Here is a 57,671-nt window from a genome sequence, read left to right on the forward strand (position 1 = left end):
CCATGCCTTTGACATTTTCCAGTCCGATATCTTTGATAACTTCTTTCATTGCTTTGTACAACACAAAAGACTCAAGAATGGCAGCAATTCCAAGTACAGTCAAGTTCAGCCAAAGCCAGGAACCTGCTTCTGGAGGATGAAGGATGTGATGAATTCCTTCTTTGATCGTTTCGTATGCCAATATGCCAACGATGATGACAGCACCAAGCAATACAAGGTTTACAAGCCGTGCAAACCCATTCGGAAATTTATCGGTCGGTGCTTTTTTACTAAGAGCTGAACCGATAAATACAAAGAATTGGTTGGCCATGTCACCAATGCTGTGCATCATTTCCGCAAACATTGCCACATTACCTGTAATGAAATAGGCAACGCCTTTGATTAACGCAATAATCGCGTTAATGATGCTCGCCCATAAAGCCGGCTTATTGCCTTTTTTCAACAAGACGAATAACTCTTTCATCCCTTACCCCTTTCCACCCCCAGCTTCTCTCCATAGTTTCTCAAGATCGAGCGGAAATCATTCCATAAAATGTCTGACCAGGTCTTACATATTCTTCCGTACCAGGTCATACAGTTTCTTCCAATACAAAACACACAAAAAAAAGCACCCCTGATCGGGATGCTTTTTTTGTATTTCTTTTGGTTTAGAATGAAGCGGCGGCTGATGCAGCTTCTTCCAAGCCATCTTCAATAATCTTTGCTGCTCGATCAGGGAATTGGTTATGACCTTCGACCACGAGTGTAGTGATATCTTCAATACCCCAAAATTGTAGAATGTTTTCAACATAATTCACTGCCATCTCTGCAGACTTCGCCGGACCTTCAGAGTAAACACCACCACGGGCGTTCAAGATGGCTACTTTCTTATCCGGAAGCAATCCTACAGGCCCTTCCTCTGTGTAACGGAATGTCTGACCCGCCTGAGCCAGATAGTCGAAATACGTATGAAGCACAGCTGGAATGGTGAAATTCCATAGCGGGAAAGCAAATACGACTTTGTCTGCTGCAAGGAACTGATCCAAGTAGGCGGTAACCGTATTTGTCGCTTCGATTTCAGATGGAGTGAGTTCCATACCTTTGGAAAGTTTGAACATTCCATTAATTTTGTCATTGTCATAGTAATCCAGGTTTTCCTCAAACAAATCGAGCTCTTCTATTTCGTGATCCGGGTGAACCTTTTTATAGTTATCCAAAAATGTGTGGTAGAGTTTGACGCTCACCGACTGCTCCACCGGTCTGGAATTTGCTTTTACGAAAAGTACTTTTGTCATCGTGTGAACCTCCATTTATATAAAAATTAGTTGTTGTAGCAACCACAGGTTATAAAAATAAGCCTAATGATAGCTGTTCGAACATCGGAATGGCTTTTATGTCCGTAATTCAAGATGTTGCTACACAAACTATTCAACGTGATATATGTTATAAACTTATCGTCTAATTGTCAAACCTCAAGGCTTGTAAAATGGAAACTCCTCCAAATGTAACATTTTTACAAAAAGGGGTTTTCACTCTGACATATCCGGTTATATAGCTTATGTGCGCACAACTAAAACCAATTTCGAAAGGATGTATTTCTAAATGGCTGATCGTTACAAAACAGGCGAACAAGCGCCAGAAGCAGGTACTTACGAATTTGATGGTTTAGTGGATGGTCGTAAAAATAATGATGTGACAGAGGATGAGAAACATATCGAATTGAGCAATGGAGATACGTTCCCACCTCTTCGCTCCAGTAAAGAAGCAGCTTACTGGAAGAAAGCATAATCATACGCACACAACACATAGAAAAGTCCTGGACATCCCCCTGCCCAGGACTTTTCGTCATTTTTTCTTACCATTAATCACCTTTAATGTCGGCGCTTGTTTTTCATCTGGCTGATGTTCAAAGGACGTAATCGTCGCCCCGATTCCAATTGTGAGTGAACCATCTGACTCCACACGGAACAACGTGCCGGGCTCTTTGACGCGGACGGATTGGACATTATGTCTGGCAAACACCTGCTGCAAGTCACCAATCAATTCATCTTTTCCATATGTGAAACCCATTTTGTCACTCCCTAAATGATCCTCTATTACTAGTAGGATATGTAAAAAGAGAGACAAACATGCCCAAGAATTCCAAGAGCTTTCTAAATCCGCCGCATCATTCATAGAGAGACGTTTCATAACGCGCCATATATAACTCAAGCGCGCTTAGATGCGTGGCTTTCGCTCTCTGCTGCGTTCGCTCTTTTACTTCAGGAAACTTTTCTGCTTCTACATAATCCGCAAGAACATCAATGACGTCATCTAATAATTTCGCCTTAAAATAAAGACTCATACGCTCCACCACCTCCATGCCTGCAAGATCTCTCACTTTCCCCTCCCAAACCGGCCACTCTTTACTATAAACCCAAGGCCAGAGCAAGGAAGCATAATCGGCTGCGGTATCTCCGATGGTTAGATCGTCCCAATCAATCATGCAGAACCTATCCTCATTCACTAAAATGTTCTGCTGATTCAGATCATTATGAACGACATCTTCCGCTGGACGTTGAAAAAGATTCGCTTGTTTCACTTCTTTTTCCAGCTGATCCGTCATTTTGTGAAACATCTCAAAGGTCTCCTCTTTTACAAAAGGAAGACTCTCTCTATCAGCATCTATAATTTTCATGTCTTCCCGGAACCGATGAATATAGGTTTGAATCAATGCTTCTGCACAAGTCTTTCCTCCTCTGCTGAGCACACGTTTAAGATTTGGATCACCATGAAGCTTACTTATTTTTAATAAGATTTCATCCTGCCAAGCCTGCCCTTTCCACACATCTCCTTCAAAAAACTCAAACACAAGACCATAGGGGTGACCAGGGATGACGGCTTCATGGATTTCCATCAGCATCTTCGGAGCACGATAATTTTCTGTCAAATACTCGTGAATTCGTGCCCACTGCTTCAGCCTCGCTATATGATCCTTTTTGCAAAACTTCACATGGAAGCACTTCTCCCGATCTGAAATTTGATAGGACCGATTGACAAAACCCCCAGGATTCCATATGTACTGAATGGTGATGTTATCTGAATCCAATCCAAGTCCTGCTTTTAGTGCCCATTCTTTCAAACGGATTGCTCTCTCTTTTTCATTCATAAGCTCTCCCCCCTAAACTACTCATTCTTTATTAAGCCTTCCGCTTCCTTCTGTTGGACAAAGCAAGCGGAGGAAAAATCTGCGTTTTCATCCGACAACTTGTATAAAGCAGCCTCTCTTCACAGCCCCTTACTATAGAACCATTTAACATTATGTCAATTGTCAGATAATTATGAACTTGATATAGTTAGTTAAAACAAGGAGGAGATCCAACTTGAAGATCAATCAAAACAGATTTCAAGAACACATCGAAACCCTAGCCAAAATCGGAAAGATTGGAGAAACCGGCGTCTGCCGTCTCGCACATTCAAAAGAAGACCGGGAAGCTGTCGATGTTGTCCGTCTCTGGATGGAAGAAGCCGGACTGGATACACACATCGATGGATTTGGAAACTTAGTTGGTCGTATCGAAGGAAAAGAAAAAGACAAACCGATCCTCATGTTAGGTTCCCACATTGACTCCCAACCTTATGGAGGGCGCTTTGACGGAACGTTAGGTGCTTTAGGCGCCATTGAAGTTGTACATACGATGAAAGAAGAAGGCATCACCCCTAACCGCTCCATTGAGGTCATCTGTTTTGCTGACGAAGAAGGGTCAAGATTCAATAAAGGCGTTTTCGGCGTCCGGGGGATGATCGGCCAGCTCGAAGAAGGCGAACTCGAACGAAAAGATAAAAATGGGGTGACCCGCTTAGAGGCTTTAAGAGAATTCGGCGTGGAACCAGATTTGAGCCAAAGTCCTATCTATAAACCTGGCGATATTGAAGCATTCCTTGAACTCCATATTGAACAGGGACCCGTACTCGAATCGCAGGACAAACCCGTTGGAATCGTATCGGCCATCTCCGGTCCGATCTGGCTGACGGTGACTCTTGAAGGTTTTGCCGGTCACGCAGGATCCGTGCCAATGAACTTGAGGCAGGATGCATTTTTAGGAGCCTCCATCATTACAAAAGAATTTAATGAACTTGTCTGCAATGAAGGCACGCCAAATACAGTCGGTACCGTCGGCAGTGTCCAGACTTTCCCGAACTCCCGCAACATCATCCCTGAAAAAGTCGAGTTAACAATTGACCTTCGCGACATTGACTTGGATGCCCGCACAAAACTCGAGAAGAAACTGTATGAAATCATTGAACGTACGAGCAAAGAACTGAACCTTGAATACTCGATCAGTGAAGACACACGCAGTGATCCACGCTATTGCGCAGACTGGATCAAAGACATCATGAAAAAAGAAGACGAACAACTTGGTTACGATTCACCAACCTTGATGAGCGGTCCTTTTCACGATGCCTTATTTATGTCCTACATTAGTGATTACGGCATGATTTTCGTCCGTTGTGAAAAAGGGATCAGCCACAACCCGCTGGAGTATGCCGAAATGGAGGATATGCAAAAAGGCGTGGAGCTTCTTTATCATACGGCCTTAAAAATTGCTCAGTCCTAGATGGAGGGAGAAGAAATGAAAGCAACTAAAGTATTCATCAACGGAGAAGCCATCACCGCCGATCAGTCAGGCACCGTTCATGAAGCCCTCGCTGTCAAAGGAGAGCGCATCCTCCAAGTTGGGAAGACGACCGATATCATGGAACGGTGCGACGCTCATACAGAGGTCATTGACTTAAACGGGAAAAGTCTGCTTCCGGGATTCAACGATGCCCATGCCCACCTCGAGTTGTATGGCACCAACCAGATCGGCGTCAACCTGAAGCAGGAGGATTCCATAGAATCTATCATTGAAAAACTTCAAATGCGGGCTGAGGAAACACCCTCTGGAGAATGGGTCCGCGGCTGGGGTTACAACCAGAACACACTGTACGAGGAACGCCATCTGACCAAATGGGATTTGGACAAAGTGTCCACATCCCATCCCATCATTGTCGTAAGAACTTGTGGGCATATTTCATGTGTGAACAGCAAAGCTCTGGGAATGGCAGGTCTCACGTCTCAAACACCAAACCCACCCGGTGGGACCTATCACAGGGATAGTGGCGAGTTTACCGGCCTATTGCTAGAAGCAGCCCATATGGAGATGTTCCAGCTTGCCGATTATTCAGAAGCAGAGGTGATGCTCGGACTGCGAATCGCCTCGGATCATTTTTTACAAAACGGAATAACGAGTGTCCATGATGCAGGGGGGTACGGCAGCAAACACATCCGTTATTTACAAAAGGCTGCTCAAGAAGGAAAGATCAGACAGCGGCTTTATATCATGTATGGTTCCCTCTACGATTCTCCATCCGTTGTCAAAGCAGGTGTGGAGAGCGGGATCATGACAGGCCTCGGAGACGATACGATTAAAGTCGGCCCTGCAAAAGTTTTCATTGATGGAAGCAGCAGCGGTCCGACATGCAAAACCCGTGATCCATATACGAGTAACCCAAATGATTCAGGACTTCTTTATATGGACCAAAACGAGTTGGACCGACATCTTCTACCCGCGCATAACCATGGATGGCAGATCACCGCTCACGCCATGGGGGATGAAGCCGTACATATGCTGCTGACCACAATTGAGCGAGCGCTCAATCATGGTGGGAATAATAACCATCGTCACAGACTGGAGCATGCAGGAATCACTCCTCCTGACCTTGTAGAAAGGATAAAAGCCACCCGTGCTGTCCCCATTCCGAACCCTGCCTTTCTTTACGAATTCGGGGATGGATATATCAACGATTACGGTGACCGAGTCCACCACTTTTTCCCGTTAAAAAGTTACGTGGACCAGAACATTCCGTTTGCCATCGGTTCTGATAGCCCGATTACAACGGTAAATCCACTCATCGGCATCCACGCAGCCGTCAATCGGACAAGCAAACACGGCCACCCTGTCGGTCAAAACCAATCCATTACGGTCGAAGAAGCGATCCGTGCTTATACATGGGCAGGGGCTTATGCCAGTAGTGAGGAAGATTTAAAAGGAACTTTAGAACCTGACAAGTATGCAGATCTTGTGGTTCTCGATCAATCCATTTTGCGTTGTCCTTCCGAGACACTGAAGGACATCCAAGTAGAAATGACGATTCTAAATGGAGATATCGTGTATGAAAAACAAAAGGAGAATGCCCATTGACCAAGCAAAAGTTCATCAAAATTTACTGTCTTTCTTTAGCCATCCCATTTTTACTTCTCGTCTTCCCGTTGTTTTCCATCGCCAACAGGGAAACACCATTCATTATCGGTTTACCATTTTCAGTCTTCTGGGTCATTTTTTGGATCGTTGTTACATTCATCATCGTCTTATTCCTGTACAAAATCGACCCTGACAAAGACGAAAAGGAGGTCCACTAAATGGCACAATGGCAAATTGCAATGATCATGATGATCGGTTATCTCGTCGTCGCTTTATTCATCGGAGTTTTAGCAGGCCGTAACCAGGACAAAAGTTCACTGGAAGAGTTCACTACAGCGAAAGGGAATCTCGGTCTATTCGTCATGTGGTTCCTTATGGGTGGAGCGGTTTTTAGTGCCTTCTCGTTCCTTGGCGCACCAGGATGGGCCTTCTCCCGCGGTGCACCAGCTTTGTACATCATCACCTATACCGCCTTCGCTATCTTACCCTGGTATATCATTGGTCCGAAAATCGGAGCCATCGGTCGCAAACATAACATCTATACGGTCGCCGGATTTTTACAGCTGCGCTACTCCAGTCGTGTGATTGCCATGATCATCGGTATCGTCGCTCTACTGGCTTCCATCCAGTACTTAGCCACACAAATGAAAGGGATGGCCTATATTTTCAACATCATGACAGAAGGACGAATTCCATTCTGGCTTGGTGCATTGCTTTCTTACGGAATTGTCGTCGTTTACGTAGCTACAGGCGGGCTTCGAGCTGCTGCCTGGTCGGATGTGTTTCAAGGGATTCTCATGATCGTCATTTCCTGGACGGTCGGACTCACAATTGTCAATCAGCTTCATGACAGTGTGCCGAACATGTTCCGTAATCTGACCCAGGACAACCCAGGCTTTCTGCAAATCGGTGCCGAAGGTTCAACGATGTCCATGATGGCCTACACCACTACCATACTGGTATCAACCATCGGGTTTCTCATGTGGCCGCACTTGTTTTCAAAATCCTATGCCACCAAAGCCCGCACCATCAAGAAAACCGTGCTCGTCTATCCTATGTTTGCTTTGTTTCTAATCCCGCTCCTATTTGTCGGATTCTCTGCCGTTAACGTCATCCAATCCGATCAAATCGGTTCACCGGATGAAATCCTGCCCTACCTGATCACAACCGTTCTCACATTGCCGGGCTGGGTGTATGGTCTTGTCGGTGCTGGTGCGCTTGCTGCAGCCATGAGTACCGCGGATGCCATCACGCACAGTGCATCCCTTGAATTTACAGATGGCTTGATCCGCAACGTGAAAAGGGATCTTTCATCGAAAAGCACGCTCTTAATCATGAGAATCGGCGTCTTCGTCATCGGTGGACTCGCATATTTCATTACCGTCTTTGGTGGCCAGGGATTGATTGCCCTCCTGCTCGGAGCCTACGGATCAATCGTTCAATTCGCCCCAGGGGTGTACGGTGCCTTATATTCAAAAAAAATCACCGCTCCCGCTGTCATTACAGGGTTAATCTCGGGTACTGTCGTCAACTACTACTTCCAGCTTGTCGCAGACGCTCCACCAATGGATATTAACCCTGGTATCCTCGGTTTGATTGTCAACGTTGGACTTGTCGTCCTGATCAGTGCTTTTTCTCAAGGAAAAGAGATGCCAATGGCAGAAGAATATAGAAAAATAGGTTCGTAATAAAAAGGACTCTGAGTTAAATAAACTCAGAGTCTTTTATTATGATTAGTGAAGGGAACGACGTATGCATATACACGTCATAGACTTCGTCATTACACCTTCACCCTTATCCAGCCAGTCTCTTCAGGAAAGTCTTCACGTGTCAATGGATCCCCTTCTATCCATTGCCTGTAGGCTGTCATCGTACCATCATGTGTAACGACAAAAACACGGTCTTTCCCTTGTTGCTTACACCAACGAATCAGTTCAGAAGCAACGTCCTCGAATTCCTTTTCAGGGATTTCATTGATCCCCTCACCCCATCGGTCACCAGTCAATTGAAAGCCAGGAAACTCAGCTGACACCTGGTCTTTATCCAATGTCCGGTCGCACAGAAGAGTTTTCCACTCCTTCTTCTGTGGAAACATACGGGGACCAACAGCAGGAGACACAACTCTACTGCAAGAAATGCCTTCGCTCCAACGTTCAGCCGTTTGAAGAGTTCTTAATGTCGGACTAACAATCAGTAAATCTTCTGAAGCCAGCGGCCATGTTTTTTGTAATTCTCCTGCCTGACTTTCTCCACGTGTTGTCAGAGCAGGATGGAGGGTATGTAATCGATCATGATTTATCGTATGTTCTCCTTCTCCATGACGAACAAATATAAGTTCCATCATTGTCCTCCCTGTGTTATGTTCTTGCTCCCATCTTTCTTATATAGCTAAGAATCATAAATATAATAAAATACATCCATGCACACCCGACAATAAAAGTGAAAACTACAAGCTCCTCTCCCCTTTCCAGCGGGAGAGGAAATAAGACGCTCCCACTTAACCCAATACCTATGAATGTGTAAAACGAAAAGCTTTGCCACCATTTTTGTGTAGACAATACACGATTGAGGAAAATAGACAAAGGGATTCCTAAAATGAGATAAACAGGGAACGTGAACACAAATACAAGAGCTGAAACATCCCCAGCACCGGAAGATAATACATTTACCACGATTGATACAGTGATCGATGAAAAAAAGGCAGCTAGAATTCCTGTAAATAATTTCATGGTTCATTCAACCCCTGTGCAGACCTTTATTTCCCAAGCAATATTCATCCATAACGTAACACAGTCTATGATTGGTTTCTAACAAAAAAAGGATGGAGCTCCTCCATCCTTTTTTTATTTAAGCACTCCACATTTTTTGGAACACATGCCTCTGAATATCTTCATGCCGTTTCACGGTCAGTATACTAAACAGGACATAAGCAAAGAGACTCAATAGCACGGGCAGTACCACTGTATGCATACCAAACGCTTCAGGCATAAAGCTATGAAATAGAATATAACTTCCTACCCCAGTCAAAATAGAAGCAATGGCTCCACTAGCATTGCCTTTTTTCCAGTACAGACCCATGATGACCGGCCAAATGAAGGCTGCTTCCAACCCGCCGAAAGCAAATAAGTTCAACCAAATCAGTAAATCCGGTGGCTGAACCGCCATAGCAAATACGAGAATTCCAATAACAGCGGTGACGGAAATACTTAGTCTCTTCACCTTCTTCGCACTTGCCTCGGGATTTACATAGTTCAAATATACATCTTTCACCACCGCTGAACTGACAAGCAGGAGGAGAGAATCGACGGTAGACATGATTGCTGCCATCGGAGCAGCAAGCACAATTCCCGCCAGCCAGGCAGGCAGCACCTCCATTGCAATTCGCGGCATGACCGTATCTCCGACTTCAATTCCAGGAAGGACAGGTCTTGCAAAGACACCTGTCAAGTGCATGCCGAGCATGATCACACCGACAACTACCGTTCCAATAATTAAAGCACGGTGCATGCCACGTGAGCTTTTATAGCTCATAGCACGGACAGCAACTTGAGGCAGACCGACAACGCCGACACCGACAAGGATCCAGAAGGAGGATACATACAGCGGCGTAAGGGAACGATCCGCTCCGTACGGTGTAATTAAGTCCGGGTTCTCTGCAGCAAGATCGGAGATGATGTTCCCGACTCCGCCCCCTGCGATAATCGTACCGATCAAGATGACCATCGTACCGAAAAACATGATGACCCCCTGCACAGTATCTGTTATTGCAACAGCACGGAATCCGCCGATAATGACATAAACAAGCACGGAAACAGCAAAAATGAACAAAGCTGCCGTATAGGATAACCCTGTAAAGGATTCAATCAGACGAGCGCCCCCGACCCACTGAGCCGCCATGGCCGAGAATAAGAAAATGATGATACTTGCAGCTGATAGGATGACCACCCACTTACTCTGATAACGTTCCCTCAAGAAATCGACAAGCGTAACCGCACGAATTTTCCTTGCCATGATGGCGAATTTCTTTCCAAGTACCGACAGTACAAAATAACCTGTTGCCAGCTGAGTCATGGAAAGCAATACCCAGCCAAGACCGACGGTGTAAGCAACTCCAGGCCCGCCTACGAAGCTACTTGCACTTCCATAAGTGGCGACCATCGTCATCGCTAAAATAAAACCACCAAGCTGACGACTTCCCAAGAAATATTCCTGCAGGAAATCCGCACTCGACTTTAAGTATTTCGAAGCATAAAAGCCAATAAAAAATATGATGACTAAAAATACTAACAGTGGTATGACAACGCCCCAATTCATTTTTCATCCTCCTCATCCAGCGGTACTTCCTTAAACAAAAATTTGACCGCAAGTATTACGAGAAGGAAGATAAGGATTGTGACGGCGATACAACTATAAAAAAACCAAGCAGGAAAGCCGAGAATGTAGTCATATTCCTCCACAGGTCCCGACCCGAAACCATAGGCAAAGCCATACCAGAGAATGAAGTTCACAACAACCAGTGCAACCCCGATCAGCGCCTCTTTGTTCGCAATTTTGTATCGCGGATCTTCCACTCGCTTATCTTGTTGATTCATAAAGTCTTCCCCCTTAACCATCCAAACATCTACTGATCTATGTATTTAATTTTTGCTATGTTTTCTTCTTTTCCAAGCTTACCGAAAAATCACCCGCCTGTCTGCACCCTTTTTTCACAAAAAACGTGCTACTCCAAACTTTCCAGACATAAAGTATGAATGTTCCATTTTATAATATAAGCTCCCGATTGAGGAAGACTCATTTTCAAGTATGCTTCAGAGGTTCGTTGCCTGGTTGGGCGTCAGAGTTTGCGGGGAATAACTCGCTTTCCTATAGGGGATGGCGGGCTCCCTCGGAGAGCGAGTTATTCCCAGCAGCCCCAATCCACTCAACAAAAGCTTCAAAATCAAGATCTCAACACCCCTCCCATATCCTTTAATAAAAAATAAACGGGACTACGTATGGTTTAGAAAACTTATGCTTGCGTTACGGTCAACATCATGTAAAATGGATATATTCATAGATACAAAGGGAGTGCGCCGAATGAAAAGACACTCAGCCTTGTTCATAGTCATCCTGCTTCTCAGTATTGCATTGCCGTTCACATACGGTGAAGACCATAGCGGCTATTTCAAAGGCGACGTCCAGGAAAGCACTCTACTTGAAACAACGACCTCAAACGATGATCAAACAGACAAAACGTTCGTCATTCCAACTGTTTTCAGTTTTCTGTTGATCGTCCATTTATGTACAAAAATCACTTCAACATCCTTGAGGCCTTTCCGCAAGTTGTTCTTTCTGAACCCTGTATTCTATCAATCCAATTATGTGATCCAATACCTTTGATGTTGCTCAAACCAGCCAACAATCAAAGGAGGTTTCACCTATGTTATGGTTCAGAATGATTATGATCAGTATGTTCTCACTGACAGCTTTGTCCCTTCTGTCTTATCAGGGAACAGAGATCTATCATGCTTTCCTAGAATTTTTCAGTAAAAAATAATTTCAGACCCATACGCCAATCCAGGCGTATGGGTTTTTTATAGCGTAAATTCAAGTTGTATATCTCTAGGTTCACGAAAGAAAATGGTTGCATTCACTTCTTTTGCTGGCTCACATCCCATCTTTTGATAAAACATCTGGGTTTCAATAGAAGGATGAGCACCAATATACAGTTTCTCCGATCCCATTGCTTTAGCCACCTCGCAAGCTTTCTGGAAAAGCACTTTTCCTACCCCATTCCCGCGAAATTTTCGGGTCACATGTATGTACGATAATTCTCGGTACATGGACTTTTCACCAAAAGTAGCCGCTTCAACGACAGCAAAACCATAGACTACTTGCCCCTTCAAAGCTGCTACCACGGCTCCTCCATCTTCTATCACCAGCCGAAAATGGTGGATGATCGTCTGTTTGTTTTCTTCTGTCCAATCCTCTTCAAAAGGGTCGCTTTTTTCATGAAATGTCCCTGATTGGAATACCCATACGCAGTCCGTTTTTTGATATCGATCAAAAGAATCCAGCATGTGACCGTCAATGTCGCGCCATTTCAATCTTATGATGTTCATGATCTTCCTCCGATCCACACGTTAAAAAGGAGGCCCTTTAATGGCGCCCCCGTTATCCTCACTTATAAAGTAAGTTCAATCGTTCTTCCTCTTCTTTTTTATCATGATATTCATAAAAACCTACCCCATTACCCCAAGGATCTTGAAAAGTCCCCCACTTCACGGGAACCTCATCACGCGAATGGATGTCAAAAGGGGCAAGGCTTAATTCTTCAACCAGAAAATCTCTTGTCGCTTCAAGATCGGTAACTCCAATGCGAAAAGGTCCACTGTTTTCGGATGGCGTTCCCTCCGCCAGCTGGAGCCAGAATCCAGGGATGACCTCCCACTCGACAAAACCTTCATGAGGGATGAAATCAGGCTTTTTCCCAAGTAATTTTTCATACCATTGCTGCCCTTCTACAAGATCAGGGACACGGATTTGATTGGTCACTTCGAATAACATGAGCGTTCCTCCTTAGTATTCATTTTTTGGAGTAGTAACGGGAGTTCCGTCAAATGAAAAATAGAATAGCGCGCCAATGACTCTTCCTCTTTATTGTCCTTTTTCCATATCGCTTTCATCCCAATGTTTTCTGCTGCTTGGACATCTTTTTCTAGATGGTCCCCAACATACACACAGGCTTCCAGCGGTTGGTTGATCCGTTCCATCGCTCGTTCAAAAATCGTCGGATCAGGCTTTTTCACCCCTTCAAGCTCTGAGATGAGAATGGTTCTGAAGAAAGATTCAATGCCTAACGCCTGGATATTGTCCATTTGGAAACGTCCTTTTCCATTTGTGATGAGACCCAGATGGTATCGGTCCGCTATTAGTTGTAGCAATACTTCCTGAAGTCCTTGAAAAGGAATACAATGATGCTTGAAAGAGTCCTGATAATCTTGATAGAGCTCTGCCTCCATGCCTTTTTCTATATTCAGTTCATATACAAGGTGTTGATAAACTTGATCCTTAGGCCGATACCCACGCTGATCCAAATCTATAAACCTTGAAGCGAAAGCTACTCTTGAGACAGATTTGAGAGACTCCTCAAAGCGATCGAATTGATCGTTTATAAAACGCTCAACAGAAGCATCGCGGTCCAAAAGCGTCCGGTCCAAGTCGAAAATAACGGCCTGAATCATATTCGATGCCCTTCTTCTCTCGCTTTTCGATAGCCGTAAAAGGAACAGTTCTCCTCAACTTGAAAACCACAAGACTCATAGAATGAGAAATTCTCATCCGACGTATGCGCAAACCAATCCCCATGCGGCAGTTTTTCCATACATAAAGAAATCAGCTTATGGGCGATTCCCTTTCCTCGGTATGGTTCCGAAACGACCAGGTCCATGATTGTTGCCATCATGATCTGGTCAGAAACGACTCGGACCATTCCTACCATCTCTTCCTGATCCCAAACCGTAAACGCCCACGTCGAATTCTCAAAGATGAGAGAGAATTTTTCTTCTTGCCACGAAGGACCTCCTCGTGACCAGCCGACCTCTTCAAACAGCTGCTTTACACGTTTCGCAGGTACTCCCCTTGCGCCTTCACGAATCGTCAACCCTTGAAAGTACTGATACATCCCTTACCCCTCCGGATACGTGTGCTGCAAAAAAGTGACAGATTGAAGGATGAGTTCTTTTAAAACCTCTACATCAATGTCATCCACCTTGTTGATGTACACACACGCTTTCCCGCTCTTGTGTTTCCCGAACTTCTCAAGAAGCTCTTCACGTTCCGGATCACCCGTTGCGAAATACAGGCTGATTTTCGCTTTTCGTGGAGAAAAGCCTACAAGTGGAGCATCCCCTTCATGGCCCGTCTTATATTTGTAATGATAAGAACCGAAGCCAATGATCGACGGACCCCACATTTTAGCTTCATACCCTGTCGTTTCAGTGAAAATATCCAACAACCGGTAGGCGTCTTCCCGCTTTTTCGGGTGGTCCACTTCTTCAATGAATTCAATCACGCTTCGATCGTTCTGCTTTGTTTTCTGTTCATAAGCCATTTCTCCCACTCCTTTCCATCGTGTTTCTTTACTAGTTCCACTCCCTCCCCTCTATTTCCTTTTAAAATCCAAAAGAAAAAGGAGGCTCTTCGACGGAACCCCCCTTCCTTCATCAGCTGACGACCCTTACATTCGGTTTCATCTGTACTATTTTGTCATCCTTTGTTCTTCACCAAAAAAATAAACCTCCTGAATGTGGAGGTTTATCATGATCCATGAAGTTCTTCATAAATTTCTGTCACCCAAAAATGTCGCGGAAAAATGAAAAGCGTCCAATACTCCTGCCATGCCGGCTTTTTGACCTCTTGTTCTTTTACAGGAGTGGTTGTTTTTTTATTCACCTTTTCCATCTGCTCTGTATAAATTCCTTTCCCATCTGAATCAGTTACAGATAGCACCCCTGTTTCATCCATTTCCGTTTTGACAGGGTCTCCTTTTAAATGTGTATAAGATATCTCACGAGGCAGTTGATAATCTTCTTTTACCTCTGGAAATTCTTCCTCAGGTTTTAGGACCGATGTTTGGTAGTGTTCAAATCCATAGTCCAGCAGTTTCTTCGTATCTTCATAGGATAACTCTTTAGTTCGGCTTTTCATTGTGATGACAATCAAATCCATATTCTCCCGGCTCGCACTCGTAGCCAACGTGAAACCAGATTGAGGGACATAACCTGTCTTTCCGCCAGTCACACCTTCATAAGGATCTTCCCTCATTAAACGATGATGCGTGTATAGCGTGGCATCCCACTTCTCTCCATCCCAATCCAGAACCTCTAATCCGTATATTTCATTAAACGTTTGATTTTCTTGTGCATATTGCGTAATTTTCGCCAGATCTTTCGCTGTCGTTCTATGCTCTGAGTCAAATAACCCATGAGGATTCTTGAAATCCGTCCGCTCTACCCCGGCTTTTTCCTCAAGGTAAGCATTCAAGTCTTCGGAGAACTGCTCGATACTCCCACTCATATGCTCGGCAATCGCAACACCTGCATCATTTCCGGAGTTCAGAAGCAGCCCCTGGACAAGCTCTTTTAATGTAGCCTGATCTCCCTCTTCAAGAAAAACACTGGACCCCCCTGTTTCATAAGCCTTTTCACTAACCGTCACCGTGTCATTGAGGTTCCCGTTTTCAATCGCATAAATCGCTGTTGCAATCTTCGTCAAGCTGGCCGGGTACATACTCGTCTCAGCATTCTTCTCATATAAAACTTCACCTGTATTCGCCTCAAGGACGATGGCCGCATCGCTATTAATTGATGGAGAATCGGGTTTGGATATGGCCATTGCTATGTTTGAATTTATATAAAACGTGGTATATAGGACTACAATGGTTACTAAAAGTTTCTTCATTTAAATGACTACTCCCTGTACACAGTTATTGATCTAATACATTCGCTCTTTTTAACCATGTATCAGTATATACATAATTGTCGCAATTTGAAGAAAACCCACGAATTCTTAAATAAATTGTAATCCCTTTGTAAACAACTTGGCTATTTCCTGAAAATTTTCCAACAGTTGTTTCTCAAGCATATGGCAAAACTAGTTAAGACTTAACATCTCGAAACGGAGTCTTCCAGAATAGGAATGTTTAGGTAATCAAAAGGAGAGGCTCTATTAGAGCCTCTCCTTTCTATATTTTATAGAGAACGATGAAGAATATCTAAAACTGTTTCACGGTTCATTTCTTTGTAGGTGCCTACCCCTGGTTTAATGAACGTTTTCTCCACAATATCGTTAAATGCTTCATCTGTGATGTCATAATCCTGAAGAGTGCTCGGTGCACCAAGAGAGTTCCAGAAATGACGCAGTGCTTTTGCTCCCTCTCGTGCAACTTCCACATCCGTCTTTCCTGCAGCGTCGATATCAAACACATGGGTTGCCAGCTGCTTCACTCGGCTTGGATCCTCTTCCAATACGTGCTCAAGCCAGTTGGGGAAAAGAATAGCAAGACCTCCACCGTGCGGGATATCATAGATGGCGGATACCGCGTGTTCAATCCGGTGAGTCGCCCAGTCCCCTCCATCTGTTCCATTCATTAAAGTTCCATTGAATGCGGTTGTACTTAAATACATCATTGTTTCCCTATGTTCATAGGATTCCAGATTCTCTATCAATTTCGGTCCGGTTTGTATAGCCGTACGTAAAAGGGACTCTATGAATCCATCGATCATTGGTGTGTTTTCCGTCCGATGGAAGTAGTGTTCCAATGCATGGGACATGCTGTCGACGATTCCATACACCGTCTGATTTTCAGGGACAGAAAATGTGTACGTTGGATCAAGAATTGAAAACGTCGGGTACACATGAGGGGATCCCCATCCAAGTTTGTCCTTTGTTTCCCAGTTTGTAATGACGGAAACAGCATTCATCTCAGACCCTGTGGCTGCAAGCGTCAGCACCGTACCAATCGGCAGAGCTTTTTCAATTGAAACTTCCTGTGTGATTAGATCCCACGCATCTGCTTCACTCGCTGCCCCAGCTGCAATCGCTTTTGTACAATCAATGACGCTTCCGCCTCCAACAGCAAGCAAAAAGTCGATCCCTTCTTTTTTACAGATATCGACACCTTTTCGAACAGTTGTCAATCGAGGATTCGGTTCAACACCGGATAGTTCATGAACGACGGCCTCAAGCTTCTCTAATTGTTGCATAACGTCCTCATACACACCGTTCTTCTTAATGCTTCCCCCACCATAAACGACAAGCACCTTTGCTCCCTGTCCTATTTCGTTAGGGATTTGTTTGATTTGACCCTCGCCAAAGTAGAGTTTTGTAGGGTTATATTGTAAAAAGTTATTCATCGTTCCACCTCACCTTTTTTATAGCTTATCTATTGTAACATTCCCACAATAAAAGCAGTTAACGATGAATATTGATCGTACTTATCAATATTTTTGATTATTCCATTCTCACTTTCAGTACAACTTCGCCCCACATCACTTCCCCAGTCCGTTCAAAACCAAGCGCTTCATAAAGGCGGATGGCTGCGTCATTTTCTGGTTCGGCACTCGTGTAGAAGTCAACAGGTCCATACATTTCTTTAACATGAGCAAGCAATGCGATCATTGATGCTTTTCCGTACCCTTTACCTTGATAATCTTGATCAATCATGAATCGGCTTACTTCCAATCGCTTTGTTTCGGGATCACGGTCGTACATAAGAAAACCAATCATTGTGTCGCCATCATAAATGCAAGTAGGAAAAAACTCTTTTTCAAAAGAAGCTTCAATAATCGAATACCAATTTTCCGCGACAAAGCCTTTTTGGCTTTCATCTACTTTAAGACTGACGCACTCTTCCCAATTTTCTTTTGCTACCGGTTTCAATAATAGATTCATGGTCAGCACCTCCGCTCCCTATTATATAGATAAGGAAGTGGAATAAACAGAATAGTGAGACAAATATTCCTGCCGTTCTGTTTTAAATGAAGGAGACAGGGAATATTCTTCATAACATAAAAGAAGGAGTTTTTTTCTAATGTCACTCTATATCGAAGTGGATCATGACCATCATATTGACGTATTTGTAGAAGATATTGGAGAAGGGCAGCCAATCGTCTTCCTTCATGGATGGCCACTGAACCATGAAATGTTCGAATATCAAATGAACGAACTGCCTCAAAAAGGCTACCGCTTCATAGGCATCGACCTGCGGGGATTCGGTAAATCAGACAAGCCGGCTTTTGGCTATGATTACGATACACTTGCCCACGATGTGAAAACCGTTGTCGAGTATCTTCAACTTGAAAACTTCTATTTAGCTGGATTTTCCATGGGCGGACCGATTGCCATTCGCTATGCGACGAAATTTGCAAACAAAGAATTTACGCAGTTGATCCTGGCAGGTCCGGCCGCTCCAAGTTTCACTCAAGGAGACGGCTACACCCACGGCATGAAGAAAGAAGAAGTGGACGCATTAATTGATTCCCTCCAAAACGACCGCCCAGCTGCATTGATAGACTTCGGTGAAGGATTCTACCATTCGGATATCTCAAAACCTTTTGGAGAATGGTTTCACAGCCTTGCCCTTAAAGCATCGGCTCACGCCACGATCGCTTGCGCAGCATCGTTAAGAGATGAAGATTTACGGGATGAAGTGGGACAAATAGATGTACCTACCCTCTTACTTCACGGCAAACACGATGAGATTTGTGATTATGCATTTTCCGAGATATTGAACCAGAAAATCCCAAACAGCACACTCGTACCGTTTGAAAGCAGCGGCCACGGAATGGTTTATGATGAAAAAGAAAAATTCAATCAGGTGATCCTTGATATATTGAAGCAGTAAAAAAGGAGAGCCCGGCTTCAAATGCCGGCTCTCCTTTTTTACTATGTACACGAAAGCACCTTCTCATCTCTACCAACCTCGATTGTGTAGAAGAGGACCAAAAATCCGAAGATGATAATAAAACTCCCAAAGTCGCTAATATATGTTCAAAAGATGCTAATATACACCCAAATGGTGCTAATAAAAGCCTCAATGTTGCTAATAAGTTCCCGGGGTACTATGGATGATACCGAAAAAGCATCAAAATCACTGATAGATACCCAAAACCAACGGGTCAACGACCGAGTTCCAATAAAAAATGCCAGGAAGAGTTTAAATACTCCTCCTGGCTGTCATCTTAAGCGATGACCACTTTCTTCGGATTGGCTAGCTTCTGGATCAGCGGCAATCGGGATAGATCCATGTTTCCTCCACTCAAGACAACTCCGCATTGCTGTTGTTCGAACGTGTCACACGTACTAAGAAGACCAGCAAGCGCAGTTGCTCCTGCTCCTTCGACCAACGTTTTTTCACGTTCGAGAAGCATCAGCATGGCTTTTGCGATTTCATGTTCTTCCACCGTGATCACTTGATCCACGTATTTTTGGATACACGTGTAAGTGAGTTTACCTCTTTCCTTCACGGCAATTCCGTCAGCAATCGTAGAGACAGATGTCAGTTTTTCAGGTCCTTTTTTGTACAGAGCATTGTACATGGACGGGGCTTTTGCGGACTGGACACCAATGACTTTGATGTCCGGCTTCAGCTGTTTGGCTGCGAACGCAATGCCTGCGATCAGCCCGCCTCCCCCGATCGGAACGAACAGACGGTTTAGATCCGGCTGCTGCTGCAGCATTTCAACGGCGACCGTCGCTTGTCCTGCCATGACATCATAGTCGTCGAACGGATGAAGAAAAGTAGCCCCCGTTCTTTCCTGCTCAAGCAAAGCGGATTGATAAGCTTCCTGGAAAGACTCGCCGGTAAGAACGACTTTCGCTCCGTACCCTTGCGTCGCTTCCACTTTCGCTCTCGGTGTTCCTTCCGGCATGAAGATTTGCGCCTGGATGCCCCGTTTCGCTGCAGCAAGAGCAACGCCTTGGGCATGGTTTCCGGCAGATGCTGCGATGACACCTCTGGACGCTTCGACTTCTGTTAGACAGGCAACCTTATAGGACGCCCCCCGTACTTTGAAAGCACCTGTTTTTTGCTGATTCTCCATCTTCAAGTAGACGTGCTGCCCGGTTTTCTCATTGAAGGTTGTTGATGTTTGCAGCGGGGTGCGGTGCACCACCTCCTGCAATTGTTCCTGTGCATCCATTACTTTAGCTAGCGTTAAGAAATCCCCAACGTCTTCACTCCTTTGTTTTGTTTTTCATACTGGTCGATTTTGTCTTCATACGTCAAAGTGACAGCAATTTCATCCCAGCCGTTCAATAGCATTTCTTTGTGGTAGGACTGGATGTCGAAGGACACTTCAAGGTCACCGTCATCAATGATCTGTTTTTCCAAATCGACCTTCACTTCATACTTCTCTTTCGTCGCCTTTTCCATCAGCTGATCTACAACCGGCTTCGGCAACTGAATCGGAAGGATTCCGTTTTTGAAGCAGTTGTTGTAGAAAATGTCGGCGAAACTCGGGGCGATGACCACTTTAAAGCCATAGTCCTGAATCGCCCATGGTGCGTGTTCCCTGGAGGAACCGCACCCGAAGTTTTCACCGCCGACAAGAACAGAAGCACCGTCATACTTTGGGTCATTCAAAGAGAAATCTTCCCGCAGTGTTCCATCCTCATTAAATCGCCAGTTGTAGAAGAGGAACTGGCCGAACCCCTGGCGTTCAATCCTTTTCAAAAATTGTTTCGGAATGATCTGGTCGGTATCGACATTCGATCGATCCAATGGGTAGACCAGACCACGATGCTGTTTGATCGGTTCCATCTCTTCACCCTCCTACCGTACTGGCGTATTTTCTGACATCGACAAAGTGACCTTCCAACGCAGCCGCTGCGGCCATCTCCGGACTGACGAGATGGGTACGGGCACCATTTCCCTGGCGTCCCTCGAAATTCCGGTTGGAAGTGGAAGCACAGCGTTCCCCAGGTGGGACGATGTCGTCGTTCATGGCGAGGCACATGCTGCAGCCGGCATCGCGCCATTCAAATCCTGCGGTCAAGAAAATTGTATCCAAACCTTCTGCTTCTGCTGCATCTTTTACAGATTTGGAACCAGGAACGACAAGAGCTCTCACGCCTTCATGTACCCGGCCGCCTTGGACGATTTCTGCCGCTTTACGCAAATCGCTCAGCCTGGAGTTTGTGCAGGATCCGATGAATACGTGCTCCACAGGAATCGATTCGATGCTCTGATTCGCCTCAAGTCCCATATATTCGATGGCCCGCTCGATGCCATCCCGATCTTCATCCACCGATTCAGGATCAGGGACACGACCGCCGACAGGAACACATTGAGAGGGGTTCGTTCCCCATGTGACCTGCGGTTCAATTTCATCCGCATGAATCATAAGCGTCTGGTCATATTCGGCACCTTCATCAGAAGCTAAAGCGAGCCACTGTTCAGCTGCTTCGTCAAAATCCTTCCCTTGCGGCACATAGCGTTTGCCACGCATGTAATCAACTGTCGTTGCATCAGGACTGATCAATCCAGCTCTTGCTCCTGCTTCAATGGACATGTTGCAAACCGTCATGCGTTCCTCCATTGAAAGGTTTCTGACCGCTTCACCGGTGTATTCGATCACATGCCCTGTTCCAAAACGGACCCCATACTTCCCAATAATCGCAAGAATTAAATCCTTAGCTGTGACACCTGTGCCAAGCACCCCATCGACGTTGACTTGTAGGGTTTTCGGTGGTGCCTGCCATAAAGATTGGGTGGCAAGCACGTGCTCCACCTCACTGGTACCTATTCCGAAAGCCAGTGCTCCAAAAGCTCCGTGCGTGGAAGTATGGCTATCCCCACAGACAATCGTCTTTCCCGGCTGGGTCAGACCAAGTTCCGGCCCGATCACGTGGACGATCCCCTGATCCGGGTGGTTGATGTCTGCCAGGAGGACGCCGAATTCTTCACAGTTTGCTTTCAATGTTTCCATCTGCTTTTTAGAAACTTCATCTTTGATGACATTCCGATGAATCGTTGGTACATTATGGTCCATCGTCGCATACGTACGATCCGGTCTCCTCACTTTCCTTCCGGCCATCCGCAATCCTTCAAACGCCTGGGGAGAGGTCACCTCATGAATCAGATGCAAGTCGATGTAGAGGAGATTCGGCTTCCCTTCTTCTTCATGGACGACATGCTGATCCCAAATTTTTTCTACAATGGTTTTTGGATGACTCATTCCGTTCCGCTCCCTTCGTGTTTATACGTAACAACGCATGATATTTTCTGTCGTATCATTTGTGCTGATTTGATCGACCACTCTTCGTGCCAATTCACTACCACTGACGACGGTACCTCCGACGAGATCGATGTCAGCTGTGTGATAGCCTTCATTCAACACTTCCTGTACAGCCGCTTCCACCTGTTCTGCTTCTTCTTCCATGCCGAACGAATGCTTCAGCATCATCGCTACAGATAGAATACTAGCGAGAGGATTCGCTTTATTCTCTCCAGCAATATCAGGAGCAGACCCGTGGACCGGCTCATAAAGTCCGACACCTGTTTCATTTAAACTGGCAGATGGAAGCATACCGAGCGAGCCTGTCAGCACAGAAGCTTCATCACTCAAGATGTCACCGAACATATTCTCTGTGACGAGGACATCAAAGTAAGCGGGATTTGTCACAAGTTTCATCGCAGCGGCATCCACAAGCATATGTTCAACCTGTACATTTGGATATTGCGCTTTTTTCTCCTCCACAACTTCCCGCCACATACGGCTCGACTCGAGGACATTTGCTTTATCGACAGATGTCAAATGCTTTCTCCGCACCTGAGCACTTTGGAAAGCCTGTTCAACAATCCTTTCAATCTCCGAACGTTCATATGCCAGCGTATCGACAACGGCTTTTCCATTGTTGCGTCGTTCTCTCGGTTCTCCAAAGTACAACCCACCGGTCAACTCACGGACAATCAACAGATCACTTGCCGCGACGACCTCCTGCTTTAAAGGCGATGCATGGAGCAACTGCTGAAACGCTTTGACAGGACGGAGATTCGCAAACAACCCGAGTTGTTTACGGATCCCGAGCAGCCCTTTTTCCGGCCTCATATTACCGGGAAGCTGATCCCATTTCGGTCCACCGACCGCTCCTAGGAAAATGGCATCTGCTTTCCTTGCTGCTTCGACCGTATCCTCCGGAAGGGGCGTTTCGTGATTATCGATCGCCACTCCTCCGATGTCATGAGTCTCAAAAGTGAAGGTGTGCTGAAAGCGGTCCGCTACCGACTGCAGCACATTTTTAGCGGCTTTTGTCACTTCTGGACCGATCCCGTCTCCTGGCAAAAGTACGATATGTTTTTCCATGTGCATCCCCCTTTAGTTATACTTGCACCCTTTGAAAATTCTCCATTTTGCTTCTATATAATGTGCGGTTTACTGCATTCAAGAAGGCGTGAGCCGATGCTTCCAAGACATCCTGCGCAGAGCCCCGGCCAGATGCTTTGATTCCATCGACGGTCAATTGAACGTGGACTTCTGCTAGAGCGTCGCGCCCTTTACCGATGGAACTCAATTGATAATCCTGAAGATGAACATCGGCATCAATCAAGTCATCCAGTGTGTTGTAGATCGCTTCGACGCTTCCTTCTCCCGTATTGGCCTTCTCGACTTCTTCTCCATCCGGACGGGTCAACAGAACAGTCGCCGTCGGACGGTTGATGCTTCCATATTGAACCTGGAAAGCTTTCAACTCGTATTTAGGCTGATCTTCGTTTTCCGTCTGCGTGTCTGTCAGAATGGCGAAGAGATCATCATCCGTCACTTCTTTCTTCTTGCCTGTCAGTGTCTTAAATGATTCAAAAGCTTCCTTCAGCTTGTTTTCATTAAGATCAAATCCAAGTTCTTCCGCTTTCTGTTTGAACGCATGTCTTCCGGAGTGTTTTCCTAACACCATTCGATTGGAATCGATGCCAACCATCGCTGGGGTGATAATTTCGTAAGTCGTCGATTCCTTCAACATGCCGTCCTGGTGAATTCCGGATTCATGGGCAAAAGCGTTCCGCCCGACAACGGCTTTGTTGCCTGGTACCTGCATCCCTGTCAAGCGACTGACAAGATCACTCGTCCGCTTGATCTCTTTCAGTATAAGACCTGTTTCAAAATCGAAACGATCTTGACGGATTTTCAATGCGACAGCGATTTCTTCCAGCGCTGCGTTTCCAGCGCGCTCTCCGATGCCATTGATTGTCCCTTCAATTTGTCTCGCTCCGTTTTCAATCGCAGCCAGGGAGTTGCTTACGGCCATTCCCAAGTCATCGTGATTATGTGTAGACAAGATTGCTTTGTCGATGTTCGGTACGTTCTCTCTTACATATCGGAAAAGTCGACCGATTTCGTCTGGTGTTGTGAAGCCGACGGTGTCCGGAAGGTTGATGACACTCGCTCCCGCATCGATCACCTTTTCGATAATATGGACGAGAAAGTCTTGATCAGATCTCAGCGCATCTTCTGCTGAAAACTGGACATGTGGAAACCTCTCTTTCGCATAGGTAACCATTTCTACCGCTTTTTCCACCACCTCATCTGGTGTCTTCTTCAGTTTATGAGTCATATGAATTGGGGAAGTAGCGATGAAAACATGCAGCCTCGGCTCCGCTCCGCCTTTCAGTGCTTCCCATGCAATGTCGATGTCACGTTTGTTTGCTCGCGCTAAGCCGGTTACCGAACAACCGCGGACGGTATCAGCGATCTCTTTGACCGCTTCAAAATCGGCTTGAGAGGAAGCGGGAAAACCCGCCTCCATAATATCTACACCTAAACGTTCCAGCTGTTTGGCAATTTCCACTTTTTCCAAACGATCCAAATTGACACCAGCGGATTGTTCTCCGTCTCTCAAGGTTGTATCGAAAACGTTAACGTGAGCCATGTGTGACCACATCCTTTTCTTTGGATTGGGACTTCTTGACGAACGGCATCAGTTCACGGAGCTCTCTACCCACCTTCTCGATTTGATGATTGTTTTCACGGGCATTGATTGCATTGAACTCTGGACGATTCACTTGGTTCTCAAGGATCCAGCCTTTGGCGAACTTCCCTGTCTGGATATCTGTCAACACATCTTTCATGCGGGCTTTCGTACTTTCATCGACAACGCGTGGACCGGATACGAAGTCACCCCACTGAGCAGTATCAGAGATGGAGTAACGCATGCCTTCAAGTCCGCCTTCGTACATCAAGTCAACGATCAATTTGAGCTCGTGCATACATTCGAAGTACGCCACTTCCGGCTGATATCCGGCTTCTGTCAACGTTTCAAAACCAGCTTTCACAAGGCTTGAAAGTCCACCGCAAAGGACGGCCTGTTCACCGAAGAGATCCGTTTCCGTTTCTTCCTGGAAGGATGTTTCAAGGACTCCTGCACGGCCACCGCCGATTCCTTTCGCGTAAGCAAGAGCGATTTCTTTCGCTTCCCCAGTGACGTCTTGCTCGACACCGATCAGTGCCGGTACACCTGCGCCTTCTTCAAACGTACGGCGGACAAGGTGTCCTGGTCCTTTTGGTGCTACAAGGAAAACATCAACATCTGATGGAGGAACAACTTGGTTAAAGTGGACATTGAATCCGTGAGCGAATGCGAGTGCTGCTCCGGATTTCAAATTCGGTTTGATGGACTCTTCATAGACTCTCGGCTGATATTCATCCGGGAGAAGAACCATGACCACATCAGATTCCGCTACAGCATCAGCAACACTTTTCACTTCAAGTCCATCTTGTTCCGCTTTGTCCCATGACTTTCCTTTACGAAGACCGACAACGACGTTATGACCGCTTTCCTTCAAGTTTTGAGCGTGGGCATGACCTTGAGAGCCATAGCCTACAACAGCGACCTTTTTATTTTTTAGTACCTCGTCTTTGATATCGTTGTGATAATATACGTGTGCCATTTTTACATCCATCCTTTCGGGAAATTATTTTAATAGAGAGTAGGATTTGAATTCTGCTACTTGCGGCTGATGACCGCGGGTGAATGCCGTTAAGCCTGTTCTGGCAAGTTCTTTTATGCCATAAGGCCTTAATAGATCGATGAGCGCATCGACTTTATCCGATTTACCTGTCACTTGAACCGTAACGCTCTCTTTACTGACATCAATGATTGATGCACGGAACGGTTCGATGATGCCCTGGATCTCACTGCGGATCTGTGGGTTGCTGATCACTTTCACCATCGCAAGCTCCCGAGCGACAATCGCTTTGTCTGTGATGTCTGATACTTTCAGAACATCGATTTGTTTGTTCAGCTGTTTGGTCAGCTGCTCGAGCTTGCGGTCATCCTCGACTTCCACGACGAACGTCATTTTCGAGACGCCTTCGGTCTCCGTACGTCCGACAGAAATGCTTTCAATGTTGAATTGCCTTTTGGCAAGTAATCCTGTTACCCGGTTCAGCACACCGCTTCGATTATGAACGGTTGCTGTGACGATTCGCTTCATCGTTTCACCCCAATCATTTCATGTAGTCCTTTTCCTGGTGCGATCATCGGATAGACGTTCTCTTTTTGAAGGACACGGCAATCGATGACCGCCGGCTGATCATCCCCCAGTACTCTCGGCAGGACTTCCAAGAGTTCTTCCTGTGTTTCAATCTTATAGCCAGGGACCTGGTAGCTTTCTGCTAGTTTTACAAAGTCCGGCTGGACGTCGATGATCGACTCAGAGTATCTTTCACTGTAAAACTTCTCCTGCCACTGCCTTACCATTCCTAACGCCTGATTGTTGACGATCAGTACTTTGACAGGCAGTCTCCGTTCTTGTAAAACAGACAGCTCCTGAAGCGTCATCTGAAAACCACCGTCACCAACCACAGCGACACATGTGGAATCCATGTCGGCGAGCTGTGCTCCGATTGCTGCCGGGAACCCATAGCCCATCGTGCCAAGTCCGCCTGAGGTGACCCATCGGTTCGGCCGATCAAATTGATAGTATTGGGCCGCCCACATTTGATGCTGTCCGACATCTGTCGTAACGACTGCTTCTCCACTGGTATATTCATAGACTTTCTGCATGAGCCACTGAGGAACGATGAGTTCATCCGGCTGATCATGCCATAGTGGATAATCGATTTTGTTTTGGCTGATCGCATCCATCCACCCTTTATGGTGCAGCCCTTTCACAGTTTTTGCGTTCAAAGCTTCCAGTGCTGCTTTGGCATCCGATACGATCGGAATGTGCGTTGGAATGTTTTTCCCGATTTCAGCAGGATCGATATCGATATGGGCGACTGTCGCGTTTGGTGCGAAATGTTTCAAGTTTCCTGTCAGTCTGTCATCAAAACGAGAACCGATATTGATCAGCAAGTCGCATTCGTAAAGAGCCGTGTTTGCGGAATAAGTTCCATGCATTCCAGCCATTCCAAGGGACAAATCACAGGTACCCGGGTAACTGCCAAGTCCTAAAAGCGTTGTCGTAACCGGCAGTTGGTAATTTTGGATGAATGTTTTTAACTCTTCCGAAGCACCTGCATGAATGACACCGGATCCTGCGAGTACCACCGGTTTTTTCGCTTCCACAAGTGCGTCATGCAACTTACTGATTTGAAGTGGATTCGGTTTGACGGTCGGCTGGTAACCGGGTAAGTGAAAGTCGCTCTTTACTTCCTTTTCGTAAACCGTAGAACTAATGTCTTTCGGAATATCCACAACAACCGGTCCTGGTCTTCCTGTCGTTGCGATATGAAAGGCTTCATTCACAATCCTCGGCAGGTCCTCGATTTCCTGGACTTGATAATTATGCTTGGTAATAGGCGTCGTGATCCCCATGATGTCTGATTCCTGGAAAGCATCGGTTCCGATGACACCTTTGGCAACCTGCCCGGTAAAAATTACGAGGGGAATGGAATCCATCATCGCATCCGCAATACCTGTAACTAAGTTTGTTGCTCCTGGACCAGACGTTCCGATGACGACCCCGGCTTTGCCTGATACCCTCGCATATCCTTCCGCAGCGTGAATCGCTCCCTGTTCATGTCTTGGAAGAATGTGATCAAAACTGCCTTCCGCCCGGTAGATCGCATCATAAATCGGTAAAACTGCGCCACCTGGATATCCGAATAACGTTTTGACACCCTGACCGATTAAAGCTTCCACTAGCAAATCGGCTCCTGTCTTCGTCGCGGTCTGCTGTTCCGCACTTGCCTGTGCCTTCATTTTTTCATCCCTCCTGTGTTGAACGTATCTTTTATGAAAAGCGGATATTGACTATAATGCCTTTCCGCTTTCGAACCTTTCGTCTTTCGAACAAAAAAGAGACCTTCTTCCTCCTCAAATTCCTGCAACACAACAACAGTGCTGTAAGAATGTGAGGGGTGAAAAGGTCTCTCTTTACTTCCACGGTACCACCCTCATTCGTGAAGCTCTCAAAAACAAGCTCCACCTCATGGGATTCATCATGAACCCCTTTTGATAACAGGTGTGGTGAAACACCTGGTCCCGCCTACTAGATGAACGTTCAGCGTGGACACTCAAGGATGATGTCAGAATAAGATGTATTTCCGGGCTTCCAGCAACCCCGGCTCTCTGGGAATACAAGCACTTATTCTTTTATTCCTTTCATCGTGTTCGTGTGATTTACTTTTCAAATGCCTCAAACTCTGTACGGGTTCTCGCTTAACTCACGTTCGCTTGATCTTTGCTGTACACTTTGTATCCGTCTGTTGTCGTTACTTTTCTGAATTCTGAAAGCAGGTGGTTTGTGACAACACCAGGTTTCCCTTCTCCAACTTTACGCTGATCGACTTCTACGACAGCGATCACTTCTGCCGCTGTACCTGTCAAAAATACTTCATCCGCGACGTAGACATCGTGTCTCGTAAACGGCTGCTCCTTGACTTTGTAGCCTTTATCTTCAGCTAAATCGATGATGGCGTTACGGGTGATTCCTTCTAATGCACCTAAATATGTCGGCGGTGTAAGGATGGTTCCATTCTTCACGATAAAGATGTTGTCGGCGGAACCCTCCGTCACATAGCCTTGATCATTCAGCATGAGAGCTTCATCGACGCCTGCCTGATTGGCTTCCATTTTCACGAGGATGTTGTTTAAGTAATTCAACGATTTCACTTGGGGCGGTAACACGTCCGGTCGATTCCTTCTGCTTGAAACAGAGGCAAGGCGGACCCCGCGTTCATATAATTCTTTCGGGAACAAAGCGAGTGCTTCAGCAATGACAACCAAACGAGGATTTGCACAGCTGGCTGGGTCCAGACCCAGGTTACCGGCGCCTCTGGAAACGACGACGCGGATATAAGCAGTTTCCAACTGGTTACGGCGGACCGTTTCAGCAATAATCTCTTCGAGTTCCTCCTTGCTATGTGGAATCTCAAGCATGATTGACTTTGCTGAATCATATAGACGGTTCAAGTGTTCATCGAGCTTAAAGATGTTTCCTTCGTATACACGAATACCTTCGAACACCCCATCTCCATATAAGAAACCGTGATCATAAACGGAAACAACGGCTTCTTCTTTCTTCACGTATTCGCCGCTCATATAAATCCATTGGCTGCTCATTTTCAGCACTCCTTTCTTTTATAGTTTAATGTTTGAAATGATTAAAGAATGATAAAGAAAATGTGGACCCTTCTGGTAAGTGGTGATCTTACATTTTCAGGGTCCCAATCTCAGGTCTTTCCCATGAACCAACCGGACGATTGAAGTCATCGATGTGGTTGATTGAGGACTACTTTAAACCCATTTCGAGGGAAGGTCAACAGGTTTTAAGCAAATTTTCTGAACACTCAAAAGATTCGATGTACAGGTAAAGCGCTTACACCGTTGAGAGGCTTGACATCCCGTTTCTTTTTCTCCTTTCTTTTTTTCTTTTTTATCTCAAATGAGCGTGGATTCACCTTAAAAACATTAGATAAACCATAGGCGATTATTCGCAATGATTCTTCAAGAAAACCACTTTTCTGTACTTGGGAGTTTCAAATAAATAAATGCGGACATTCGCCCTGCCTTCGAAGCCCGTCCCTTCATACTGTGTCGTATAGGATTAAAAAAGGTGGTGAAAGATATGGGCTGGTATGGTGGCTGCGGCGGTTACGGCGGCGGTTATGGCGGTGGATACGGAAGCACTTTCGTATTGATCGTTGTATTGTTCATCCTTTTGATTATTGTAGGAGCTTCTTTCTACAACTAAAAAACCTTTTCGTGTGAACCACCTTTACCCGTTATAAGTGGTTCACACAAAAGCGGATGGTATCATTACAACCTTCCGCTGATCAGGTATGTATAAAAAAAGAACCAGAGGTCATCACCACCTTCTGGTTCATTGTTCGTTATCTTTGCAATTGAAAGAATTTGGGAGAAAAATTGTTTTCTCAATATAGGTTTGGTTATAATAGACGGCGAGACATATTCTCTACAACCTCTACCTGTAGAATGTCTCCCTCTTTCAATACCAGAGCGTACACGCTCTGGCTTTTTTTACGCAAATGCATGTTTATTATATCAATATAATGAACACACTCTTTTTTATGGGCCGGTTTCATCATGTTCTTCATCGCCGCACACCGGCCTGTCTATAAAGTCATTTTAAAATCACTAAAGACTTGTAATGAAAAAATGCATAAAGAAGCGAGTCGCCTATGTAAGATAGCCGGTTCGCTTCTTTTTAGCTGAATGCTTTTCCATTTCGAAATTTCCTGGTATTAATTTTCCAGTGCACACTCTCTTTGATACTCCAAGTTGATGAAAATTTGCTGTAACTCCGGCAAAGTCATCTCAATCGTCCTTTTTCCAAAGGCATCCTCTGTGTAACCTAAATCCCTCAATTGATCGATCAAATGGTATCTTTCTTGATATGAACCTTCGGGGGGATAAACTGACATGAGCATCCAATCAACTCCTGCACAAAGATTATTTTATAAGTTCTTTCTATTCCCATACCCCTTATTCCTCTTTTAAATCACAAAAAATTATCAAAATAATCTGATTTCAACAAAAAATTACATAGATGAACCTCTAAAAAACCAACAAACACCGATTTCTTATAAGTTCTTTGATTTTATTAAATTTTGTTAAGATCTTTTTTTTACAAAAGTTCCTTTTACTCGAAGACTCAGTTTCGAGACTTTTGTTAAGTGGGTGGGGCTGTGGGGAAAGCAATGAATAATAACACAAATAAAAAAACGCCCATGGGATGGACGTTTTTTCTTTATATGTTGCCGAAGAACTTCTCCGCTTTTTCTAAATACGGCTCTTCCTCAGGCATCAGCTCATACTCTTCGACAATCGCATCTACCGGACAAACCGATACACACGCACCGCAGTCTATGCAGATATCAGGGTTGATGTAATACTGGTCTTCCCCTTTTTCAATACAATCGACAGGACAAACGTCTACGCATTCCCCGGCTTGTTCTCCCTGGCACGGTTGTGTAATGACAAATGCCATATGTATCTCTCCCTATTTCCTTATTATTAATAGTGTCTCGAAAAGCAAGGGGTTTTGTCAATCTTTGTACTTTTTATTCTATCATATACCACAGCGTGTGTTTATAGAGAGTACGCCTACTTGGTACGTTTGCCAATGGAAATAGCGGCTAGTAGAATAAAGATAGCAATTGAAAGGTTGGGACAATGATGAAAACGCACGAAATCTGAATGGAGGATTTGGATTTCTGCGTTTTTTATTTTTCCACCCTGTCTCCATTCTATGGTTAGAAAAGGAAGGAGGGATGTCCATGTCCTCATGGATACGACCTTTTCTTGGTCACACCGTGTTGCTGGTTCTATCCATTTTTTTACTTACCGGTTGTACCGAAACCCAGCCAGTAGAAGAAGAGTCTGAAAGTCAAACCCAACAATCACAAAATTCCGAAGCAAGTGCCCCCTTGGAAAAAGAGGAGGAAGCTCTCCCAGAAAAGGATTCAAAGACTTCTGACGAAGGTAAACAGCCAGGAGATGTTGATGCTACGGTTACGAACGTCGTGGACGGAGACACCATCGATATTATGATCGACGGCAGAGAAGAGCGCGTCCGTTTGTTACTTGTCGACACGCCCGAAACCGTTCATCCCGACAAGCCTGTGCAGCCCTTTGGACCTGAGGCAAGTAACTTTGCAAAGGAAAAGTTGTCGGGAAAAGAAATACGTTTCGAATATGACGGCCCGAAGCGTGATCATTATGACCGGCTTCTTGGTTATGTTTGGGTTAACGGAGAGAATTTCAACCAGCATTTACTGGAAAAAGGACTTGCCCGATATGCATACGAATATGATCCACCCTACGCTCTTTCAGCCTCTATGAAAAACGCAGAGACTCGTGCCAAACAACAAGGGAAAGGGATTTGGAGCATGGAGGGTTACGTTACGGATGAGGGGTTCCAGCAAGACAGTTCATCAAAAGAGGAGGAAATACCAGCTCCCTCCCCCTATGAAGGTAGTCTTCCTTATGATCCTCAAGGACCAGACAGGGACTGTGGTGACTTTTCTTCTCAAGAAGAAGCACAAGCCTTTTATGAAGCAGCAGGAGGGCCCGACCAGGACCCACACCGATTAGATGGACATGATCAGGATGGTCTCGTTTGTGAAAGTTTGTAAGTAAATAAAAATGGTCGATCCAAGTGAAGTTTTCTTTCCTCTGTGATCGTTTGAAGAGGGTCTCCTACCCGGAGATCCTCTTCTTTTTATATCCCCCGCCCTTCAATCGTCTTAATTTTTGTAATATTATTGTAATTCATCCATAAACAAGGTAAAATCATGTAAATATAAGGAACTTTTTGATTTAAATGGAGGAATTTACTCCTTTTAAATTAATCCAATTTCATAATAGGGGGTCTTCAAATGAAAAAGTATTCATGGCTGATGTTCGTTCTCCTCTTCACAGTAAGCTTATTCTTGAGTGCTTGTGGTGAAAGCGGGACAAGCGGTTCTGCAGGAGAAGACGGCGGAAGTGATGGTGGCGAAGAAATGACAAACCTTACAATGGGTACAGGTAGCGTCGGAGGCGTTTACTATCCACTTGGAGGAGAAATGGCGAACCTTTTTGCAGACAATATTGACGCTGAGGGATTTGACGTTAGTTCTGTAGAATCTGGAGCTTCTGTTGAAAACATCGCCAAAATTCAATCCGGAGATTTCCAGTTGGGGATTGCCCAGAATACGACAATGATTAATGCTGTCGAAGGAATGGGTGAATTTGAAGGAAAAGATGTCGGAAATGTAGGTGTCATCGGCTCCCTTTATCCAGAGGCGCTTCAAGTAGTCACGCTGGATTCTACAGGAATTGAGTCCATAGAAGATCTTAAAGGTAAAAAAGTAGCGGTCGGACCTCCAGGTGGAGCGACTCGTGAAGCTGCTGAGATGGTTCTTTCCGCTTATGGCATTGAAGAAGGCGACTATGAAGCGTTCGAAGAAGGATTTGGTGACGCGAAGAGTAAACTTCAAAACAATACAATCGATGCCTCTTTCGCAGTTGTAGGGGTTCCATCCTCAACAACGGATGAGCTAGACGCGGCTACAGGAGAAGTAAAATTCCTGAACATTGAAGGGGACGCTTTAGAAGAAGTTGTTGCCAACAGTCAATATGAAGCCTACACGGTCGAACCAGGAACGTATGAGTGGCAGGAAGAGCCTGTTGAAACCATTACTGCAATGGCACTTCTCCTCGGTTCAACAAGCCAGATCAGTGAAGATTTAGCGTATGAAATGACAAAAACACTTTATGAAAATGCTGGTGATATGTCAATCGCTCAAGCGAAGCTGGTCACTCAGGATAGTGCTTTGACAGGTGCACAAGAGCTACCGCTTCACCCTGGAGCAGAAAAGTATTTCAAAGAAGCAGGCATTTTAGAATAATGGCAGCGAATGGAACCGGACATTGTTTTTGTCCGGTTCTTTAAAGCGCTGTTTTATGAAAAAGAATGGAGGTAAGAGGCGTGACAAAAAAAGACAATAAGGAAGTCGACAAGCAGGAAATGATGAAAAAATACGATAAAGAGAGCACATTCCGAACCAACCTAGGAGCCTGGGGTTGGGTGACATTGATTCTTGGCAGCGCACTTACTATTTTCCAGCTATATACGGCTTATCGTGGCGCATATGTTTCACTCATCCAGGGTGCCATCCACCTGGGAGCGGCGCTCTGCTTAGTCTTCCTTCTCTATCCGATTAAATCTTCTTTGACGGGCAAGCGCGGCATCCCATGGTATGATTTTATCTTTGCTGCGATCGCTCTATATGCGAACTTTTATATCATTCAAAATTATGACCGTCTCATCAATGATGCGATTATATTCGGCTTCACCTATATGGATCAATTCGTTGCAACCGCCGGCATCCTTTTGTTACTTGAAGCAACCAGGCGAGTCGTCGGACTTCCAATTGTCATCATAGCTATTGTTGCCCTGCTTTATGGGATGTTCGGAAACTTCATTCCTATCATTGGTCATGCAGGTAATGACTGGCCGACGCTCGCAACAAAGATGTTTTTCAGTTCCAGTGCTATATTTGGTATTCCGATTCAAATATCGTCGACCTATATTTTTCTATTCCTTTTCTTCGGAGTCATTCTCGTCAAAACGAACATTGGACAGTTTTTCAATGATCTTGCCCTTCGTTTAACAGGAAAATATACGGGCGGAACGGCCAAAGCTGCAGTTGCCGCAAGCGGGCTTCAAGGAATGGTAAGCGGGAGCTCTGTCGCCAATACTGTGGGCTCTGGATCGTTCACCATTCCGATGATGAAAAATGCAGGGTTTAAACCTCACTTTGCCGCAGCCTCTGAAGCTTCTGCATCCACCGGCGGGCAGCTTATGCCTCCGATCATGGGCGCCGCAGCATTCATCATGGCATCTTATACAGGAATCCCTTATAACGAAATCATCGTCATTGCGATTGTTCCCGCTCTTTTGTACTTTTCAGGAGTCTTTTTAGGTACACATTTTGAAGCAAGAAAACAAAACATCCGTGGACTTTCAAAAGAAGAACTTCCTAAAACGAATAAACTAATCAAACGACTGGACTTGTTCCTTCCGCTCGTCATCATTATCGGATTCCTCCTTGCAGGACGGACTCCGACGTATGCCGCTTTATTTGCAATCGTGACAGCTTTTGTTATCAGTTTTTTCCGTAAAGAAACACGCATGTCTTTAAAAGGGATCATCAAATTGCTTGAAGAAGGAGCCCGCGTCGCCCTCCCCGTCATTGCTGCCTGTGCGACTGCAGGAATCATTGCCGGGACAGTAACGACGACAGGCCTCGGGCCTAAAATTGCCGGAGGAATTATCGATCTTGCTCAGGGGCAGTTTTTCCTTGTCATGTTCTTCACAATGATTGCCTGTATTATTTTAGGGATGGGGCTCCCTACAACAGCCAACTATGTTGTAACCGCTACGATGGCGGCTCCAGCCTTATTAGCATTTGATGTTCCGGTTATTGCTGTTCACATGTTCGTCTTCTATTTCGGAATTGTCGCAGACATCACCCCTCCGGTTTGTCTCGCTGCTTATGCAGGGGCAGGAATTGCCGGGGCCAATCCGATGAAAGCTGGTGTAACCGCGGTAAAACTGGCAATAGCTGCGTTTATCATCCCGTATGTGTTCGTCACTAACCCGATTTTATTACTGCAGGGGGACGTCAATGCATTCAACTTATCTACCAGTGTCATCACAGCCTTATTAGGAATGGCAGCCATCAGTGCCGCACTGATTGGATTCTTCGCCACGAAAGTCACGTGGGTGGAAAGAATCGCACTCGTCGCTTGTGGACTGATGCTCGTTTATCCGAACCTCGTCATCTCCCTTATTGGATTAGGCGTCTTCGGAGCCATTTCTGTTTTCCAATATGTAAAAAACAAAAAAGAGGATTCCTCAAAGCAGGAAGCTGTCGTGTAAATCAAAGCCAGACCTCTTAATTAAGAGGTCTGGCTTTTTCTTTCCTCTTTATCTTTAAACCATAACCCTCCCAGCTCATTAATGAAAATTGCTGTAACGATCAAAGTCACCCCCACCCACTGTATCAAGGAAACCGATTCAGAAAGGATAATCATGGCTGAAACGATGGCCACTGGAAGTTCAATAGAACTCAAGACATTCGCAAGTCTTCCAGAAATCAACGGAGCGCCCTGAGCAAAAAATAATGGAGGGATGACCGCTCCTACTAAAGCCACTCCTGCACCTATGATCCACAAATCCTCCTCTAATAGAGGAAGTGTGGGGAGGTCCTGAGCAAAAACCACCAACACAAGAAGCAGCGACCCGGTCACCATCAGCGCACTTCTTGCGATCGGGTCGGTTTTTGTCGCGACCTGTCCGCTGAAAAAGACAAAACCTGCATAAGAAAAGCCGGAGAGCAGTCCAAGCAAAAGTCCTGCGATTGGAAGATTAAAAAAGCTTCCACCTATCACACCAGAGGCGCATACTACCCCGAGAAGAGTCACAACTAAAGAAAGGAAATTGATCCTTGTAGGAATAACTCTCGTAAATATCCATTCGTAAATCATCCCAATCCAGACGAATTGAAATAAGAGTATAATGGCAATCGATGCTGGTAAATACTGCATCGCACCATAGTAAAAGATACTGGTCAAACCAACGGATGTGCCGGTCAACATGATTTTGAAAAAATCTTTTCTGCTCATTCCTCTCAAAGAAATCCTTTTGAAGAAGCTGATCAACCATAAAAATACAACGGCGATCCCCATTTGTACTATGTTCAGCTCCCCGAGCGTGTACCCTAAAGAAAAACCTGTCTTCACAAAAATCGGTGTGAATCCAAAGCTCGCAGCCCCGAAGAGAACGAGAGTAATCCCTTTCCCTTTCATACATCCCCTCCTCCTTTCCTTAGGGATTCTCATTTCATACCTTCATTCATCTACCATTCGTAATCATTAAAAAAGGCCCCTCTCTAAAAGAGCGGCCAAGTTTATGTTTTTGAATTATACGATCCTCTTAATCAATCTTCCTATCGTACGTGGAATGAATAAGAGAATATCTACGATAGTATGGATCAACGAGCGAATCATTTTCATGTTCATTCCTCCTTTATTTGATATATAAATACATACCTCAAAGAAAGAAGGATAAAACTCTGCAGCGTTATTTAGGGTAAAATGTCCCAAAACCAATCGAACATCCTGACATAAATAGATAAACAGTCGCCATCATCCTGCCCTACATCTGATGAGAGCCCTGCAGTAACAGAACGATTGGAAAAAAATAAGCGCCGGAATGATTTGAAGAGTCTGTGTACTCCCTTTATTCTACATTGATGATGTAGAAATAAGCGGAAATGCCATAGATGTGAAAAGTGATTTCTGGGAAAAACGGTTCTATTAATATTTCTTTCAAGATGCAGACAAGCAGCCCCTCTTGTCTGCATTTACTTTTACCCTTTCCTCACCATCTGTTATATCAATTAGTTCATGATATTTAATTGTTTTCTTTTTCCCGGAAACGGTTAAGTATGGGTATAGCCGAAAGGAGAGTGGAACATTGACAAAGCACAACAAACTAGTTCGAGATCACATCCCTAACTTATTAAGAGATTCGGGAAAAAACATCCGTACTCGAACCCTTAATAAAGAGGAGTATGATGATTCATTGAAACACAAATTGAAAGATGAAGTCGAAGAATATTTCAATATGGATGAAAATAAAGATTCCCTGACGAAACTTGCAGACCTTCTGGAAGTCATTCACGCTTTATCTTATACCCACGGGGCCACTATCGAAGAACTTGAACATATTCGTCAACACCGCAGAAAAGAGCGAGGAGCATTCTTTAACCGTACGATGCTTCTGGATATTGAAGATGAGTGACCACCTGAAAGGGAAAGCCTCATTCGCTTTCCCCTCTTCCTATTAATCAATCGGATCTTCCGCTTTTCCATAACGAATGACATCATAGATCGCCATCCCATCACTCGGCTTACCGTCAGCATTTCGATAAGGAAACAGTGAAAAGAAGATGAAATACACAGAGAAATAGGAATACTGATAGAAAAATAAATCCACAGGAAGGACTTCCTGGGTGATCAATACATTCAACATCAGGATGATACCCAAATTAAATAGACTTCCGGCAAGATAGATCGACACATGCGCCCAAGTCTTGTTATAAGAAAGCTTTTCATACTGACACCAGCCCTCCATAAAGTACATACGCCTCACTTCCAAAGGCCCCACATGGAAAAGCAGTTTCCCTGTGCCTATACAGTAGCGTATTTTGCCCCCAAAAATACGGGCGACAACGACATGGCCCGTTTCGTGAACCAGTGTGACGAGAGGCAGAATCAGAAAAAAATTTATGATGAACATAGGAATGTCATTCAATGTAAACATAAGCGTTCCCCCGTTAGAGTGTGAATTAAAGTTCTGAAAAAACACCTTCCCTTTTTCGTAAAAAGATAACGTAAACGCTGAAAATTGCTTCCATAGACTTAGAGAGGTGACCTTTGACTGGTAGAGCTCGGTTCATCGTCATACGCTCATGAAAGTATAGAAGTCCGCCCCCTCACTTGCGCAATATATACATTTACCTTCTGGATATTTCATCCTCATTCAAGAAAAACCTCGGGTGCTTCCCCTTCAAATGTTTGTAAAATTTCAACATTCCTCATACTGTTGTTTAACATCTCAATTTCGAGTATGATAGAAATAGCGATTTTTTTTAAAGAGGAGCGTATTTATGAAACGATCCATTTACGGATTGACGTTTGACCAACTGACTGATTGGCTTATAGATCATGGTGAGAAAAAGTTCCGCTCCAAGCAAATATGGGACTGGCTCTACCAAAAGCGTGTGACAGACTTTTCACAGATGAAAAACGTGAATCAATCATGCATCGATGTTCTCAAAGAACATTTTACGATTGAGACACTTTCTGAAGAAATAAAACAAGAATCAAAGGACGGGACCGTCAAGTTTCTATTTAAATTGGATGATGGGAACGTCATAGAGACGGTTCTCATGCGCTTCAATTACGGGTTGTCCGTGTGTGTAACGACACAGGTCGGCTGCAACATTGGTTGTTCCTTCTGTGCCAGTGGAATTCTGCGTAAGAGCCGTGACCTTTCCAGCGGTGAAATTGTCGAGCAGATCATGCAAGTCCAACAACACCTGGATAAACAAGGAAACGACGAACGTGTAAGCCACATTGTAGTCATGGGAATTGGAGAACCGTTCGATAACTACGACAACTTGATCGACTTCCTAAAAGTTGTAAACGATCAAAAAGGGCTGTCCATCGGAGCGCGTCACATTACCGTTTCCACAAGTGGAATTGCGCCGAAAATGTATGAGTTCGCTGATGAAGGCATCCAGATTAACCTGGCTCTTTCCATTCACGCACCAAATAATGAACTGCGTACTCAAATCATGAAAATCAACCGAGCCTATCCGCTCGAAAAATTGATGCCTGCCATTGATTACTATCTTGAAAAGACGAACAGGCGGATCACCTTCGAGTACATTCTACTCAAGGACGTCAATGACCATAAGAAAGAAGCGGAAGAGCTTGCGGCTTTGTTGAAGGATAAACGACACTTATCCTACGTCAACTTGATCCCTTATAATCCTGTCGCTGACCACCCTTATGAGCGAAGTGAAAAAGAAGCGATTCTTACGTTCTATCAAACCTTGATGGACCGTGGAATTAAATGCGGAGTTCGTACGGAGCACGGTACCGACATCGATGCCGCCTGCGGACAGTTGCGCAGTAAGCAGATTGAAAAAGAAAAAGCACGCAAAAAGAAAAAGATGCAAACAAACTAAAAAGCATGAGGCTACTGCCTCATGCTTTTTTTTTCAGATAGCTTCTTCTAATGGCTGCTATATCCCCTTCCACCTCTTGATCTCAACCCTGTCTCCTTACCACTGCTGAAATTATCTTTATATAAAAGAAAAAATTGGTTTTATATGTATAAATATAGGAAATAGAAGAATATACAAAAATATCCAAAGGGTGATGGGAATCTATATAAAAGGAGTTTTTCATCGATGAAAAAATTCTTAACGATTCTGTTTGCTCTGACTTTAACCTTTGGCAGTGCTGGAGTTATAAGTGCAGACAGTCATGACGGGGACAAAGATTGCAGTGACTTTGATTCTACAGCAGAAGCTGAGCAGTATTGGGAAGAAAATGGATATGATGAAAACAACGATCCAGATAGATTGGATCGAGATAAAGATGGTGTACCATGTGAAAGTTTAGGAAACAGCTCTTCAGAAGATGGATCTGGTGATTCAGAAGCCACAGATGAAGAAGCTATGGATGATTCTGAAGAAAATGGAACACAAGAAGAGTCATCTGACGAAGAAGGCGGAGAGCTTCCAGAAACCGCAACGCCGTATGCTACATATGCGTTACTCGGGATGGGGCTGTTTTTGTTAAGTGGCGGACTGTTGTTTGTACGCAGGGAAAATTAAGTAACCCTACCCATCCCCCTCTTCAGCGAACCTTATATGGTTCGCTCTTTTTTTGGAATCCTCTTCTACTATTAAGAGTAAAACAGGTCTATCCATTTATAGGATAGACCTGTCATCATTTCTGCGCTAATCCATGCATAATAAAGTCAATCGTATCATCGATTTCCTTATCGTCATCCCAGTTTAAATCAGGTGCAATGATAAAACGGGTGACCAGAAACCCTACTACAGATGAGATAATCATACGTATGATGGAGGTATTCGGCATTTCTACAAGTTTTTCTTTTTCTTTTAATTGATTCAGTGCCCCCTCGAATTTCGGGAATATTTCTTCAAGGAAGACTTCTTGAAATTTTTCCTTAAGCTCAGGGTGAAAGGCCATTTCCTGAATCACAATGCGCAAAAGAGGAGCGTTCTCTTTGGCAAATTCAAATCTATTTTTCAAAAGAGTCCGCAATAAACTTTCAAACCCCTCCGGAGGCTCCTCAAAAACTTTTTTGGCGAAATGAGAAGCAAAAAAAGGCAAAGTGAACTGCGTCATAAATGGGGTCACGATGGAGATCAAGAGCTCTTTCTTCGTTTTATAATGACGGAAAATCGTCCCTTCAGCTACATTCGCTTTTGCTGCAATTTCGCTGGTGGAAGAAGAAGCGTACCCTTTTTCAGCAAAGATCTCTACAGCAGCTTTTAATATTTGTTCCTGTTTCGGTGTCAACTTTCGATCTTTTTCTGTAGTCTGTTCTAACGTTTCCACCATTTTTTTAAAGTCAGTCATTCTTCCATCCTCCTAAGGCGTCCATTCTACCATTATAAACGCCGATGCTTCTTCAATGCGAATATATTCAATGTCGTGAACACAGCCGTAAACCCTAGTAAAATATACACGTCCATTTGGATTTCCGCAAAAGAAGCGTCCCGCAGCATAATTCCTCTCAATGCTTCTGCACCATACGTTAAAGGCATCATCTCTCCAATGACCTGTACCCATGTTCCTAGTCCCTCTGTCGGGAATAAACCGGAGAAGAACACCTGAGGAACAATGATCAAAGGAATGAACTGAATCATCTGGAATTCATTCTTAGCAAATGCAGATACCAATGTACCGAGGCTTAAAGCCGCTAGAGCAAGTAAAATGGTAACAATGAGCACGTAAAAGAAATTCCCTTCCATAAACACCCCCAGAATGTAAATGGAAAAGGATGCAATGACGAGTGACTGGAGGATTGTGAACATTCCAAATCCTGCAAGATAACCAAATACGATTTCAGATCGTTTGATTGGGGTTGCCAACAATCGTTCCAGTGTGCCCTGTGTACGTTCTCTTAAAAAAGAAACTCCGCCTACAATAAATACAAAGAAAAAAACGAAAAAACCAATGAGTACAGGTCCTACGTAATCAAATAACCCGAGATCCTCTGACCCATGGTAGTACTCAACGTCCATTGCACTTTGCTGATTCGCCCTTAAAGATTGCAATTCTTTTTGGATGGCCCCTACAGTGTTTGGATCACTGCCCTCCAAAAGCAGGGATATTTCCTGATTCTCCAAATACAAGACAGCATCCAGCTCCCCCTCATCCAGCTGTTCTTCCGCTTCAGAAGAAGACAGTGTTTCAACTACAAGGGTCTCAGACGATATTTTCTTAAGCATGGATTCCGGAACGTCGACGGCTCCTAATTTAAGGGTGGATTCATCATGATCCAGTACCATCCACATGAGCGACAATACAAGGAGTGGGGCAACCACCATCAGGGCAACACTTCGTTTATCCCGCCTGAACTGGAGAAGGATTCTTTTCATGACATGGAAAGTATTCATTGTGTTTCACCTCCGTAATGTAAAAACACGTCTTCCATAGATGATACATTCACCTTGTCCTTCAACATTTCCGGAGTATCCATGGCAATGATTCTTCCTTTTCGGAGCAGAGCGAGACGATCACACTTCTCCGCCTCATCCATCACATGCGTGGTAACAATGATCGTAACACCTTTGTTTTTCAAATCATTAAGTTCATTCCAAATCGACTGCCGCAAAACCGGGTCGATGCCAACTGTAGGCTCATCAAGGATGATCATTTCCGGTTCATGGACAAGAGCTGCAGCCAAGGACAACCGCCTTTTCATACCTCCAGAAAAGGTTTCAACGGGTTGATCTTTAGAAGAGGATAAGTTAACCATTTCAAGTACTTCTCTGATTCTTTTCCTTCTCTTCTTTCTCGATAGGTTATAAATAGAGGCGAAAAAGTCTAGATTCTCCCATGCGGTCAACTCTTGATACAGTGCATCTGATTGGGCCATGAACCCAAATTTTTTCATCTGCGAAAGATGCTGCAAATCGGCCCCATTAAGGGATATGGTTCCTTCTGAAGGTTGTAGAATTCCTGCCATCAGCTTTACAAGGGTCGTTTTCCCTGCTCCTGAAGGGCCCAACAATCCAAAAATCTCACCTTTCTGTATGGAAAGATCCACCTGATCAATGATGGTGACTCTACCATAACGATGAATGACACTCTTCATTTCAACCATAGAATTCATTTTAAACCTCCTCAAAGTGAGTGATTACTCACTTTTATTATACACCGCTTTGTGAACATGTAAAGGAAGTAATCATTTTCAGATCGTCTCTCAGTCTTTTCGAACGAGTGTTTCCAGTCGTGTAGTTATCCTATCTCTAGAGACGGTTTATTCTGTTCATTCAATATTTAATATTTGATATCTATTCGTATTTCCAACTGCTATAATATTCTCAATCACCAAGGGAATGTCTGTTCGTAAATAATGAAAGGGGTAAAACGTTGAAAAAACATGAAGATCGCGACTCCCTCTATTATCTGATTTCAGCAATAACGATCGCTTCGTTTTTCGGAGTCATTTTTTTGGCAGGATGGCTTTCAGGTGCGGACTGGAGGGCCTATTCCATTGAATTCAGTTGGAGTATGTTGAATACCGATACGCTTAAAGACATCTTCACAAACTGATTTCAGGTTCTATTTTGGAAGCTTGTTCGATACAATACATCGATCATCTTTTGGAGGAGAAGTTTATGGAAGAATGGATCATTTGGATGATGGAACAGTTTGGGTATCTGGGGGTTTATGCATTGATGGCGATTGAAAACCTCTTTCCCCCTATTCCATCTGAAATTGTTCTGCCGCTTAGTGGGTTTATGACGGTAAGCACGGATTTAACAATCACAGGTGTCATCCTTTATGCGACTTCGGGTTCTTTGACCGGATCTCTTCTATTGTATGGAATCGGGATGTCCATCAGCAGAGACAAACTGGAAGAGTGGGTGGAACGTCATGGAAAATATCTGCGCCTTACGAAAGCAGATGTGAACAAAGCTTTCCATTGGTTTGAGTCATATGGGTATTGGGCCATCTTTTTTTGCCGCATGCTTCCTCTTGTCAGAAGTTTCATTTCCATACCTGCAGGAATGGCCCGTTTCTCCATCGTTCCTTTTCTTTTTCTTACCTTTTCGGGAAGTTTAATTTGGAATACCGCCCTGATCTACACAGGTGCCATCCTCGGAGATTCCTGGCGCGATATTCTGCACTATATGAAAGTGTACTCCCTATGGACGTATGTCATTATCGCCGTTGTTGCTTTCCTTACCATCTGGTGGATGCGTAAAGCGAAAGGTATTCGTTTATGGAGATGATAGAGTTCCTCAAAGTCGTGATTCTTGGCATGTTTGAAGGTTTGACAGAGTTTGCACCCGTTTCTTCAACCGGGCACATGATACTTGTTGATGAAATGTGGCTGAGGACGGACTTGTTCCTAGGAGACTATGTTGCAAATACGTTTAAAGTGTTCATTCAGCTGGGATCTATTCTGGCCGTCATTGTCATTTTCCGGGATCGGTTTAGAGAACTATTGCTATCTTCACAGAAAAGTGAACGTGCCCGATTAAAATGGACTCATATCCTCACAGGGCTTCTGCCTGCCGCCCTTTTAGGGTTCCTTTTTGAAGATTTCATAGATGAGCATTTGTTCACTCTCGAAACCGTTTTAATCGGATTGGGAGCAGGAGCTGTGTTTATGATAGCGGCTGATTTGCATCAACCTAAAGAATGGAAGAAAAGTGTTGACCAAATCAGTCATAGACAAGCTTTCTCGATCGGTATGTTTCAATGTTTATCCTTATGGCCTGGTTTTTCCCGTTCTGGTGCTACGATCTCTGCAGGGGTTTTAATGGGACTGAGTCACAGAGCTTCAGCAGATTTCACTTTTATCATGGCTGTTCCAATCATGCTGGGGGCAAGTAGCCTCTCCATAATAAATAACCTGACCTATTTCCAATGGACGGCTGTTCCTTATTTTGCAGTCGGCTTCCTAAGCGCTTTTCTTTTTGCTCTTTTATCGATCCGTTTCTTTCTGAAACTGATCAATCATGTGAAATTAATTCCATTCGCCATCTACCGTTTCCTATTAATCGTAGTCATCTGTTTTTTATATTTTTAAGTCAAAAAAGGACTAAGCTAATATTGCTCAGTCCTTTCCGCCATCTTCTTTTTTCTCCAAAAAATACTTAACTCCTGCAACGGTACCGATTCCAAGCAGAGCATACTTCAACCCTTCCACCGTTGATGATGGAGAAATGCCTTGCTGCCAATAAGAAAAAGCCACTCCTAGAACGACAGCAATGATGGGGATGTATCGATTTGGCACACGCTTGGTCTGCCTCATCGCATACAACAATACAGCAAGTCCTGCATATGGGGTGAAGTCAATCATGAAATCCATGGATATATCTCCTTTTATAATGAGAATTCGAGCTTATTCCATGTTATTCATGATGGAGAAGTTTAAGTACTTCTGCCCAACAAATAAGGTCTCGCTTCAATAAGGAACGAGACCTGATCTCTTTTTAAGAAATAAATGATTTTGGACCAATGGCTTTCTCAACTTCTATATAATCCAGCCCGTGAGCGTCTGCAACTTCACAGTAAGTCACACTTCCATTCACAACATTGATCCCCTTCAGTAAGGCGGCGTTTTCCATGCATGCTTTTTGGAAGCCTTTGTTAGCAATCTGAACAGCATAAGGAATCGTAACATTCGTCAGTGCAAGTGTTGATGTTTGCGGAACAGCTCCAGGCATGTTGCCTACCGCATAGTGGACAACCCCATATTTTACATAGGTCGGATCATCATGTGTTGTGACGTGGTCGACTGTTTCGACGATGCCGCCCTGATCGACTGCAACATCTACAATGACACTCCCCCGACTCATTGACTTCACCATCTCTTCGGTCACAAGTTTTGGAGCTTTTGCCCCTGGGATCAAAACCGCACCGATGACCAAGTCAGACTCCCTTACAGCTTCACTCAAATTCAGTGGATTCGAAATGAGCGTATTAATGGAGGAACCGAATATATCATCCAGCTGCCTGAGCCGATCTGGACTGAGGTCGATTATCGTCACATCTGCTCCTAAACCGATGGCGATTTTTGCTGCGTTCGTCCCTACAACGCCGCCTCCGATGATCGCCACTTTCCCACGCTTCACCCCCGGCACTCCGCCAAGTAAAATGCCTTTGCCGCCATGGGTACGCTCAAGATATTGCGCACCTTTTTGTGTAGCCATCCTACCAGCCACTTCACTCATGGGTGTAAGCAAAGGGAGAGATCCATTTTCCGCTTGAACCGTTTCATAAGCAATAGCGACCACTTTTTTCTCTGCCAGTGCTTTTGTCAATTCTTCATCTGCAGCAAGGTGCAAGTACGTGAATAAAATTAATCCCTCATAAAAGTAACCGTACTCCTCGGCCAAAGGCTCTTTGACTTTCAAGACCATTTGCTGGGCCCATGCCTCCGCAGCAGCACCTACTATTTTCACTCCGACTTCTTCATATTGCTGATCAGAAAATCCAGAACGTTCCCCGGCCTTCGACTCTAAAAAGACTTCATGTCCTTCATTGATTAGATTGACCGCACCAGCAGGAGTGATCGCCACGCGGTTTTCATTATTCTTAATCTCTTTCGGTATCCCTATCTGCATTCCAGGTAACCTCCCATCACGGTCATATCGACTGAATCGCCTCTACCACGGTATCAAGCAAGAAAGTCAAATCCTCTTCTTCAATAGACAAAGGCGGGGACAATGTAATGACATTATTGAAGCCAGCTACTGTCATCCCGTTTTTGCCAATCAGTATCCCTTTGTTTTTACAAAAGGCGATGATCTGATTAACTTTCTCCACAGCTAATGGGTCCTTCGTTTCTTTACTTTCCACCATCTCGATACCGATGAGCAAACCCTTCCCTCTTACATTGCCCACATGGTTATGGTTTTGAAGACGCGTGTTCAAATCATTTCTTGCTGCCTCACCTAATTCACGCGAACGGTCAAACAAGTTTTCTCTTTCCATAATTTCAATATTCTTGAGGGCAACCGCACATGCTGCTGGATGACCACCGAAGGTATTGATGTGACGGAAGAAGTCATACGTGTCGTCTCCACAAAAAGCTTCGTACACTTCCCGTTTGACTGCTGTTGCTGAAAGAGGAAGATAAGCACTCGTAATCCCTTTCGCCATCGTAATGATATCAGGCTTTACTCCATAGTTCATAAAACCGAACGGCTTACCTGTGCGTCCAAAACCACAAATCACCTCATCCACGATCATAAGGGCTCCGTGTTTTTCACAAATCGCTTGAACCTCTTTCATATACTGCTCAGGCGGTACGATCACACCACCACCTGTAATAATCGGCTCCATGATCACTCCAGCAATCGACTCACTATATTCCCATGTCATCACATCATCAATTTCCTTTGCTCCCCATTGATCTTTTTCACTATGTTCATTCCGATACTCATCAGGGGGGGCGACATGTAAAAAACCGGGGCCAAGTGGTTCATACTTATATTTCCTCTGTGCTTGGCCCGTGGCAGCTAACGCGCTTGTGGAATTTCCATGATAAGCTCGATACCTTGAAATGAACTTCGTGCGGTAATGGTCTCCTTTCTGCTGATGATATTGACGTACCATTTTAAACGCCGCTTCATTCGCTTCCGATCCACTGTTTGAGAAAAAAACAACATAGTCATCCCCAAGTAACTGATTGATTTTTTCTCCTAATTGAATTGCTGCTTCATGGCTTTGAGTAAGCGGCATATAGGATAGATCCTTGATCTGTTCATAAGCTGCTTTCGCAAGCTCTTCCCTTCCATATCCCACGTTCACACACCATAATCCTGACATCGCATCCAAGAACCGGTTACCGTCTATATCGGTGATCCAGGAACCTTTCGCACTTTTCGCCACCATTGTTGCTACAGGGTTATAAGGTTTCATGGAGTGCCATACGTACTTCTCGTCTTTTGAAAGCAATTCACTTTTTACATCAGCTTTAGTCAACGGAGATTCCTCCTCAATGATCTTTTGTTAGAATTATCTTAATTATCTAACATTTGAGTCACGCTTTCATTAGACATTATGTCAAACAGTCATCTCCCCACTTTCACATAATGACAAGAGCCCTATTCAACGATCTGGCAGGATATTTGAGGACTCAGTTTCGAGACTTTTATTGAGTGGGTGGGGGTACGGGGAATGACTCGCTTTCCGCGGGAGCGCGGTGAGCCTCCTCGGACTGCGTCCTGTGGGGTCTCACCCTGCACTTTTTTCCCGCAGAAGTCTCGTCATTCCCCTACGTCCCTTAACAAAGTAAGGTTCTCGAAACCACTAATAAAAAAATAAGCTTGTATGGTTATGAGAAGTTAATGATATAAACTCTACCCCAATTGACGTTTAGGATACGCAAATGCTTGATACAACACACTATATGCCCGCCTATGGGAGAAGAATTGGAACCTTACTTATGAATACAGGTGTTCTAATCATCCACTTCCCTCAACCATATAAGCTGCCCCTTTTAGAAGTGGTTTCGAGACACTTATAAGGTAAAGGGGCGGAGGGAAACGGTGAGACTCCTACCTTAAGTGTGGAGGCGCCTCGATCAGCGGCGTATGGACTGGACTGAGCTGGCGGAGATAAAGGAAACACGGAGAGCGTAGCGATTCGATGTTGACTTATCGTACAGAAGCGAGGGAAGTCTCACTAGCCGCTAGGCGCCGCAACCGGATAACCAAAAGGACGTATGGGAAAGGTGAGACAGTCTTCAACTAAAGGAAGCTTTAGTAGGAAAAGGGGTATAAAAAACACTTATTCAGAAGAAAAGAATAAGTGTTAAGGATGGTGGTTAGGTTACGGCTCTTTGATATTCATGAGCGAGAAGCGCAAATTCGATGACCTGCCGCTTTTCACATTCCATAAAGTCAGGTCCCAGCAGTTTTTCTAACTTCTCAAGGCGATGATATAACGTTTGACGCACTACAAAAACTTTGGAAGCGGTTTCTTTTTTGGATCCGTTGCACGCCAAATAGACCCTTAATGTCTCAAGGAGGTTGGTGTTATTTTTTTCGTCATACTTGATAATCGGTTCTAGGTACTCTTCGACCAATCCATCAAGATTACTGTGCTGATGGACGAGTGAAATCAATCGGTACATGTGTAAGTCATCGTAAAAAAATTTGGACTGACTTTCTGGAAGCTTCTCCTGTAAAGTTAAGGTCTCCTGGGCGGTTTGAAAACTTTCATGCAACTTGGATAGTTCCTTGACGTATTTACCACCTGCAATTTGAAAAGATGAAATACTCGAATCATTCAGTAGACTGATTTTCTGCAGCCTTACAACCCCGCGTTTGATCCTTTCCTTCCAATCTTCTTCTTCTTTTCTGTTCAAAAGAATAAAAGTAAGCTGATGTCGCTTCTCTACAGGAAAAACATAATACCCGTTCTGGTCAAAAATATTGTGGATGAGCATATTCATATAAGTGACGTCAGGATTGGATTTTTGTCTGTCCACCATATTTAACTTAATGGTAAGTACAATGGCGCCTTTTACGGTTTTGTCCAGTTTGTAAATGGCAAGTCTGTCACGAATCTCTTCTTCTTCATGCTCTCCCTGCAACCACTCTGTCAGCCATTCCGTTTCTTTTGCTTTTCTTTTCTCTTCCGTATAAAGTTCTCTTAACAAGTATTGCGCCAGGGCAGTCCCCGTTCGGTCCAATAATAAAGATTCGAATTCACCGAACTCTCTACGATTGGACAATAAGTAAATATTCGCAAATTCCCGGTCAAATACTTGGACCGGCTGTTTTAAAACTCTTCTCGACCCGGTATTCGGCCGGCTCAGCTCCATCAATACTTGCTCGCGTTCTTTCTCTCTCAAGGCTGGGATCGTAACGACCGTATGATCCTTGGCAATGTAGACGAGCTGGCAATTCACATATTGCTGCAAATTTTTTAGGATCTCAAAATAGTTATCAATCGATAACAATCGTTTATTCAGCCGCTGCGAATAATCTTCTAAATTCGTAATAAACTCGTATTGCTGATTGATGAGATCCGCATGTATATCTTGGGTAATTTCCACAAAAGAAACTTCTTCCCGGAATAAGATGATCGGAAAATTGTTAGCTTCCGCATAATCGATCGCTTCCTGGCTTATGTAATCAACGAAACTCCCGATCTCGATACAAATCCCGGCTACTTCTTTTTCAATTAATTGTTTTAACAAGTGGATAAAAAGCTCATGGTCATCCTTCCAGCCAAAACCTGTCGAAAGGACAAGCTCTCCACCTTTTAAGTTCTTTCTCACTTCGATCATCTCATAAACGTGAACCCATTTGACCAGCCGGTCGACGCCTTTCCCACCAGCAATTACTTCTGCAGAAGCGAAGTGGTCCCTTTTCAGGATGTTTTCAATCGACATGTGTTCGTTCATTGAATGACCCCTCTTTTAAAGTACAACAATTTTTCAGAAAAATCTAATAGATTGTGAGATTTTCTTACAAAAAAGTTTAATAGTCCTAGTGAATCTAACACGTACCCTACTCTTCAATGATATTCAACAAACTGGCAGAATTGTGTAAGACTCAGTTTCGAGACTGTTGTTGAGTGGATAGGGCTGCGGGGAATAGCTCGCTTTCCGCGGGAGCGCGGTGAGCCTCCTCGGACTGCGTCCTGTGGGGTCTCACCCTGCACTTTTTCCCGCAGGAGTCTCGCCATTCCCCTCCGCCCTTTGCGATATAAGTGTCTTGAAACCACTTCTGAGAAATCAGCTTGTATGTTTGTGAGAAGTGGAATCCACAGACTGGGTAAAAGAACTTCCAAAACCGCTGCTCTCTAGTTAAAAAGATCTCTGAATGCTTGTTTAACAAGTATATACGCTTGCGGATCTCTTAGGTATGAAAAACATAAGTGGCTTCGAGACACTTATAAAGTTAAGGGGCGGAGGGAAACGGTGAGACTCCTATGGGACGTGTGGGACAGGTGAGACCCCGGAAGGCGGAGCCTGAGGAGGCTCACCGCCCGCCCCATGGAAAGCGAACCTTTTCCCGGAGCCCCTAGAACCACACAATCGCCTCGAAACCGAGTCTTCCACAAACGGGAGCTTATACGGAAGATGTAGATGAAATAGAAGAAAGAGGATTGGCAGGGAGCCAATCCTCTTTCTTCTATTTCACACTCTGTTTTTTTTGTTGCTGGACGAGAATGGTAGAGAAATACTTCCTCGTATCCGGGTGCAGGATGTGCAGCCGTTCCTTCTCACTTTTATCAGATTCGTTTCCTTTATATTGAAACTCGACGAATGCCCCACTTAAATTTTCAGTGACTCCACTAATGACATAGCCCTGTTCCAATAAAAAGTCGATCTTTTCGCGTTCTGCTTCAAACTCGCGATGGTCAGACATTTGAATTCCTCCTTGTTATGCATCCATTTTTTGTGTGGATCCTTCTGTTCCTGTCTTACGCCCCAGCTTTTCTTCTACGAATTTTTCTCCGATTACCCAGTCACGACCGACGGTAATGCCAAGGTATTCATCGTCACTTGGGTTATCGATTTCGGCCTGGGGATGCTTTTTGAAATACCAATGCTTGGCTAATAAGTAATAACATAACGCGCCAACACCAAACCCGACGAAGAAAGAATAGGTAGAGAATGTGTAGGCGAAGGCACTTCCAATGACCCATGAAATGATGCCTGCCCAGTTGACCCCTCCGTCGTAACGGAATTGCCCGCCTTGTTTATACAAATCGTGGACGTTCATTCTCCGCTTTCTCAATAAATAGTAATCCGCAAAAATGATGCCTACGATAACGGAGAGAATGGCTGCGGCAATCAATAATACCGGAATCAATAAATTGAAAATACTCCAGGGCTGAATGACTGTTCCTACAAGACCCGCAATAAAAACGCCGGCCCAGAATGGCAGCTTCGGTCCGCCGACATTTGAAAAGATGGTAGCCGCAGGTACGATGTTTGCTGATACGTTTGTTGACCACTGGGCAAGAACGATCATCAATAAAAGGATCCCTAAAACAAGTCCACTGGCTGATTCCTGTAAAGCGACGACAGGGTCAAAGTTGGAGACAGCAATGTAAGAGACGGCACCAAGAACCACGATGAATGTTTGTGTCAAAGGCAGTGCTACAAGGCTTCCTACGAGAGCCCCTTTGTTTCTTTTCACCCAATTACGTTCCAGTTTCGGTGCTTTTATAAAACGGGAGATGGAAGCTATATCAGCTGCGAGCGTTGACCAATATCCCATATTCCCAACAACGACGACCACAAAAGCTGTAAAAGCTGCTCCTCCGGTTACAGGGCTTTCCACCCAGCTCCATATGTCTTTCCCCTGTTCAGAAGCTGTTCCTGCAAGCGTAAAATACATCCATACTCCAATCAAAATGATGATCGGGGCAGCCAGATCGGCGAACTTTTCTACCGCTTTGATTCCTAATGCCGTGTTGAATAATTGGAATAAAGCAAAAAGAATATAACAAACAAACCAATTATCAAAACCGAATAAGATGTTTAAAATTCCGTTGATAGCTGTTGAACCGAAGAACGTATTAATCCCGAACCACATGGATGCAGCCACTCCACGCACGATAGATGGGAAATGGGTACCTATCGTACCAAAAGGGGCTCTCATGTAAACAGGGAAAGATATCCCGTGTTCAATTCCAATATCAGCCGTGACTGATATGGCAAGACCGATTAGAATCGTTCCCAACAATGTGCCAAGAACGACCCAGATCAAGGATATCTCCTGAACACCCGCTCCCCCTATAGCGAAAGCTGCCAGTACGACAGCCATTCCGACCCACATGAATGAAAAACCAAGGGTGCTGATTTTTTTCTCATTGTGGGGGATGGGCATTAAATCTGGTGACATTAAATGATTGGTTTTTTTGTCCATACTTTTGGACTCCTCCTACCTATACCTGTTTTTTAAAAGGCTGCCTGGCTTTCTATGAAGCGAGGCAGCCTACATTCATATGGCATACGGACAGGTTACTTTTGATAAAGTTCTTCTTTGGAGGATGTCAGTTCCCCGTAACGGGAACGTTTCAAATAATTTCCTTTTCCGAGTTTACCGACAAATTCTTTGTTCTTAATGACATAGTCACCACGGGAGAGGACACTGACCGGCTGCCCTGTCACTTTCATCCCTTCAAAAGGATTGTAATCGGCAGCCATGTGACTCGTTTCTACAGAAATCGTCCGTTCTACAGTCGGGTCGAAGATGACGATATCCGCATCTGCGCCGACCGAGATCGTTCCTTTCTGAGGAAACAAGCCGAATGTCTTCGCAATTTTCGTAGATGTAATATCTACGAATTCATTCAGTGTAATTCTTCCTTTCTTCACCCCTTCAGAGAAAAGAATACTGACGCGATCTTCGATGATTGGACCACCATTCGGAATCTTCGTGAAGTCGCCTTTACCTAAGTCTTTTTGACCTTTAAAGTCAAAGGAGCACTGGTCTGAACCAAGCGTTTGCAGATCTCCTGTCTTAAGTGCGGTCCATAACACTTCCTGGTGGTGCTTTTCACGAAGTGGTGGAGACCACACATATTTCGCACCTTCGAAGTCTGGCTTTTCTAAGTAACTTTGATCGAGAACCAAGTATTGCGGACAGGTTTCCCCTGTGACGTTGTACCCCTTTTTACGAGCTTTTGCAATCGCTTCGACCGCTTGTTCACAAGTCACGTGGACGACATACAGCTGAGAATCAGCAAGTCCCGTCAATTCTGCTGCACGCCCCGTCGCTTCACCCTCTACTTCCGGAGGCCGCGTCAACGCATGGTAGATCGGATCTGTTTGTCCAGCTTCCAATGCTTTATTGACTAGATGATCGATCACATCACCATTCTCTGCGTGAACCATGACTAATGCGCCCAGTTTTTTCGCTTGTTCTAATGTACGGAAAAGGGTGCCGTCATCTGCCTGGAACACATTTTTATAGGCCATGAACACCTTAAATGAGGTAATCCCTTCGTCCTCAATGACACTTGGTAGCTGCTCAAGAACATCATCGTTCATTTCACCAATCATTAGGTGAAAGCTGTAGTCGATGACTGATTTATCCTTAGATTTCGCGTGCCACTGATCGATCGAATTCTGTAGCGGCTTTCCTTTGTCTGTCAGACAGAAGTCGATGACTGTGGTCGTTCCACCGTGCGCTGCCGCAATTGTACCTGTTTCAAAATCATCCTTACTGACTGTTCCACCAAAAGGCATTTCAAGGTGCGTGTGCGGGTCTATCCCACCAGGGAATATGTAGTTTCCTTCCGCATCTACGACTTCAGCTGCTGAATCGGTCAAATCTTGACCGATCAGGGCAATTTTCTCGTTTTCGATAAGAATATCCGCTTTGTACGTATCTGCAGCCGTCACAATCGTTCCGTTTTTGATAATTTTCTTCATCTTATCCCTCCATACCATTTATTTGATTAAATTCACATCACAAGAAGAGGCGGCACCAATCGCTGCTTGTCTTTCATTCCATGTCATCGGCGGCTTTCCATTCGCATACTCAACCATGTCAATCGCGCCATCAACTGGGCATACGATGCTGCAGAGGTTACACCCTACACAGTCTTCTTCACGTACTTTCAAAATGTCGTTCCCATCGGCATCCTTCAACATGTCGATACACTGGTGAGAAGTATCTTCACAGGCGATATGACACTTATTACAGTTGATACACACATCATTATTGATTTGAGCAACAACCTGGTGATTGAGGTCCAAATTACCCCAGTCGCTATACTTCTCGACAGACTTCCCAACAAGATCCATTACAGAATCAATGCCTTTTTCATCGAGATAATTGTCGAGGCCATCGACCATATCCTCAATGATGCTGAATCCGTGATGCATCGCAGCTGTACAGACCTGGACCCCTGTTGCGCCCATCAGCATGAACTCGACCGCTTCTCTCCAGCTCGATACTCCGCCCATTCCGGAAATCGGAACATTGATTTTCGGATGACGGGCACATTCAGCCACCATGTTCAATGCAATTGGCTTAACAGCAGGACCACAGTATCCACCGTGGGCTCCTTTTCCAGCTACGTTAGGAATGGTATCCCATGAATCGATATCAACCCCAGCTAGACTGTTGATCGTGTTAATCATACTGACTGCATCCGCGCCACCATTAACAGCTGCTTCTGCTGTGAAGGTAATATCGGTAATATTTGGTGTGAGTTTTACGATGACAGGCGTTTGCGCGACTTCTTTCGCCCACATCGTCTGCTTCTCAACAAGCTCCGGGACCTGGCCGGAGGCTGCCCCCATGCCGCGTTCCGCCATCCCGTGTGGACACCCGAAGTTCAACTCCAACCCATCCACCCCGACATCTTCGACACGCTTGACAATTTCATGCCATTTTTCCTGAGTCGGTTCAACCATTAACGAAGCGATAATCGCATGGTCTGGAAACCTTTTTTTCGTTTCATAGATTTCTTTCAAGTTCACTTCCAATGGACGGTCTGTGATCAGCTCAATGTTATTGAAGCCGGCCACTTGTTTTCCATTAAATCCTACGGCCGCAAAACGGGAGGATACATTCAAGATTGGTTCACCCAATGTTTTCCAAACGGCGCCACCCCATCCCGCTTCAAATGCGCGCTGGACCTGGTAGCCCGAGTTTGTTGGAGGTGCAGATGCGAGCCAGTATGGATTCGGAGACTTGATTCCTGCTAAATTCAAACTTAAGTCAGCCATGTATGTTCCTCCTTGTTGAAAGATTTGTAGGCGTTCGTCGGTTCAGGTGCCAGTTGTTTGTGGATCGCCATCGCCGCCTCTTTTCCTTGCTGTGCAGCTGTCACGACCATCGCCTCTCCCTGACCTTTGGCAAAAATGACATCTCCCGCTGAAAACACTTTCGGGTTCGATGTCTGCAATGTATCTGGATCTACTGTGACCACGCCACCTTCATGATCCAGCCCAAACCCTTCAATAAGATCGGTATAACGACTTTGTCCAATCGCTTTAATGACAGCGTCTACTTCCATAACAAATTCAGAGTTTTCAACAGGCGATGGTCGGCGTCGTCCATCTGCATCCGGATCACCGAGGGCCATCTTCACGCATTTCAAATGAGTGACTTTCCCGTTTTCATCACCAATGATTTCAACAGGTTGTGTGAGCCAGTTGAATTCTACATCATCCTGCTTCGCGAAGTCATATTCAAACTCATAAGCGGTCATTTCATTCCTTGTCCGGCGATAGACGATCTTTACATCGCCAGCACCTTTTCTAGCGGCACAGGTCGCTGCATCGATTGCTGTGTTACCAGCGCCGACAACGACGACATTTTTCCCAAGGAGCTCGTCGGTGATCGGTCCGGATTTCGTACTTTTCACAAAATCAATCGCGTCATGCACTCCGTCCAGATCCTCTCCATTAATGCCGAGCATCGGAACATTCCCCATTCCGATCGTCAAAACAATCGAATCATAATTATTAGTCAACTCGTCAAAAGAAACATCAGTGCCTACACGCGTCTTGGTTCGGATTTCAACATCCAGTTTCTCGACTTGATCGACTTCCCAACGGGATATATCCTGTGGGAGACGGAAAGATACGATCCCGTACGTATCAAGACCACCCGCTTCAGCTTCGGCTTCAAATATTGTTACGTCATAACCGAACCTGGCGAGTTCCCTAGCTGCGGATAACCCGGCAGGCCCTCCACCGACAACCGCAACTTTTTTCCCGTTTTTCTTGCCAGGCTTGAACAATAATTGTTCGTTTTTGATGGCCCAGTCTGTGGCAAATCGTTGCAGATCTCCAATTAAGATCGGTTCCGTGGAATGGTTTAAAACACAGGCACCTTCGCATAACTCTTCCGTCGGACAAACACGGGCGCAAGTTGCACCGACAGGGTTGGACGACATGATCGTCGTCGCAGAACCTTTCAAGTTCCCTGATGCGATTTTCTTAATGAATTTCGGAATATCGATGCCTGTGGGGCAAGCCTGGATACAAGGAGCATCGTAACAATACAAACAGCGGTTCGATTCTTCCATCGCTTCCTGAGCATTCAGCCCGTCATGGACTTCCTCGAAGTTCACCTTCAAATTTTCTAATGAAATTCCTTTGCTCTTTAACTGGGTCAAGGTGTTTCCCTCCTTTAATGAAAGAGAGGCTCTTGGATAGGCCTCTTAATAAAAAAGTTCCACATAGAGAAAATGGTTCATTTTCTTTTGCTCTATGCAGAACTTCTACTTTGTGTCTGATGGATAAGGTTTAAGGGAGAAGCTCAACCATGTTTTCATAAGTTTCGGGACGGCGGTCTCTGTAGAACTGCCATGTGTCACGTACTTCACGGATAAACTTCTTGTCCATTTCTGCAACGAGGACTTCGTCTTGATCACGGCTGGCGGTTTCAACGAAGTTCCCACGAGGGTCGACAAGATAAGATTGACCATAAAATTCACCCATGTTCCAAGGCCCTTCATAACCGACACGGTTGATAGCGCCAAGGTAATACCCATTCGCTACGGCATGAGCAGGCTGCTCAAGTTTCCATAGATACTCAGAAAGTCCAGCTACAGTGGCTGATGGGTTGAACACCACTTCTGCGCCGTTCAATCCTAGTAATCTAGCACCCTCAGGGAAGTGGCGGTCATAGCAGATATAAACACCGACTTTGGCAAAGGCCGTATCAAATACTGGATAGCCTAGATTTCCTGGCTTGAAGTAATATTTCTCCCAAAATCCGTGCCCTTTGTCCCCTACAGCTACTTGCGGAATATGGTGTTTGCGGTATTTTCCTAGATAAGAGCCATCTGCATCGATGACAGCCGCTGTATTGTAGTACGTCGAAATTCCCTCTTTTTCATAGATAGGCAGAACAATGACGACGCCTAACTCCTTCGCAAGCTCCTGGAAACGTATCGTCGTTGGACCATTTGGAATTTCTTCTGCGGAATCGTACCACTTCGGGTTTTGCTCCGAGCAAAAATATGGACCATAGAAGATTTCCTGAAGGCAGATGATCTGTGCCCCTTTTTCCGCTGCTTCTTTTACAAGTTTGATATGCTTTTCTATGGAATGTTGTTTATGAACCTCTACAGGCTCACTTCCATCCACATCATGTGATGCCTGGATCAAACCAATTTGGACTTTATCAGACACTATAATTCCTCCTTATGTAATCCTTTTTTGTTGTACGGTCACACCGA

59 protein-coding genes (1 of these 59 only partly in view) are annotated in these 57,671 nt (G+C 44.7%); 18 read left to right on the forward strand and 41 right to left on the reverse strand.

The window, feature by feature from the left end; genetic code table 11:
• Both ACQ4XT_RS19170 and ACQ4XT_RS19175 read right to left on the reverse strand, forming a co-directional pair.
• Positions 1–463: the beginning of a cation diffusion facilitator family transporter gene (locus ACQ4XT_RS19170; protein ID WP_446855145.1), read on the reverse strand. The gene continues 512 nt to the left of window position 1, outside the view; 463 of the gene's 975 nt are visible here — the first part of the coding sequence; it begins with the start codon at positions 461–463; its stop codon lies beyond the left edge, outside the window.
• Positions 464–647: 184 nt separating this feature from the next.
• A complete protein-coding gene (locus ACQ4XT_RS19175) occupies positions 648–1,274 on the reverse strand; it encodes an FMN-dependent NADH-azoreductase (protein ID WP_446855146.1) in 627 nt (208 codons plus the stop codon).
• A 307-nt stretch (positions 1,275–1,581) separates the two neighbouring features.
• Between ACQ4XT_RS19175 and ACQ4XT_RS19180 the strand changes: the two genes are divergently transcribed.
• Positions 1,582–1,767 carry a YjzC family protein gene (locus ACQ4XT_RS19180; RefSeq protein WP_146813902.1) on the forward strand — a complete coding sequence of 62 codons (186 nt, stop codon included), beginning with the start codon at positions 1,582–1,584 and terminating at the stop codon, positions 1,765–1,767.
• 57 nt (positions 1,768–1,824) lie between these two features.
• Here ACQ4XT_RS19180 and ACQ4XT_RS19185 read toward each other — a convergent pair whose 3' ends face one another.
• Both ACQ4XT_RS19185 and ACQ4XT_RS19190 read right to left on the reverse strand, forming a co-directional pair.
• Positions 1,825–2,049 carry a hypothetical protein gene (locus ACQ4XT_RS19185; protein ID WP_226588277.1) on the reverse strand — a complete coding sequence of 75 codons (225 nt, stop codon included), beginning with the start codon at positions 2,047–2,049 and terminating at the stop codon, positions 1,825–1,827.
• A 97-nt stretch (positions 2,050–2,146) separates the two neighbouring features.
• On the reverse strand, positions 2,147–3,127 hold the full coding sequence (locus ACQ4XT_RS19190; RefSeq protein ID WP_446855148.1) for an aminoglycoside phosphotransferase family protein: 981 nt from the start codon (positions 3,125–3,127) through the stop codon (positions 2,147–2,149).
• Between the two features lie 214 nt (positions 3,128–3,341).
• On the opposite strand from ACQ4XT_RS19190, the gene ACQ4XT_RS19195 reads away from it, so the two are divergent.
• The 4 genes from ACQ4XT_RS19195 to ACQ4XT_RS19210 are packed head-to-tail and all read left to right on the forward strand — an operon-like array spanning position 3,342 to position 7,891.
• On the forward strand, positions 3,342–4,577 hold the full coding sequence (locus ACQ4XT_RS19195) for a Zn-dependent hydrolase (protein ID WP_446855150.1): 1,236 nt from the start codon (positions 3,342–3,344) through the stop codon (positions 4,575–4,577).
• Between the two features lie 15 nt (positions 4,578–4,592).
• Complete coding sequence (locus ACQ4XT_RS19200) at positions 4,593–6,203, forward strand: amidohydrolase (protein WP_446855152.1); 1,611 nt, start codon at positions 4,593–4,595, stop codon at positions 6,201–6,203.
• The gene (locus tag ACQ4XT_RS19205) at positions 6,200–6,421 is read left to right on the forward strand and encodes a DUF3311 domain-containing protein (RefSeq protein ID WP_160912162.1); all 222 of its coding nucleotides are present in this window, start codon (positions 6,200–6,202) and stop codon (positions 6,419–6,421) included. Before ACQ4XT_RS19200 ends, ACQ4XT_RS19205 begins: the two co-directional genes overlap by 4 nt.
• A complete protein-coding gene (locus ACQ4XT_RS19210; RefSeq protein WP_446855155.1) occupies positions 6,422–7,891 on the forward strand; it encodes a sodium:solute symporter family protein in 1,470 nt (489 codons plus the stop codon).
• 92 nt (positions 7,892–7,983) lie between these two features.
• On the opposite strand, the gene ACQ4XT_RS19215 is transcribed toward ACQ4XT_RS19210, so the two are convergent.
• On the reverse strand, positions 7,984–8,544 hold the full coding sequence (locus ACQ4XT_RS19215; RefSeq protein ID WP_446855158.1) for a histidine phosphatase family protein: 561 nt from the start codon (positions 8,542–8,544) through the stop codon (positions 7,984–7,986).
• A gap of 272 nt (positions 8,545–8,816) precedes the next feature.
• Between ACQ4XT_RS19215 and ACQ4XT_RS19220 the strand changes: the two genes are divergently transcribed.
• Positions 8,817–9,014: a hypothetical protein gene (locus tag ACQ4XT_RS19220; protein WP_446855161.1), complete on the forward strand. Its 198-nt coding sequence runs from the start codon at positions 8,817–8,819 to the stop codon at positions 9,012–9,014.
• A gap of 36 nt (positions 9,015–9,050) precedes the next feature.
• Here the strand turns inward: ACQ4XT_RS19220 and panF are convergent, their stop codons facing one another.
• A complete protein-coding gene (gene panF, locus ACQ4XT_RS19225) occupies positions 9,051–10,517 on the reverse strand; it encodes a sodium/pantothenate symporter (protein ID WP_446855163.1) in 1,467 nt (488 codons plus the stop codon).
• Positions 10,514–10,795: a YhdT family protein gene (locus ACQ4XT_RS19230; RefSeq protein ID WP_446855165.1), complete on the reverse strand. Its 282-nt coding sequence runs from the start codon at positions 10,793–10,795 to the stop codon at positions 10,514–10,516. Before ACQ4XT_RS19230 ends, panF begins: the two co-directional genes overlap by 4 nt.
• Before the next feature lie 484 nt (positions 10,796–11,279).
• On the opposite strand from ACQ4XT_RS19230, the gene ACQ4XT_RS19235 reads away from it, so the two are divergent.
• Positions 11,280–11,582, forward strand: coding sequence for a hypothetical protein (locus tag ACQ4XT_RS19235; protein WP_446855167.1), 303 nt, complete (start codon positions 11,280–11,282; stop codon positions 11,580–11,582).
• Between the two features lie 194 nt (positions 11,583–11,776).
• On the opposite strand, the gene ACQ4XT_RS19240 is transcribed toward ACQ4XT_RS19235, so the two are convergent.
• The 8 genes from ACQ4XT_RS19240 to ACQ4XT_RS19275 form a co-directional block, all read right to left on the reverse strand.
• The gene (locus ACQ4XT_RS19240) at positions 11,777–12,304 is read right to left on the reverse strand and encodes a GNAT family N-acetyltransferase (RefSeq protein ID WP_446855168.1); all 528 of its coding nucleotides are present in this window, start codon (positions 12,302–12,304) and stop codon (positions 11,777–11,779) included.
• Positions 12,305–12,362: 58 nt separating this feature from the next.
• On the reverse strand, positions 12,363–12,749 hold the full coding sequence (locus ACQ4XT_RS19245; protein WP_446855170.1) for a VOC family protein: 387 nt from the start codon (positions 12,747–12,749) through the stop codon (positions 12,363–12,365).
• The gene (locus ACQ4XT_RS19250) at positions 12,734–13,426 is read right to left on the reverse strand and encodes an HAD family hydrolase (RefSeq protein WP_446855171.1); all 693 of its coding nucleotides are present in this window, start codon (positions 13,424–13,426) and stop codon (positions 12,734–12,736) included. Before ACQ4XT_RS19250 ends, ACQ4XT_RS19245 begins: the two co-directional genes overlap by 16 nt.
• Positions 13,423–13,866: a GNAT family N-acetyltransferase gene (locus tag ACQ4XT_RS19255; RefSeq protein ID WP_446855173.1), complete on the reverse strand. Its 444-nt coding sequence runs from the start codon at positions 13,864–13,866 to the stop codon at positions 13,423–13,425. Before ACQ4XT_RS19255 ends, ACQ4XT_RS19250 begins: the two co-directional genes overlap by 4 nt.
• 3 nt (positions 13,867–13,869) lie before the next feature.
• Positions 13,870–14,295: a DUF1801 domain-containing protein gene (locus ACQ4XT_RS19260; RefSeq protein WP_446855174.1), complete on the reverse strand. Its 426-nt coding sequence runs from the start codon at positions 14,293–14,295 to the stop codon at positions 13,870–13,872.
• A 206-nt stretch (positions 14,296–14,501) separates the two neighbouring features.
• The gene (locus ACQ4XT_RS19265; RefSeq protein WP_446855176.1) at positions 14,502–15,644 is read right to left on the reverse strand and encodes a D-alanyl-D-alanine carboxypeptidase family protein; all 1,143 of its coding nucleotides are present in this window, start codon (positions 15,642–15,644) and stop codon (positions 14,502–14,504) included.
• A 290-nt stretch (positions 15,645–15,934) separates the two neighbouring features.
• Positions 15,935–17,098, reverse strand: a complete 1,164-nt coding sequence (locus ACQ4XT_RS19270) for an iron-containing alcohol dehydrogenase (protein WP_446855178.1) — start codon at positions 17,096–17,098, stop codon at positions 15,935–15,937.
• Between the two features lie 97 nt (positions 17,099–17,195).
• Positions 17,196–17,636, reverse strand: coding sequence for a GNAT family N-acetyltransferase (locus ACQ4XT_RS19275; RefSeq protein ID WP_446855180.1), 441 nt, complete (start codon positions 17,634–17,636; stop codon positions 17,196–17,198).
• 139 nt (positions 17,637–17,775) lie between these two features.
• On the opposite strand from ACQ4XT_RS19275, the gene ACQ4XT_RS19280 reads away from it, so the two are divergent.
• Positions 17,776–18,588: an alpha/beta fold hydrolase gene (locus ACQ4XT_RS19280; protein ID WP_446855182.1), complete on the forward strand. Its 813-nt coding sequence runs from the start codon at positions 17,776–17,778 to the stop codon at positions 18,586–18,588.
• Positions 18,589–18,925: 337 nt separating this feature from the next.
• On the opposite strand, the gene ilvA is transcribed toward ACQ4XT_RS19280, so the two are convergent.
• The 9 genes from ilvA to ilvE form a co-directional block, all read right to left on the reverse strand.
• Positions 18,926–19,885, reverse strand: coding sequence for a threonine ammonia-lyase (gene ilvA, locus ACQ4XT_RS19285; protein ID WP_446855185.1), 960 nt, complete (start codon positions 19,883–19,885; stop codon positions 18,926–18,928).
• A 14-nt stretch (positions 19,886–19,899) separates the two neighbouring features.
• Complete coding sequence (gene leuD / locus ACQ4XT_RS19290; protein ID WP_220583740.1) at positions 19,900–20,505, reverse strand: 3-isopropylmalate dehydratase small subunit; 606 nt, start codon at positions 20,503–20,505, stop codon at positions 19,900–19,902.
• Between the two features lie 4 nt (positions 20,506–20,509).
• Entirely contained in the window at positions 20,510–21,922 is a 1,413-nt protein-coding gene (gene leuC / locus ACQ4XT_RS19295) for a 3-isopropylmalate dehydratase large subunit (RefSeq protein WP_446855187.1), read from the reverse strand.
• A 21-nt stretch (positions 21,923–21,943) separates the two neighbouring features.
• A complete protein-coding gene (gene leuB / locus ACQ4XT_RS19300; protein ID WP_446855189.1) occupies positions 21,944–23,050 on the reverse strand; it encodes a 3-isopropylmalate dehydrogenase in 1,107 nt (368 codons plus the stop codon).
• Positions 23,051–23,066: 16 nt separating this feature from the next.
• Positions 23,067–24,611, reverse strand: a complete 1,545-nt coding sequence (locus tag ACQ4XT_RS19305) for a 2-isopropylmalate synthase (protein WP_446855191.1) — start codon at positions 24,609–24,611, stop codon at positions 23,067–23,069.
• Positions 24,598–25,629, reverse strand: coding sequence for a ketol-acid reductoisomerase (ilvC, locus tag ACQ4XT_RS19310; protein ID WP_160912133.1), 1,032 nt, complete (start codon positions 25,627–25,629; stop codon positions 24,598–24,600). The genes ACQ4XT_RS19305 and ilvC overlap by 14 nt, the downstream gene beginning before the upstream one ends.
• 24 nt (positions 25,630–25,653) lie before the next feature.
• The gene (gene ilvN, locus ACQ4XT_RS19315) at positions 25,654–26,175 is read right to left on the reverse strand and encodes an acetolactate synthase small subunit (RefSeq protein ID WP_089654003.1); all 522 of its coding nucleotides are present in this window, start codon (positions 26,173–26,175) and stop codon (positions 25,654–25,656) included.
• Complete coding sequence (gene ilvB / locus ACQ4XT_RS19320) at positions 26,172–27,887, reverse strand: biosynthetic-type acetolactate synthase large subunit (RefSeq protein WP_446855193.1); 1,716 nt, start codon at positions 27,885–27,887, stop codon at positions 26,172–26,174. The genes ilvN and ilvB overlap by 4 nt, the downstream gene beginning before the upstream one ends.
• A gap of 459 nt (positions 27,888–28,346) precedes the next feature.
• On the reverse strand, positions 28,347–29,249 hold the full coding sequence (gene ilvE, locus ACQ4XT_RS19325) for a branched-chain-amino-acid transaminase (RefSeq protein ID WP_446855195.1): 903 nt from the start codon (positions 29,247–29,249) through the stop codon (positions 28,347–28,349).
• A 505-nt stretch (positions 29,250–29,754) separates the two neighbouring features.
• Here ilvE and ACQ4XT_RS19330 point away from each other — a divergent pair.
• On the forward strand, positions 29,755–29,880 hold the full coding sequence (locus ACQ4XT_RS19330; RefSeq protein ID WP_160913727.1) for a YjcZ family sporulation protein: 126 nt from the start codon (positions 29,755–29,757) through the stop codon (positions 29,878–29,880).
• Between the two features lie 511 nt (positions 29,881–30,391).
• Here the strand turns inward: ACQ4XT_RS19330 and ACQ4XT_RS19335 are convergent.
• Entirely contained in the window at positions 30,392–30,577 is a 186-nt protein-coding gene (locus tag ACQ4XT_RS19335) for a hypothetical protein (RefSeq protein ID WP_446855197.1), read from the reverse strand.
• Positions 30,578–30,897: 320 nt separating this feature from the next.
• Positions 30,898–31,137 carry a ferredoxin family protein gene (locus ACQ4XT_RS19340; protein ID WP_089653998.1) on the reverse strand — a complete coding sequence of 80 codons (240 nt, stop codon included), beginning with the start codon at positions 31,135–31,137 and terminating at the stop codon, positions 30,898–30,900.
• A 289-nt stretch (positions 31,138–31,426) separates the two neighbouring features.
• Between ACQ4XT_RS19340 and ACQ4XT_RS19345 the strand changes: the two genes are divergently transcribed.
• The 3 genes from ACQ4XT_RS19345 to ACQ4XT_RS19355 all read left to right on the forward strand — a co-directional run bounded on the left by ACQ4XT_RS19345 (position 31,427) and on the right by ACQ4XT_RS19355 (position 35,577).
• A complete protein-coding gene (locus ACQ4XT_RS19345) occupies positions 31,427–32,284 on the forward strand; it encodes a thermonuclease family protein (RefSeq protein WP_446855199.1) in 858 nt (285 codons plus the stop codon).
• A 243-nt stretch (positions 32,285–32,527) separates the two neighbouring features.
• On the forward strand, positions 32,528–33,541 hold the full coding sequence (locus ACQ4XT_RS19350) for a TAXI family TRAP transporter solute-binding subunit (RefSeq protein WP_446855200.1): 1,014 nt from the start codon (positions 32,528–32,530) through the stop codon (positions 33,539–33,541).
• 65 nt (positions 33,542–33,606) lie between these two features.
• Positions 33,607–35,577 (forward strand): TRAP transporter permease, encoded by a 1,971-nt coding sequence (locus ACQ4XT_RS19355; protein WP_446855202.1) that lies wholly within the window; start codon positions 33,607–33,609, stop codon positions 35,575–35,577.
• A gap of 20 nt (positions 35,578–35,597) precedes the next feature.
• On the opposite strand, the gene ACQ4XT_RS19360 is transcribed toward ACQ4XT_RS19355, so the two are convergent.
• Complete coding sequence (locus ACQ4XT_RS19360; protein WP_446855203.1) at positions 35,598–36,506, reverse strand: EamA family transporter; 909 nt, start codon at positions 36,504–36,506, stop codon at positions 35,598–35,600.
• 670 nt (positions 36,507–37,176) lie between these two features.
• Between ACQ4XT_RS19360 and ACQ4XT_RS19365 the strand changes: the two genes are divergently transcribed.
• Complete coding sequence (locus ACQ4XT_RS19365) at positions 37,177–37,503, forward strand: nucleoside triphosphate pyrophosphohydrolase (protein WP_446855204.1); 327 nt, start codon at positions 37,177–37,179, stop codon at positions 37,501–37,503.
• Between the two features lie 42 nt (positions 37,504–37,545).
• Here the strand turns inward: ACQ4XT_RS19365 and ACQ4XT_RS19370 are convergent, their stop codons facing one another.
• Positions 37,546–38,025, reverse strand: a complete 480-nt coding sequence (locus tag ACQ4XT_RS19370) for a site-2 protease family protein (RefSeq protein WP_446855206.1) — start codon at positions 38,023–38,025, stop codon at positions 37,546–37,548.
• 346 nt (positions 38,026–38,371) lie between these two features.
• On the opposite strand from ACQ4XT_RS19370, the gene rlmN reads away from it, so the two are divergent.
• Positions 38,372–39,457, forward strand: coding sequence for a dual-specificity RNA methyltransferase RlmN (rlmN, locus tag ACQ4XT_RS19375; RefSeq protein WP_446855207.1), 1,086 nt, complete (start codon positions 38,372–38,374; stop codon positions 39,455–39,457).
• A gap of 225 nt (positions 39,458–39,682) precedes the next feature.
• Positions 39,683–40,111, forward strand: coding sequence for an excalibur calcium-binding domain-containing protein (locus tag ACQ4XT_RS19380; protein WP_446855208.1), 429 nt, complete (start codon positions 39,683–39,685; stop codon positions 40,109–40,111).
• Positions 40,112–40,226: 115 nt separating this feature from the next.
• Here ACQ4XT_RS19380 and ACQ4XT_RS19385 read toward each other — a convergent pair whose 3' ends face one another.
• From ACQ4XT_RS19385 to ccmA, 3 genes are read right to left on the reverse strand one after another with little or no spacing between them, the layout of a single operon-like run.
• Positions 40,227–40,886, reverse strand: a complete 660-nt coding sequence (locus ACQ4XT_RS19385) for a TetR/AcrR family transcriptional regulator (protein WP_446855209.1) — start codon at positions 40,884–40,886, stop codon at positions 40,227–40,229.
• Between the two features lie 32 nt (positions 40,887–40,918).
• On the reverse strand, positions 40,919–41,929 hold the full coding sequence (locus ACQ4XT_RS19390) for an ABC transporter permease (RefSeq protein ID WP_446855211.1): 1,011 nt from the start codon (positions 41,927–41,929) through the stop codon (positions 40,919–40,921).
• Positions 41,926–42,648, reverse strand: a complete 723-nt coding sequence (ccmA, locus tag ACQ4XT_RS19395) for a heme ABC exporter ATP-binding protein CcmA (protein WP_446855213.1) — start codon at positions 42,646–42,648, stop codon at positions 41,926–41,928. The genes ACQ4XT_RS19390 and ccmA overlap by 4 nt, the downstream gene beginning before the upstream one ends.
• Positions 42,649–42,908: 260 nt before the next feature.
• Here ccmA and ACQ4XT_RS19400 point away from each other — a divergent pair, with 260 nt between their 5' ends.
• From ACQ4XT_RS19400 to ACQ4XT_RS19410, 3 genes are all read left to right on the forward strand, one after another.
• Positions 42,909–43,091: a hypothetical protein gene (locus tag ACQ4XT_RS19400; protein WP_446855215.1), complete on the forward strand. Its 183-nt coding sequence runs from the start codon at positions 42,909–42,911 to the stop codon at positions 43,089–43,091.
• Positions 43,092–43,156: 65 nt separating this feature from the next.
• A complete protein-coding gene (locus tag ACQ4XT_RS19405) occupies positions 43,157–43,774 on the forward strand; it encodes a DedA family protein (RefSeq protein ID WP_446855217.1) in 618 nt (205 codons plus the stop codon).
• On the forward strand, positions 43,765–44,577 hold the full coding sequence (locus tag ACQ4XT_RS19410; protein ID WP_446855218.1) for an undecaprenyl-diphosphate phosphatase: 813 nt from the start codon (positions 43,765–43,767) through the stop codon (positions 44,575–44,577). The genes ACQ4XT_RS19405 and ACQ4XT_RS19410 overlap by 10 nt, the downstream gene beginning before the upstream one ends.
• A gap of 27 nt (positions 44,578–44,604) precedes the next feature.
• Here ACQ4XT_RS19410 and ACQ4XT_RS19415 read toward each other — a convergent pair whose 3' ends face one another.
• The 10 genes from ACQ4XT_RS19415 to ACQ4XT_RS19460 all read right to left on the reverse strand — a co-directional run bounded on the left by ACQ4XT_RS19415 (position 44,605) and on the right by ACQ4XT_RS19460 (position 57,624).
• The gene (locus ACQ4XT_RS19415; protein WP_446855219.1) at positions 44,605–44,859 is read right to left on the reverse strand and encodes a phage holin family protein; all 255 of its coding nucleotides are present in this window, start codon (positions 44,857–44,859) and stop codon (positions 44,605–44,607) included.
• A gap of 124 nt (positions 44,860–44,983) precedes the next feature.
• Positions 44,984–46,117 (reverse strand): alanine dehydrogenase, encoded by a 1,134-nt coding sequence (gene ald / locus ACQ4XT_RS19420; protein WP_446855220.1) that lies wholly within the window; start codon positions 46,115–46,117, stop codon positions 44,984–44,986.
• A gap of 22 nt (positions 46,118–46,139) precedes the next feature.
• Positions 46,140–47,480: an aspartate aminotransferase family protein gene (locus ACQ4XT_RS19425; protein WP_446855221.1), complete on the reverse strand. Its 1,341-nt coding sequence runs from the start codon at positions 47,478–47,480 to the stop codon at positions 46,140–46,142.
• A gap of 844 nt (positions 47,481–48,324) precedes the next feature.
• On the reverse strand, positions 48,325–49,911 hold the full coding sequence (locus ACQ4XT_RS19430; protein WP_446855223.1) for a PucR family transcriptional regulator: 1,587 nt from the start codon (positions 49,909–49,911) through the stop codon (positions 48,325–48,327).
• A 733-nt stretch (positions 49,912–50,644) separates the two neighbouring features.
• Positions 50,645–50,881 (reverse strand): hypothetical protein, encoded by a 237-nt coding sequence (locus ACQ4XT_RS19435; RefSeq protein WP_160912088.1) that lies wholly within the window; start codon positions 50,879–50,881, stop codon positions 50,645–50,647.
• 15 nt (positions 50,882–50,896) lie between these two features.
• On the reverse strand, positions 50,897–52,390 hold the full coding sequence (locus tag ACQ4XT_RS19440; RefSeq protein ID WP_446855225.1) for an NCS1 family transporter: 1,494 nt from the start codon (positions 52,388–52,390) through the stop codon (positions 50,897–50,899).
• A gap of 95 nt (positions 52,391–52,485) precedes the next feature.
• A complete protein-coding gene (hydA, locus tag ACQ4XT_RS19445; protein WP_446855227.1) occupies positions 52,486–53,901 on the reverse strand; it encodes a dihydropyrimidinase in 1,416 nt (471 codons plus the stop codon).
• Between the two features lie 18 nt (positions 53,902–53,919).
• Complete coding sequence (gene preA, locus ACQ4XT_RS19450) at positions 53,920–55,206, reverse strand: NAD-dependent dihydropyrimidine dehydrogenase subunit PreA (RefSeq protein WP_160912082.1); 1,287 nt, start codon at positions 55,204–55,206, stop codon at positions 53,920–53,922.
• Positions 55,194–56,603 (reverse strand): NAD(P)-dependent oxidoreductase, encoded by a 1,410-nt coding sequence (locus ACQ4XT_RS19455; RefSeq protein WP_446855229.1) that lies wholly within the window; start codon positions 56,601–56,603, stop codon positions 55,194–55,196. The genes preA and ACQ4XT_RS19455 overlap by 13 nt, the downstream gene beginning before the upstream one ends.
• Positions 56,604–56,733: 130 nt before the next feature.
• Positions 56,734–57,624 carry a nitrilase-related carbon-nitrogen hydrolase gene (locus tag ACQ4XT_RS19460; RefSeq protein ID WP_089653976.1) on the reverse strand — a complete coding sequence of 297 codons (891 nt, stop codon included), beginning with the start codon at positions 57,622–57,624 and terminating at the stop codon, positions 56,734–56,736.
• Positions 57,625–57,671 lie beyond the last annotated feature (47 nt).

It is taken from the genome of Halobacillus sp. 12SKB (genome assembly GCF_052941655.1).

Coding starts and splice junctions, on each gene's coding strand:
- ACQ4XT_RS19215 (WP_446855158.1), bottom strand. CDS start 8,544: ATGGAACTTATATTTGTTCGTCATGGAGAAGGAGAACATACGATAAAT.
- ACQ4XT_RS19405 (WP_446855217.1), top strand. CDS start 43,157: ATGGAAGAATGGATCATTTGGATGATGGAACAGTTTGGGTATCTGGGG.
- ACQ4XT_RS19355 (WP_446855202.1), top strand. CDS start 33,607: ATGGAGGTAAGAGGCGTGACAAAAAAAGACAATAAGGAAGTCGACAAG.
- ACQ4XT_RS19415 (WP_446855219.1), bottom strand. CDS start 44,859: ATGGATTTCATGATTGACTTCACCCCATATGCAGGACTTGCTGTATTG.
- ilvC (WP_160912133.1), bottom strand. CDS start 25,629: ATGGCACACGTATATTATCACAACGATATCAAAGACGAGGTACTAAAA.
- ACQ4XT_RS19185 (WP_226588277.1), bottom strand. CDS start 2,049: ATGGGTTTCACATATGGAAAAGATGAATTGATTGGTGACTTGCAGCAG.
- ilvA (WP_446855185.1), bottom strand. CDS start 19,885: ATGGATGCACAGGAACAATTGCAGGAGGTGGTGCACCGCACCCCGCTG.
- ACQ4XT_RS19360 (WP_446855203.1), bottom strand. CDS start 36,506: ATGAAAGGGAAAGGGATTACTCTCGTTCTCTTCGGGGCTGCGAGCTTT.
- ACQ4XT_RS19230 (WP_446855165.1), bottom strand. CDS start 10,795: ATGAATCAACAAGATAAGCGAGTGGAAGATCCGCGATACAAAATTGCG.
- panF (WP_446855163.1), bottom strand. CDS start 10,517: ATGAATTGGGGCGTTGTCATACCACTGTTAGTATTTTTAGTCATCATA.
- ACQ4XT_RS19175 (WP_446855146.1), bottom strand. CDS start 1,274: ATGACAAAAGTACTTTTCGTAAAAGCAAATTCCAGACCGGTGGAGCAG.
- ACQ4XT_RS19340 (WP_089653998.1), bottom strand. CDS start 31,137: ATGGCATTTGTCATTACACAACCGTGCCAGGGAGAACAAGCCGGGGAA.
- ccmA (WP_446855213.1), bottom strand. CDS start 42,648: ATGAATTCTATGGTTGAAATGAAGAGTGTCATTCATCGTTATGGTAGA.
- ACQ4XT_RS19180 (WP_146813902.1), top strand. CDS start 1,582: ATGGCTGATCGTTACAAAACAGGCGAACAAGCGCCAGAAGCAGGTACT.
- leuB (WP_446855189.1), bottom strand. CDS start 23,050: ATGGAAAAACATATCGTACTTTTGCCAGGAGACGGGATCGGTCCAGAA.
- ACQ4XT_RS19410 (WP_446855218.1), top strand. CDS start 43,765: ATGGAGATGATAGAGTTCCTCAAAGTCGTGATTCTTGGCATGTTTGAA.
- ACQ4XT_RS19255 (WP_446855173.1), bottom strand. CDS start 13,866: ATGTATCAGTACTTTCAAGGGTTGACGATTCGTGAAGGCGCAAGGGGA.
- ACQ4XT_RS19240 (WP_446855168.1), bottom strand. CDS start 12,304: ATGAACATCATAAGATTGAAATGGCGCGACATTGACGGTCACATGCTG.
- ACQ4XT_RS19390 (WP_446855211.1), bottom strand. CDS start 41,929: ATGAATACTTTCCATGTCATGAAAAGAATCCTTCTCCAGTTCAGGCGG.
- hydA (WP_446855227.1), bottom strand. CDS start 53,901: ATGAAGAAAATTATCAAAAACGGAACGATTGTGACGGCTGCAGATACG.
- leuD (WP_220583740.1), bottom strand. CDS start 20,505: ATGGAACCGATCAAACAGCATCGTGGTCTGGTCTACCCATTGGATCGA.
- ACQ4XT_RS19330 (WP_160913727.1), top strand. CDS start 29,755: ATGGGCTGGTATGGTGGCTGCGGCGGTTACGGCGGCGGTTATGGCGGT.
- ACQ4XT_RS19440 (WP_446855225.1), bottom strand. CDS start 52,390: ATGGACAAAAAAACCAATCATTTAATGTCACCAGATTTAATGCCCATC.
- ilvN (WP_089654003.1), bottom strand. CDS start 26,175: ATGAAGCGAATCGTCACAGCAACCGTTCATAATCGAAGCGGTGTGCTG.
- ACQ4XT_RS19385 (WP_446855209.1), bottom strand. CDS start 40,886: ATGACTGACTTTAAAAAAATGGTGGAAACGTTAGAACAGACTACAGAA.
- ACQ4XT_RS19265 (WP_446855176.1), bottom strand. CDS start 15,644: ATGAAGAAACTTTTAGTAACCATTGTAGTCCTATATACCACGTTTTAT.
- ACQ4XT_RS19305 (WP_446855191.1), bottom strand. CDS start 24,611: ATGGCTCACGTTAACGTTTTCGATACAACCTTGAGAGACGGAGAACAA.
- ACQ4XT_RS19210 (WP_446855155.1), top strand. CDS start 6,422: ATGGCACAATGGCAAATTGCAATGATCATGATGATCGGTTATCTCGTC.
- rlmN (WP_446855207.1), top strand. CDS start 38,372: ATGAAACGATCCATTTACGGATTGACGTTTGACCAACTGACTGATTGG.
- leuC (WP_446855187.1), bottom strand. CDS start 21,922: ATGAGTCATCCAAAAACCATTGTAGAAAAAATTTGGGATCAGCATGTC.
- ACQ4XT_RS19200 (WP_446855152.1), top strand. CDS start 4,593: ATGAAAGCAACTAAAGTATTCATCAACGGAGAAGCCATCACCGCCGAT.
- ACQ4XT_RS19270 (WP_446855178.1), bottom strand. CDS start 17,098: ATGAATAACTTTTTACAATATAACCCTACAAAACTCTACTTTGGCGAG.
- preA (WP_160912082.1), bottom strand. CDS start 55,206: ATGGCTGACTTAAGTTTGAATTTAGCAGGAATCAAGTCTCCGAATCCA.
- ACQ4XT_RS19430 (WP_446855223.1), bottom strand. CDS start 49,911: ATGAACGAACACATGTCGATTGAAAACATCCTGAAAAGGGACCACTTC.
- ACQ4XT_RS19190 (WP_446855148.1), bottom strand. CDS start 3,127: ATGAATGAAAAAGAGAGAGCAATCCGTTTGAAAGAATGGGCACTAAAA.
- ACQ4XT_RS19280 (WP_446855182.1), top strand. CDS start 17,776: ATGTCACTCTATATCGAAGTGGATCATGACCATCATATTGACGTATTT.
- ACQ4XT_RS19275 (WP_446855180.1), bottom strand. CDS start 17,636: ATGAATCTATTATTGAAACCGGTAGCAAAAGAAAATTGGGAAGAGTGC.
- ACQ4XT_RS19380 (WP_446855208.1), top strand. CDS start 39,683: ATGAAAAAATTCTTAACGATTCTGTTTGCTCTGACTTTAACCTTTGGC.
- ACQ4XT_RS19335 (WP_446855197.1), bottom strand. CDS start 30,577: ATGCTCATGTCAGTTTATCCCCCCGAAGGTTCATATCAAGAAAGATAC.
- ACQ4XT_RS19245 (WP_446855170.1), bottom strand. CDS start 12,749: ATGTTATTCGAAGTGACCAATCAAATCCGTGTCCCTGATCTTGTAGAA.
- ilvB (WP_446855193.1), bottom strand. CDS start 27,887: ATGAAGGCACAGGCAAGTGCGGAACAGCAGACCGCGACGAAGACAGGA.
- ACQ4XT_RS19260 (WP_446855174.1), bottom strand. CDS start 14,295: ATGGCTTATGAACAGAAAACAAAGCAGAACGATCGAAGCGTGATTGAA.
- ACQ4XT_RS19370 (WP_446855206.1), bottom strand. CDS start 38,025: ATGTTTACATTGAATGACATTCCTATGTTCATCATAAATTTTTTTCTG.
- ACQ4XT_RS19250 (WP_446855171.1), bottom strand. CDS start 13,426: ATGATTCAGGCCGTTATTTTCGACTTGGACCGGACGCTTTTGGACCGC.
- ald (WP_446855220.1), bottom strand. CDS start 46,117: ATGCAGATAGGGATACCGAAAGAGATTAAGAATAATGAAAACCGCGTG.
- ACQ4XT_RS19235 (WP_446855167.1), top strand. CDS start 11,280: ATGAAAAGACACTCAGCCTTGTTCATAGTCATCCTGCTTCTCAGTATT.
- ilvE (WP_446855195.1), bottom strand. CDS start 29,249: ATGAGCAGCCAATGGATTTATATGAGCGGCGAATACGTGAAGAAAGAA.
- ACQ4XT_RS19350 (WP_446855200.1), top strand. CDS start 32,528: ATGAAAAAGTATTCATGGCTGATGTTCGTTCTCCTCTTCACAGTAAGC.
- ACQ4XT_RS19435 (WP_160912088.1), bottom strand. CDS start 50,881: ATGTCTGACCATCGCGAGTTTGAAGCAGAACGCGAAAAGATCGACTTT.
- ACQ4XT_RS19345 (WP_446855199.1), top strand. CDS start 31,427: ATGTCCTCATGGATACGACCTTTTCTTGGTCACACCGTGTTGCTGGTT.